50 protein-coding genes, 1 other RNA gene and 2 other annotated features (1 of these 53 only partly in view) are annotated in these 52484 nt (G+C 34.9%); of the genes, 8 read left to right on the top strand and 43 right to left on the bottom strand.

What is annotated here, in order from left to right; all coding sequences use genetic code 11:
- Together BUB96_RS01835 and BUB96_RS01830 are read right to left on the bottom strand one after the other, a co-directional pair.
- On the bottom strand, positions 1 to 226 hold a 226-nt coding region (locus BUB96_RS01835), incomplete at its 3' end, for a helix-turn-helix domain-containing protein (protein WP_143274252.1).
- A gap of 229 nt (positions 227 to 455) precedes the next feature.
- A complete protein-coding gene (locus BUB96_RS01830; protein ID WP_073295430.1) occupies positions 456 to 1334 on the bottom strand; it encodes a YitT family protein in 879 nt (292 codons plus the stop codon).
- Positions 1335 to 1462: 128 nt separating this feature from the next.
- Between BUB96_RS01830 and BUB96_RS01825 the strand changes: the two genes are divergently transcribed.
- Positions 1463 to 2368, top strand: a complete 906-nt coding sequence (locus BUB96_RS01825) for a diacylglycerol/lipid kinase family protein (RefSeq protein ID WP_073295427.1) — start codon at positions 1463 to 1465, stop codon at positions 2366 to 2368.
- A 131-nt stretch (positions 2369 to 2499) separates the two neighbouring features.
- On the opposite strand, the gene BUB96_RS01820 is transcribed toward BUB96_RS01825, so the two are convergent.
- The 11 genes from BUB96_RS01820 to gshAB form a co-directional block, all read right to left on the bottom strand.
- On the bottom strand, positions 2500 to 2700 hold the full coding sequence (locus BUB96_RS01820) for a heavy-metal-associated domain-containing protein (RefSeq protein WP_073295422.1): 201 nt from the start codon (positions 2698 to 2700) through the stop codon (positions 2500 to 2502).
- Between the two features lie 21 nt (positions 2701 to 2721).
- Complete coding sequence (locus tag BUB96_RS01815) at positions 2722 to 5235, bottom strand: heavy metal translocating P-type ATPase (protein ID WP_073295419.1); 2514 nt, start codon at positions 5233 to 5235, stop codon at positions 2722 to 2724.
- A gap of 35 nt (positions 5236 to 5270) precedes the next feature.
- Positions 5271 to 5717 carry a CopY/TcrY family copper transport repressor gene (locus tag BUB96_RS01810; protein WP_073295414.1) on the bottom strand — a complete coding sequence of 149 codons (447 nt, stop codon included), beginning with the start codon at positions 5715 to 5717 and terminating at the stop codon, positions 5271 to 5273.
- Between the two features lie 154 nt (positions 5718 to 5871).
- Positions 5872 to 6096, bottom strand: a complete 225-nt coding sequence (locus BUB96_RS01805) for a glutaredoxin family protein (RefSeq protein ID WP_084136656.1) — start codon at positions 6094 to 6096, stop codon at positions 5872 to 5874.
- A gap of 429 nt (positions 6097 to 6525) precedes the next feature.
- Positions 6526 to 8952, bottom strand: a complete 2427-nt coding sequence (recD2, locus tag BUB96_RS01800; protein WP_073295460.1) for an SF1B family DNA helicase RecD2 — start codon at positions 8950 to 8952, stop codon at positions 6526 to 6528.
- Positions 8953 to 9084: 132 nt separating this feature from the next.
- Positions 9085 to 9921, bottom strand: coding sequence for a Cof-type HAD-IIB family hydrolase (locus BUB96_RS01795; RefSeq protein WP_073295411.1), 837 nt, complete (start codon positions 9919 to 9921; stop codon positions 9085 to 9087).
- Positions 9922 to 10054: 133 nt separating this feature from the next.
- Positions 10055 to 11182 carry a tRNA 2-thiouridine(34) synthase MnmA gene (gene mnmA / locus BUB96_RS01790; protein ID WP_073295407.1) on the bottom strand — a complete coding sequence of 376 codons (1128 nt, stop codon included), beginning with the start codon at positions 11180 to 11182 and terminating at the stop codon, positions 10055 to 10057.
- A gap of 168 nt (positions 11183 to 11350) precedes the next feature.
- The gene (locus BUB96_RS01785) at positions 11351 to 12748 is read right to left on the bottom strand and encodes a hypothetical protein (protein WP_073295403.1); all 1398 of its coding nucleotides are present in this window, start codon (positions 12746 to 12748) and stop codon (positions 11351 to 11353) included.
- 121 nt (positions 12749 to 12869) lie between these two features.
- A complete protein-coding gene (locus BUB96_RS01780; protein WP_073295398.1) occupies positions 12870 to 13211 on the bottom strand; it encodes a hypothetical protein in 342 nt (113 codons plus the stop codon).
- 79 nt (positions 13212 to 13290) lie between these two features.
- Positions 13291 to 14445, bottom strand: coding sequence for a cysteine desulfurase family protein (locus BUB96_RS01775; RefSeq protein ID WP_073295395.1), 1155 nt, complete (start codon positions 14443 to 14445; stop codon positions 13291 to 13293).
- A gap of 14 nt (positions 14446 to 14459) precedes the next feature.
- Positions 14460 to 16775 (bottom strand): bifunctional glutamate--cysteine ligase GshA/glutathione synthetase GshB, encoded by a 2316-nt coding sequence (gshAB, locus tag BUB96_RS01770; protein ID WP_073295392.1) that lies wholly within the window; start codon positions 16773 to 16775, stop codon positions 14460 to 14462.
- Positions 16776 to 16976: 201 nt separating this feature from the next.
- Between gshAB and BUB96_RS01765 the strand changes: the two genes are divergently transcribed.
- From BUB96_RS01765 to BUB96_RS01755, 3 genes are all read left to right on the top strand, one after another.
- Complete coding sequence (locus tag BUB96_RS01765) at positions 16977 to 18248, top strand: replication-associated recombination protein A (protein ID WP_073295389.1); 1272 nt, start codon at positions 16977 to 16979, stop codon at positions 18246 to 18248.
- Between the two features lie 176 nt (positions 18249 to 18424).
- Positions 18425 to 18611: non-coding RNA, 6S RNA (ssrS, locus tag BUB96_RS01760), on the top strand.
- Between the two features lie 74 nt (positions 18612 to 18685).
- Positions 18686 to 19186, top strand: coding sequence for a universal stress protein (locus tag BUB96_RS01755; protein WP_073295386.1), 501 nt, complete (start codon positions 18686 to 18688; stop codon positions 19184 to 19186).
- A gap of 132 nt (positions 19187 to 19318) precedes the next feature.
- Here BUB96_RS01755 and BUB96_RS01750 read toward each other — a convergent pair whose 3' ends face one another.
- The 25 genes from BUB96_RS01750 to BUB96_RS01630 form a co-directional block, all read right to left on the bottom strand.
- Positions 19319 to 19915, bottom strand: a complete 597-nt coding sequence (locus tag BUB96_RS01750) for a YesL family protein (protein WP_073295381.1) — start codon at positions 19913 to 19915, stop codon at positions 19319 to 19321.
- A 25-nt stretch (positions 19916 to 19940) separates the two neighbouring features.
- Positions 19941 to 20687 carry a carbohydrate ABC transporter permease gene (locus BUB96_RS01745; RefSeq protein WP_407639282.1) on the bottom strand — a complete coding sequence of 249 codons (747 nt, stop codon included), beginning with the start codon at positions 20685 to 20687 and terminating at the stop codon, positions 19941 to 19943.
- A 227-nt stretch (positions 20688 to 20914) separates the two neighbouring features.
- A complete protein-coding gene (locus BUB96_RS01740; protein WP_234945772.1) occupies positions 20915 to 21790 on the bottom strand; it encodes a carbohydrate ABC transporter permease in 876 nt (291 codons plus the stop codon).
- Between the two features lie 193 nt (positions 21791 to 21983).
- Positions 21984 to 23345 (bottom strand): ABC transporter substrate-binding protein, encoded by a 1362-nt coding sequence (locus BUB96_RS01735; RefSeq protein WP_073295374.1) that lies wholly within the window; start codon positions 23343 to 23345, stop codon positions 21984 to 21986.
- Positions 23346 to 23548: 203 nt separating this feature from the next.
- Positions 23549 to 25102 carry an IS66 family transposase gene (gene tnpC / locus BUB96_RS01730; protein WP_073295371.1) on the bottom strand — a complete coding sequence of 518 codons (1554 nt, stop codon included), beginning with the start codon at positions 25100 to 25102 and terminating at the stop codon, positions 23549 to 23551.
- Between the two features lie 98 nt (positions 25103 to 25200).
- On the bottom strand, positions 25201 to 25560 hold the full coding sequence (tnpB, locus tag BUB96_RS01725) for an IS66 family insertion sequence element accessory protein TnpB (RefSeq protein WP_073295366.1): 360 nt from the start codon (positions 25558 to 25560) through the stop codon (positions 25201 to 25203).
- A complete protein-coding gene (locus tag BUB96_RS01720) occupies positions 25547 to 25747 on the bottom strand; it encodes a hypothetical protein (protein WP_073295361.1) in 201 nt (66 codons plus the stop codon). Before BUB96_RS01720 ends, tnpB begins: the two co-directional genes overlap by 14 nt.
- A gap of 193 nt (positions 25748 to 25940) precedes the next feature.
- Positions 25941 to 27134 (bottom strand): acetate/propionate family kinase, encoded by a 1194-nt coding sequence (locus tag BUB96_RS01715; protein WP_073295358.1) that lies wholly within the window; start codon positions 27132 to 27134, stop codon positions 25941 to 25943.
- Between the two features lie 28 nt (positions 27135 to 27162).
- Positions 27163 to 28170, bottom strand: coding sequence for a class I SAM-dependent methyltransferase (locus BUB96_RS01710; RefSeq protein WP_234945771.1), 1008 nt, complete (start codon positions 28168 to 28170; stop codon positions 27163 to 27165).
- A gap of 101 nt (positions 28171 to 28271) precedes the next feature.
- Positions 28272 to 28556, bottom strand: coding sequence for a 50S ribosomal protein L27 (rpmA, locus tag BUB96_RS01705; protein ID WP_073295355.1), 285 nt, complete (start codon positions 28554 to 28556; stop codon positions 28272 to 28274).
- Positions 28557 to 28595: 39 nt separating this feature from the next.
- Entirely contained in the window at positions 28596 to 28937 is a 342-nt protein-coding gene (locus tag BUB96_RS01700; RefSeq protein ID WP_073295351.1) for a ribosomal-processing cysteine protease Prp, read from the bottom strand.
- Positions 28938 to 28951: 14 nt separating this feature from the next.
- Entirely contained in the window at positions 28952 to 29260 is a 309-nt protein-coding gene (gene rplU, locus BUB96_RS01695) for a 50S ribosomal protein L21 (protein ID WP_073295347.1), read from the bottom strand.
- A 20-nt stretch (positions 29261 to 29280) separates the two neighbouring features.
- Positions 29281 to 29356: a sequence feature (ribosomal protein L21 leader region), on the bottom strand.
- A 287-nt stretch (positions 29357 to 29643) separates the two neighbouring features.
- Positions 29644 to 30447 carry a septum site-determining protein MinD gene (minD, locus tag BUB96_RS01690; RefSeq protein WP_073295343.1) on the bottom strand — a complete coding sequence of 268 codons (804 nt, stop codon included), beginning with the start codon at positions 30445 to 30447 and terminating at the stop codon, positions 29644 to 29646.
- Positions 30429 to 31145, bottom strand: a complete 717-nt coding sequence (locus BUB96_RS01685) for a septum site-determining protein MinC (protein WP_073295340.1) — start codon at positions 31143 to 31145, stop codon at positions 30429 to 30431. The genes minD and BUB96_RS01685 overlap by 19 nt, the downstream gene beginning before the upstream one ends.
- A 9-nt stretch (positions 31146 to 31154) precedes the next feature.
- Positions 31155 to 31685, bottom strand: a complete 531-nt coding sequence (mreD, locus tag BUB96_RS01680; protein WP_073295335.1) for a rod shape-determining protein MreD — start codon at positions 31683 to 31685, stop codon at positions 31155 to 31157.
- A gap of 7 nt (positions 31686 to 31692) precedes the next feature.
- Positions 31693 to 32583, bottom strand: a complete 891-nt coding sequence (gene mreC / locus BUB96_RS01675) for a rod shape-determining protein MreC (protein ID WP_073295332.1) — start codon at positions 32581 to 32583, stop codon at positions 31693 to 31695.
- 104 nt (positions 32584 to 32687) lie between these two features.
- On the bottom strand, positions 32688 to 33701 hold the full coding sequence (locus BUB96_RS01670) for a rod shape-determining protein (RefSeq protein ID WP_073295329.1): 1014 nt from the start codon (positions 33699 to 33701) through the stop codon (positions 32688 to 32690).
- A gap of 301 nt (positions 33702 to 34002) precedes the next feature.
- On the bottom strand, positions 34003 to 34203 hold the full coding sequence (locus BUB96_RS01665) for a cold-shock protein (protein ID WP_073295326.1): 201 nt from the start codon (positions 34201 to 34203) through the stop codon (positions 34003 to 34005).
- 197 nt (positions 34204 to 34400) lie between these two features.
- Complete coding sequence (gene radC, locus BUB96_RS01660; protein WP_073295323.1) at positions 34401 to 35096, bottom strand: RadC family protein; 696 nt, start codon at positions 35094 to 35096, stop codon at positions 34401 to 34403.
- 526 nt (positions 35097 to 35622) lie between these two features.
- Positions 35623 to 36288 (bottom strand): HAD family hydrolase, encoded by a 666-nt coding sequence (locus BUB96_RS01655; RefSeq protein ID WP_073295319.1) that lies wholly within the window; start codon positions 36286 to 36288, stop codon positions 35623 to 35625.
- 30 nt (positions 36289 to 36318) lie between these two features.
- Positions 36319 to 38952 (bottom strand): valine--tRNA ligase, encoded by a 2634-nt coding sequence (locus BUB96_RS01650; protein WP_143274253.1) that lies wholly within the window; start codon positions 38950 to 38952, stop codon positions 36319 to 36321.
- A gap of 124 nt (positions 38953 to 39076) precedes the next feature.
- Positions 39077 to 39282 (bottom strand) — a binding site (T-box leader).
- 76 nt (positions 39283 to 39358) lie between these two features.
- A complete protein-coding gene (locus tag BUB96_RS01645) occupies positions 39359 to 39817 on the bottom strand; it encodes an STM3941 family protein (protein WP_073295310.1) in 459 nt (152 codons plus the stop codon).
- 336 nt (positions 39818 to 40153) lie between these two features.
- Complete coding sequence (thiI, locus tag BUB96_RS01640; protein ID WP_073295307.1) at positions 40154 to 41374, bottom strand: tRNA uracil 4-sulfurtransferase ThiI; 1221 nt, start codon at positions 41372 to 41374, stop codon at positions 40154 to 40156.
- A gap of 133 nt (positions 41375 to 41507) precedes the next feature.
- Entirely contained in the window at positions 41508 to 42653 is a 1146-nt protein-coding gene (locus BUB96_RS01635) for a cysteine desulfurase family protein (RefSeq protein ID WP_073295302.1), read from the bottom strand.
- Between the two features lie 194 nt (positions 42654 to 42847).
- A complete protein-coding gene (locus BUB96_RS01630) occupies positions 42848 to 44566 on the bottom strand; it encodes a septation ring formation regulator EzrA (RefSeq protein ID WP_073295296.1) in 1719 nt (572 codons plus the stop codon).
- 282 nt (positions 44567 to 44848) lie between these two features.
- On the opposite strand from BUB96_RS01630, the gene BUB96_RS01625 reads away from it, so the two are divergent.
- Positions 44849 to 45313 (top strand): GAF domain-containing protein, encoded by a 465-nt coding sequence (locus BUB96_RS01625; RefSeq protein ID WP_073295293.1) that lies wholly within the window; start codon positions 44849 to 44851, stop codon positions 45311 to 45313.
- 102 nt (positions 45314 to 45415) lie between these two features.
- Here BUB96_RS01625 and rpsD read toward each other — a convergent pair whose 3' ends face one another.
- Entirely contained in the window at positions 45416 to 46021 is a 606-nt protein-coding gene (gene rpsD / locus BUB96_RS01620; RefSeq protein ID WP_073295289.1) for a 30S ribosomal protein S4, read from the bottom strand.
- A gap of 300 nt (positions 46022 to 46321) precedes the next feature.
- On the bottom strand, positions 46322 to 47236 hold the full coding sequence (locus BUB96_RS01615) for an aldo/keto reductase (protein ID WP_073295285.1): 915 nt from the start codon (positions 47234 to 47236) through the stop codon (positions 46322 to 46324).
- A 368-nt stretch (positions 47237 to 47604) separates the two neighbouring features.
- On the opposite strand from BUB96_RS01615, the gene ald reads away from it, so the two are divergent.
- Entirely contained in the window at positions 47605 to 48720 is a 1116-nt protein-coding gene (gene ald / locus BUB96_RS01610; protein WP_073295281.1) for an alanine dehydrogenase, read from the top strand.
- An 84-nt stretch (positions 48721 to 48804) separates the two neighbouring features.
- Here ald and BUB96_RS01605 read toward each other — a convergent pair whose 3' ends face one another.
- From BUB96_RS01605 to BUB96_RS01595, 3 genes are read right to left on the bottom strand one after another with little or no spacing between them, the layout of a single operon-like run.
- Entirely contained in the window at positions 48805 to 49512 is a 708-nt protein-coding gene (locus BUB96_RS01605) for a 5'-methylthioadenosine/adenosylhomocysteine nucleosidase (RefSeq protein WP_073295278.1), read from the bottom strand.
- A gap of 24 nt (positions 49513 to 49536) precedes the next feature.
- Positions 49537 to 49779, bottom strand: a complete 243-nt coding sequence (locus BUB96_RS01600) for a hypothetical protein (protein ID WP_073295274.1) — start codon at positions 49777 to 49779, stop codon at positions 49537 to 49539.
- 36 nt (positions 49780 to 49815) lie between these two features.
- Positions 49816 to 50382, bottom strand: a complete 567-nt coding sequence (locus BUB96_RS01595; protein ID WP_073295270.1) for an NUDIX hydrolase — start codon at positions 50380 to 50382, stop codon at positions 49816 to 49818.
- A gap of 148 nt (positions 50383 to 50530) precedes the next feature.
- Here BUB96_RS01595 and BUB96_RS01590 point away from each other — a divergent pair, with 148 nt between their 5' ends.
- Both BUB96_RS01590 and BUB96_RS01585 read left to right on the top strand, forming a co-directional pair.
- Positions 50531 to 51223 (top strand): 5-bromo-4-chloroindolyl phosphate hydrolysis family protein, encoded by a 693-nt coding sequence (locus BUB96_RS01590; protein WP_143274250.1) that lies wholly within the window; start codon positions 50531 to 50533, stop codon positions 51221 to 51223.
- Between the two features lie 24 nt (positions 51224 to 51247).
- A protein-coding gene (locus tag BUB96_RS01585; RefSeq protein ID WP_234945770.1) for a toxic anion resistance protein crosses the window boundary here: on the top strand, positions 51248 to 52484 show its 5' portion. It continues 17 nt past the right edge of the window; 1237 of the gene's 1254 nt are visible here — the first part of the coding sequence; it begins with the start codon at positions 51248 to 51250; its stop codon lies off the right edge, out of view.

Genomic DNA, 52484 nt, shown 5'->3' with positions numbered 1-52484 from the left:
CTATATATTCTTTTACTTCTTTTTGATAACCATTAATCGTTTTAATTTGAGTGGTTGTTCCTCTATTAATTTCACGGGTAACGGTTGATCTGTCTCTATCTAATAAACGAGCAATCTCCGACTTGCTTTTTTCTTCTTTCAGCCATCTCTCTATATCTTCTCTTTCAGTTTCGTTCAAATGTGTATAAGTCTTGGTCTTTTTTGTGTTAGAATTTAATTTGGACATGAAGATTCTCCTTACTTTTGTGTAGTGACTAAAGTATAACAAATCTTCATGTCTTTTTTTGTTTCTAACTGGTGCACTTCAGTTTACAATACACCCATTTATATTTTCTACTTTAATTCATACAAAAAATGTTCAATCACTCCGTTACTTTAGAGTGATTGAACAATTTTTTATTCGCTATTTTATTGATTTCATTATTCCAACAAACTATTTATGTGGTTTTTAATAGTTATTGTTGTTGATTCGTCGGAAAATATTTATCCAATGAAAATCCTCGGCCTAATACATCACTTGCGGCCATAAAGACAACAAAGGCATCTTCGTCATTTTGAATAATCATTTCTTGGAGAGCAGTAATTTCACGTTCTGAGATAACGACCATCAGCATTTGTTTAGGGTCTTTTTTATAGCCACCTCGGACATCTAATAACGTAACACCTCGATCAAATTTTTCTAATATTTCTTGACGAATAAGTTCCGCTTGATCTGAAATAATAAGAACAGTTTTTGAATTGATATTTCCAACAAGAACAGTATCAATCGCGCGCGATATAACAGCTAAACATATAATCCCATATAATATAGCTTCTAAATCAAAGGTTAGAAAACCCATTAAAATAATCGTTCCATCCGCAATTAAAGTTGCAGATCCCATCGATAGATTTGTATACTTTTCAATAATCTGAGCCACTGTACTTGTCCCACCCGTGGAACTTCTAGCTTTATAAACAATACCTAAGCCAATACCTGTTAGAACACCACCAAAAATAGCTCCCAGGAATTGATCATGTGTCCATGGATCTAAAGAACTTACGAGGCTTGTAAAGAAAGGAAATAATAAACTCCCCAAAATAGATTTAAAGGCGACTTCCTTCCCTACGAGAAAATAACTCAAAAATAGTAAAGGAATATTGAATGCATATTGAATTAATGCAGGGGAAATATTTGTAATTTCATGTAAAATAATCGAAAGACTAGAAACGCCCCCTGAAATAATATCATTAGGTAATAAAAACACTTGAAAAGAAAAGGATATCAAAAAGCTACCAACAATAATATATAAAATATCTTTCCAATCTAATCTATAGTCTTTTATGATTTCGTTCATCCCAGAACCTCTTTCTGTTTGAAATACTTCTCCTATTATAACCAATCAAACCTTATATAACAATTCGGTTATTTTAAATCATGTGAAAATAGTCTATAATAAATTCATGCTAGTGAGGAGGTTTAATTTTGGATCGATTCTTACATTTAATTGTAAACAAGCAATCAAGAAAAAGTGAGTCTACTTTTAAAAAGCTTTTAATTGAGTTGCCTAAACATACGCAAAATTATAAAATTTATGTCACCGAAACAACAGATAAACTAGAAAATGTAGTTAAAGAGTTAAAGATTAGCTTAACAAAAAGAGATCTAGTCATCGTTATTGGTGGAGATGGGAGTTTAAATCATCTTGTTTCTTTATTTGAGAGGTACCATTTAAATAATTACATAGGATATATTCCTTCCGGTTCTGGAAATGATTTTGCCCGCTCTCATAATATGCCTATCAACACCGAAAAAGCTATTGCACATATTTTTAATCTGAAAGAGCCCAAAGAAGTTTCTATTATAAAAGTTACTCAAGGAAATCTTATTCATTATGCTGTGAATAGTATTGGAATTGGTATTGATGGAACGATCATACATAAAATGAATGAAAGTCCTCGAAAGAAATTTCTAGGAGCCGCAAGTTATATATCGAATGTGCTTTCTGCGTTTATAAAACAAGAAAAGTTTCCTGTTACCATCAAAACAGATCAAGGAATTTTTTCATTTGCCAATGTTCAATTCGCTCTTATTGCTAATAATCCATATTTTGGTGGAGGGATAAAAATTATTCCTCATGCAGATGGTACAGATAATTTCTTTGAAATATTAATTGCAGATGATATTTCTACTCACAATTTGTTCACTATTTTGAGGAAATTATTAATCAATAAAAGTCATCTTGCTCATCCTAATCTACATTATTTCAAAACCAAAGAAACAGCTTTATATGCTGAGACCAAACAATTTGCACAAAAAGATGGCGAGTCTTTTGAACAGGATGGATTTGCTTATACGATCACAACTAAGAAAAGAAAATTTTGGATTTAATTTTGGTCAATAAAAAACCAAGAAGTTTTATACGCTTCTTGGTTTTTTGCTTTAATTTTCACTTTTTAGCAATCAAAAAGCCAACTCCCTGCAAAGTATTTTGCAAAGGAATTGGCCCTTACTTTATTTGATTAAACGACTTCGTAATTTGTATCTTCTAACGCAGTTTGTAAAGAGTCTTTAGGAATTTCTAATTCAGTATTAAGTGTTGCTAATTTATTTTCTAAGTCAACTTCTACTGAATTTACACCTTTAATTTTTTCAAATTTTGTTTTCACTGTATTGGCACAACCTTGACAAGTCATACCTTGTACTGTAACTTCTTGTTTCATTATAATTACTCCCTTTTTAATTTAATTTGATGCTGTTTTTAATTCTTCTTTTGTAGGTTCTGGTTTAATACCTTCTTTAACGGCAGAAGGTTTAAATCTTTTAAGTCTTGATGCATTTAAGACAACAGATACTGAACTTAAACTCATAGCTGCTGCTGCAAACATTGGATTTAATAGTGGTCCACCAAATAAATGAAGGATACCCATAGCAATTGGGATACCTAAAGTGTTGTAACCAAAGGCCCAGAATAGATTTTCTTTAATATTTTTAATGGTTGATTTGGATAATTCAACCGCTGTTGGTACATCCATCAAATCACTACGCATTAAGACAATATCTGCGGATTCCATGGCGACATCTGTACCTGAACCAATTGCGATTCCAACATCAGATTGAGCTAAAGCAGGCGCATCGTTAATTCCGTCTCCAACCATTGCAACTTTTTTGCCTTCTTCTTGCAATTTGATAACTTCGTCAGCTTTATCTTCTGGTAAAACTTCACTTAAAATACGATCAATACCAACTTGTTTAGCAATAGCATCTGCAGTATGTTTGTTATCTCCAGTAATCATCGCAACTTCGATTCCCATTTGGTGCAGACGTTTAATGGCTAGAACACTATTTTCTTTTACAGTATCGGCTACTGCAACAATTCCTGCTAATTTATTATCCATAGAAATATACATTGGTGTTTTACCTTGTTCTGCTAATCGATCAGAAGTTGAAGCTAATTCCTTTAATGAAATATTATTTTCATCCATTAATTTTTTGTTTCCTAGATATAGATGGCGTCTTTCAATGGTTACTTCAATTCCATGTCCTGGAATTGCATTAAAGTCTCCAGCTTCGAATAATTCTAATTCTTTTTCTTTCGCATCTCGAACAATCGCTTCTCCCAGTGGATGTTCTGAACCCAATTCAGCAGAAGCTGCAAATTTCAATAATTCTTGAGCGTTAATACCATTTGCTGTCACAATATCTGTAACAACTGGTTCTCCTTCGGTAATGGTTCCTGTTTTATCGAATACAATAGTATCTACTTTTCCTGTGCTTTCTAAAGCATCCGCACTCTTAATTAAGACGCCATTTTCAGCACCTCTACCGGTTCCTACCATGATAGCCATCGGTGTAGCTAAACCTAGAGCACATGGACAAGCAATCACTAAAACAGAAATAGCAATCGTTAAAGCGAACGTAAGAGATTCTCCACCAATAAAGTACCAACCAAGTCCGGAAACAATTGATAATCCAATAACAATCGGTACAAAAATTCCTGAAATTTTATCAGCTAATTTTGCAATCGGTGCTTTGGACCCTTGCGCTTCTTCTACTAATTTTACAATTTGTGAGAGAGCGGTATCCTTACCAACTTTTGTCGCTTCGTATTGGAAGCTACCTGTTTTATTAATACTTGCCCCAATAACTTCGTCGCCTTGTTTCTTTTCTACAGGAATACTTTCCCCAGTTAACATCGATTCATCAATAGCTGTAGATCCAGAAACAATTTTTCCATCAACAGGTAGCTTTTCTCCTGGACGAACGACTATCGTGTCTCCTACTTGAACTTCGTCAATGTTAATTTCTTCTTCTACACCATTACGCATAACCCTTGCTGTTTTTGGTGCTAATCCCATTAATTTCTTAATTGCTTCGGAAGATTTACCTTTTGAAACAGCTTCGAAATATTTTCCTAATGTAATCAACGTTAAGATGACCGCTGCAGATTCATAATAGAGCATATGTGCGAAATTGGGATCTCCCGATGAAATCACAAATGTTGCGTATAAGCTATAAAGAAAAGCAGCACTGGTCCCTAAAGCGACTAATGAATCCATATTTGGATGACCACGGAAAAGTGTTTTAAACCCTACTCTAAAATATTCCATATTAATGATCATTACAGGCAAGGTCAATATAATTTGGGTAATCGCAAAGGCCAATGGATTTAAATTTGGGTCCATAAAAGCCGGGACGGGTAAGCCAACCATTGTTCCCATAGATATATAAAATAAGGGAACTGTAAAAATCATAGAACTTAAAAAACGTGTCCACAGGTTCTTCATATGTTTGTCTTTTTTCTCTTGATCTAAATCGACTTGTTCACTAGAATCTATTTCTTCATGCGCTTCATAGCCTGCGTCTGATACAGCTTTTGTAATATCCGATAAATTTAAAGCTGTAGGATCATAATTAACCGTTAATTTTTCCGTCGCTAAGTTAACCGTAGCTTCTTGCATACCCGGTAATTTTCGAGTCGCTTTTTCGATGGTTTGAGCACAAGAAGCACAGGTCATTCCTTCGACATTAAATGTCTTCTTAACTAAATTAGAAACAGCAGTATAACCTGCATCCGCTACTGCTTGTTGAACATCTTCTTCGTTTAACACCGATTCATCATATTCAACACTCAACTTTTCTGTTGCTAAATTTACCACCGATTTCTTCATGCCTGGTAATTTTCCTGTGGCTTTTTCAACCGTTTGAGCACAAGAAGCACAGGTCATTCCTTCTATACTAAATGTTTTATCAACCATATTTTTTCTCCTTTTAAATTAAAATAATCAAATACTTATTCATTTACTAAATGACATTCACATTGTCCCGGCACACATTCACAAGAAACGGCTTCCGGAGCTGCCAATGATTTTTCTTCAAGTAATTTTATCAATTCTTCAATATCACTCGTGCTTAATTTGGCATCTTCGATAAATTGGCCAATGACTGAACCATGATGGGTATTACATACATTTGATAAAATATCATCTGCATATCCTTGAATGGTCGTTTCTTCACTCACGTTTGCTGAGTAGATAAACTTTCGACCTTCTTTTTTTGTATTCAAGATATTTTTATCGACTAAACGTCCGATTAACGTTTTGATCGTTGATTCTTTCCAATCCATTTTATCTTCTAAAATATCAATAATTTCTCTACTGGTAACGGATAAGTTCGCCCAAACTACACGCATAATTTCTCGTTCAGCTTCACTAATTTGAATAGGTGCAACAGTTTCCATGCATTAACCTCCTAATAATTACGTTTACGTTCGTAAACTTAATTTTTAATTATAGTCTACACTCGTAAACGTAATAAGTCAAGAAAAAGATTTATTTTTTAAAATTGTTATTTATAATTTTTCAAACAGGTCTTCAACTTCTTCACGATTCACTTCAAAACCAGTAAAGACTTTTTCTTTTTGAATAATCTTTTTTTCTAAAGACTAAAGTCGGGACAATTCGATTTCCTGTTTTATTGATAAGTTCTTGTTCTTTATCAGGTTCTTTTTCTACATCATTTCCTGTAAAAGGAAGTTCATGCTCTTTTAAATAACGTTTCAGATCTTGACAATCTCCACAAGTGGGACGTGTGTAAATTTCTAACGTATATTTACCCAATTCTTTCCCTCTTTTCGTTTACATTTGTAATCTATTAAAGAGTATACTCCTTTAGTTTACGTTTGTAAACACAAAAACATCGATAAATTCATTTTCCCCTTTTTACTGCTTTAAGTAGTGTCATAGTTATATATAACAAATCCCTTATCTGTTAAATACGAATAGGATAGAGTCGTTACCCTATGAAGTCAGTCTATTTTTTCCACTCACTTCTTAGGGTAGGCCCGTTACCCTATGAAGTCGATCCATTTTTTTCGCTCACTCCTTAGGATAGGCCTGTTACCCTATGAAGTCGGTCTATTTTTTCGCTCACTCCTTAGGGTACAAAATCTATTCCATAAAAATTAAAGTTTTATACTTTTCTACATTAAAAAAGAACCTAACTTTCATCATTGTAGATGAAAACTAGGTTCTCAATTATTTAAAACTTTAAGGCTTTATATTTTCCATACCAACCATTGGATCTACTGCAAAGTTTTTGATCATCTCGGGTGTCAGAGTATAAGTTTTTAGTTCTTCCATTTCAGTTTTTGCTACAGATTCATCATCATTTTTCATTGCTTTTTCTTCCGTAGTCTTCTTTGCTAAAGACTCGAATTTATACTTATCTGATTGCAGTCGTTCTTTTAAGGCAGTATTCCTTAAATTCTGAGTGGACTGAATACTACGCACAAAAGCTTCTGGTTCTCCAATGAGTGATAGAGATTTACTAGCACGTGTAATAGCTGTATAAAGAATATCTTTTTTCAACATACGACCATAACTCTGTAGCATCGGTAAAATAACAATATCATACTCGCTACCCTGAGCTTTATGAATCGAACAACAATAAGCTAATGTAATTTTATTCCAATTCGAACGAAGATAAGTAACTTCATTTCCTTCAAAATCGACAATTAGCTCGTCTGTTTTTAATTCAGATTTTTTTGCATTAGTAATACCTACAATTTCACCAATGTCTCCATTAAAAACATTATTTTCAGAATCATTTTGCAATTGTAAAACTTTATCGCCAATACGATACACGGTATCTATATATTTAACTTCCTTACGGGTACCATCATTAGGGTTAAATATTTCTTGCAACCGTTCATTTAAGACATTTATCCCCGCTGGTCCCCTATAAATAGGTGCTAAAATTTGGATATCATTTGCGGTAAAACCTTTTTCAATGGCTTTTTCAACAATTTTTTCGATAACAGCTACAGCATTCCTTGAATTAGCCGGAAAAAAATTACGGTCAACGCGTTTTTTCATTAAATCTTTCGGTAGACGATTGTGTTTAATCTCATGAGAAAGTGGGATAATGCTTGAGTCGTCTCCTTGTCGGTAAATCTCAACTAATTCTTTTTGGGGAATCTGGCCTGAATCAATTAAATCACGAAAAACTTGACCCGGACCGACCGATGGCAGTTGATCTTGATCTCCAACTAAAATCACTTTCATCCCATGTGGAATAGACCGGAAAAGTTGATTTGCTAAGAAAGTATCAACCATTGACATTTCATCAATAATCAATAACTCCCCTTCTAAAAAATGTCCTAAATCCATTAAAAGATCTTCATCATCCGCTGTAAGGCCTAATAGACGATGTATCGTTGAGGACGGTAAGCCCGTGGACTCTTTCATTCGCTTCGCTGCTCTTCCCGTTGGAGCTGCCAGTAAAATAGGAAAGCCGGTGTCTTTATAAGCATGCGGATCCAAAGACAAGTCGTTCATTTCTGCATATAAATGCACAATTCCTTCAAGTACCGTAGTCTTTCCTGTTCCTGGTCCTCCCGTTAAAATAAAAACGGGAGATTCTAAAGCTTGCTTGATGGCTTCTTTTTGAGATTGTCCATAGTCAATACCTAGTTCATATTCTAGATCCGAAATATTTTCTTCGAATTGTTCTTCTGAAACTTTTTCAAAATCCGCATCATTTATTCGTTCTAAAGAACTTACAATACCCCACTCTGCATGATACAAAGAAGATAAAAAATAACGGCCTTCATCTTCATATATCATACTCTCCTCAATTAATTTTTCTAAATTGCGCTCAATGAATTCCTCATCAATGATAAAGGGACGACTACGTTCTAGTATTTGAGTCGCTCGATTACTTAAATATTGTTTCATGACATAAGTGTCACCCGAATCATTTGAAATCGTATAAAGAGCATATAAAATACCTGCCTGAATTCTCTCATCCGCATCTGGCTGTACATCGAGATGATCTGCAATAGTATCTGCTCGATTAAAACCGATTCCATTCACTTCTTGAATCAACTGATAAGGATTTTCTTGAATGACTTCCAAAGTAGTTTCTTCGTATTTTCCATAAATACGAAAAGCTAAAGCATTGTCTACCCCTAATTTGTTTAAAGTTAAAATAACTTTTTGCATACCATACTCTGTAGTTAATACATCTTCCAGAGTATTTTTTTGTTTTTGACTAAGACCTGGTACTTGATCAAGCGCATTGGTATCTTCAACAATCGCATCAATACAATCTGTTCCTAGGGCATCCACAATTTTCTCAGCAGTCTTCGTTCCAATACCTTTAAATGAATCACTCGATAAATAGTTGACGACAGCTTCAGCAGTGGATGGCTGACTAGTCGCATATCTTTCCGCTTTAAATTGAACTCCATATTTGGGATGATTTGTAAATGTTCCCCCAAATTCATAAGCAGAACCTTCTTGAATACGACCAAAATTCCCCGTAATCACAATATTATTTTCTAAATAATTTGAATTTGTTTCTTCAACTTCAACTAAGATAACTTTATAATAATTTGATGGATTAGAGAAATAAATAGCTAATACTTCACCAGTGATATATAATTCTTCATTTTCAGTTAAATCAAATGGCATTTCTTCCACTTTATTTCTCCTCTCACTAACAGTTATAGCTTTATTTTAACGCAGTCTAACAAAAAATTAAAGCACAAAATAAATCGTTGCAAGGATTGAAAGATTCCTGGCCACATTCATTAAACACTACTACTAAAAATATTGGTCTAAGAAATTGGCAATCCCATCTTCACTATTGGAATGTGTAACCTCATCCGCTAACTCTAAGATTTCTGGTACAGCATTTCTCATAGCCACCCCAATGCCGGCATATTCAATAATTGAGCGATCATTTTGCCCATCTCCAAACGAGATGATATTCTCAGGTGAAATCCCCATCTTCGGAAATACCTCATCTAAAGCTCTTGCTTTATCAATACCTTGATCGGTATATTCAAAATAAAAAGGAGCAGAAAAGGCGGCAGTGATTAAGTCCTTAAAAGGTGCGCGCATAGCTTCATGATGTTTTTGTAAATAACCTGGATTACCCGCAACTAAAATTTTATTAACAGGCTTTTTAATTCCCTTGCTAAAATCATCTACCTCATAGACTTTAAAATTTCCACCTCGTACTTCGTAATGAACAATATTCATATATCCAGAAGGTACCTCAGATTTTATATCAAAAAATGCATTATTTACAATCATATAGTCATCCTGATCAACCATAGGAACAACTTCAAATTTGGATAAATGGTTTAATATCCTGTTCGCTAAATCTGTTGGAATAGCTTGATTAAATAAAATCTCTTTTGTTTTTACATCATAAACTTGACTCCCATTATAAGAAACTAGGAAACCTTCATATTTATTCATCTCTAATTCTTCAGCTAAAGGAAGCATTCCTTGAGTAGGTCTACCAGAGGCTAAAACGACCTTTATACCTTTCTTTTGGGCTTCAATCAATTTATCTTTTGTACGTGTTGAAATAAGCTTCTCTTCATTTAATAAAGTTCCATCAATATCCATAACAATTGCTTTAAGCTTCATTTATTTGGCTCCTGCTCTATTTTATTGGCTAAAGGTTACTCCCTCAGTCTAAACAAATCCTTAGACCTTTTCAATAGTTAAAAAGCCTCACCAAAAGGGAAGTTCCTTTCAGTGAAGCTTTAAATCAATTTAATTAAATATATTGTAATTCTTTATTTTCGCTATATGCGGCATCAATCGTTCCGCCACCTATACATTCTTCTCCATCATAAAGAACAATTGCTTGTCCAGGAGTAATTGCACGAGCAGGATCATCAAATTCAACACGGGCTTTTGTTCGTGTTTCATCCAAATAAACAGTAACAGGTACTGCTTTTTGTCGATAACGGAATTGAGCCATTGAACGGAATTTTAGAGGAAATTCTTCATCGGTTGTGAAGAAAAAATCGGATGCTTCCAAAGTGGTTGCATATAAGTGTTCATTCTCGTAGCCTTGTCCAACAAGAAGGACATTTTTTTCTAAATCTTTACCAATAACAAACCATGGTTCATTAGATCCATCTGCACTACCACCAATGCCTAGACCTTTTCTTTGGCCGATTGTATAATACATGAGTCCATCGTGTTGTCCGACAACGTCACCATCTAACGTACGCATTTCACCGGCTTGCGCAGGTAAAAAGTTCATTAAGAAGTCTTTAAAGTCTCTTTCTCCGATAAAACAAATCCCTGTTGAATCTTTTTTCTTAGCCGTTGCTAAGCTTGCTCTTTCTGCAATTTCACGAACTTTCGATTTTTCCATGCCACCTAATGGGAACATAACTTTAGAAAGTTGTGCTTGAGAAAGTTGATTCAAAAAGTATGTTTGATCTTTGTTTGAGTCTACCCCTCTTAATAAATGCGTAACGCCGTTTTCATCGCGTTTTACTTGGGCATAATGTCCAGTCGCTACGTAGTCAGCGCCTAAGTCCATTGCATAATCTAAGAAAGCTTTAAATTTGATTTCTTTATTACACATAACATCAGGGTTTGGTGTGCGGCCTTTTTTGTATTCTTCTAAGAAATACGTAAAGACTTTGTCCCAGTATTGTTTTTCGAAATTCACTGAGTAGTATGGAATACCAATTTGGTCAGCAACTAAAGCGACATCTTTATAATCTTCTGTTGCCGTACAAAAACCATTTTCATCGGTATCATCCCAGTTTTTCATAAAAATACCAACCACATCATATCCTTGTTCTTTTAAAAGCAAGGCTGTCACGGAAGAGTCTACACCGCCACTCATTCCAACAACTACACGAGTATTTGCGTTTTCATTCATTTTATCACCATCATTTCTATTTAGATTTTTCTTGCAAGCAAGAAAGCTAATTGAAAATCTAATCGAATTTGAAGGTTCGAAATTTCCAACGTTCCACATTATAAAGTGATATTGGGAAAAAAGCAAACTTATCGCTTTATCCCCAATTAAAAGATGAGGGAGAATCTATTAATCAACCATATGTATATTTTTAATATACTCTAAAGGGACGTCGGCGCCGAGTTGCAGCATATTCACAACTTGAAGCTGTTCAGCAAGTGAAAGGTGCTCAAACCCTGCTAATGATTGGATGCTTAGTATTTCCTTTTTATGATGGCGCCCGAGTTCTTCTCCCATTGTAAGCAAAGAACTGCCACTTTCTAAAATGGTTGTGATACAACCGGCGATTGTTTTTTCTGGCATTTCTAATGCTGCGGCTGCTTGATCAACCAATTCTGCATAATCATAAGTTAGTTCTAAAGTTGTTATCACATATTGCATTTGTCCTAATAGCCAATAACCTTCGTCTATCCTTTTTGTTTTAGAAAAAGGACGCTCACTGGCCACTTGTTTAGTTATTACGTTTCCTATTTCAGCTTCAGAAGCCAAAATTTTTTCTGGTAAGCATAGCATCGTCATAAAAAATAAATGAATAAATTGGAGGGTTTCTTCAGATAAGCCCGATACTTCAAAAGGATCATTATCAAATGAGCGCATTTCTAAATATTGGATCCCATCTTCTAGCAAACTCGCTGAATCTTTTACAATTCCCCGAAGTCGCACGGCTCCATAATATTCACGTTCTTTTTTTAATTTACCAGTTTGTACTGCTTCTTGTAAATCAGTTACATAATTTTTAATCGAATCATAACGGACAACGACTTTTGGGTGATTCGTGAAACCAAATTTACTATTTCGTAAACTTCGCATAGGTTCTAGTGGAATACTTTTATTTTTGAAAAAAGGATCAGTAAAGAAGTTTGCTTCGGCTACAGGGGTTGCACCGAATAAATAAACAAGTATCCACTGGTAACGCAAGAAATTGCTTGCTAATTTTAAATATAATTCATCACGCAAAGCTTCGAGTGTTTCAAATTGAGTTTGGATGGCGAAGAGATGCTCTAAAAACTGAGGATTAAACGAATAATTGATATGAATACCATTGACTAATTGACGTTTTTTCCCATATTTTGATGCTGTATACAATCGATATTCTTCCAACTCAATATTTGTCGTTTGAGAAATATTGATTAAACGATCGTCATCCGGTAGATTACAAGGTACACTAAAGGGCCACATATATTCCTCATCCGGTAAATTTGCCAATAAAACATAACTCAAGGTTTGTAACCAGTTGTGTGCTTTTGAATAAGAGGCTAAAGGCGGCGTAATTATTTCAGGTTGTGCTTCGCCATAATCTGTTTTGATATGGGGATTTACTTCTCTATTTCCTAAAGATTCAGGGTGCATAGACATCGCCAAGTTCCCATTCCCTTGTACACGGAGACCTTCTTTTTCTAAGCCGAAGTTTCCTGTTATAAATAATTCTACCAGATTGTTTTCTTTAATATCATTTAGTAAATTCAATATTTTTCACCTCACGACTTTCTGTCTATTCAAGACTTTTTTCATAAAATAAAAACCCTAGATAATCATTATCCAGAGTTTTTATACGATTGAATATTTAACTGTGGTGTTAATTAATTATTCATACCTTTTCAAGCACGGTTTCCTTTACGAAATCTTCCAAATAAAATTCGGCTAATTCTCTAGCCTCTTTCATCTGATCATTTGCATACAGATCCACCTTTTTGATTCCATTGGCGGCTACTGTTGAAAGTTTTAGATTTGAAAAATCTTTAGAAACAGTAATTTTTAATATCGGCGCTGATTTTGAACCTGGTTGTGTAGAAAGTACTCGCTCATATTGAAAATTACCATTTTTCGTTTCGACAAAGGCATTGTCGCGCATGGTATATCGTTTTGCATCTGGATGTACACGATATTTTTGTTTGCTTCCCGATAAGGACGCTTCATTTGACTGCGTCATTTGAAAACTCCTCTCAATTTACTTCATTATAAATATAGCATAATAATGAACAAAAAGCTATATGGGCTCTGTGTACAACTCAGTGTTTTTGCATGTTAAGGGTTAATTTTTTTAAAATTTCCACTGTTTTTTTAATTTCCTCAAGAGTCGTTCCAACTCCAAAGCTAAATCGAAGCGTATGATCAATTTCGGTTGCTTCATCACCAAACATAGCGATTAAAACATGACTTGGCTCAAGTGTACCTGCTGAACAAGCAGAACCTGCCGATAAAAATACGCCCTCTAGATCCATTTGAATCAATAACATATCTGAGCGAATAGCTGGAATACAAAGACTTAAGACATGAGGTAAAGAATCATTAATCTCTCCATTTACCGAATAATCTATATCGGCTTCATCCATTTCTTTGATAAATGTTTTTTTCAATTCCATTAAATGATTGTAATTTTCCGTTTGATTTTTTTGATGAATTTGGATTGCTTTTTCAAAAGCTAAGATAGCCGGAATATTCTCTGTTCCTGCTCGATGTTCATTCTCTTGAGCTCCACCAAGTAATAAACTAGGAATTTTTATTCCTTCTCTAATATATAAAAACCCAATTCCTTTAGGGCCATTCATTTTATGAGCAGAGACACTTAATAAATCAACATTTAATGCTTCGACATCTAATGGTATTGAACCATATGCTTGAACTGCATCGGTATGGAAAATAATCTCTTGATCAAGTTCCTTCAAATATTCTCCGATTGCTTGAATCGGCATAATGGCTCCTACCTCATTGTTGCCATACATAATTGAAATAAGGATAGTATCTGGTCGAATGGCTTCTTTTACTTGTTCAAGAGTAATTTTCCCTTTAGTATCCGCAGGTAAGTAAGTGATTTCAAATCCTTTATTCTCCAAATATTTCATTGGGTTTAAAACAGCTGGATGTTCAACATTTGTTGTAATAATATGTTTTCCACGATCCGCAAGATGTTCTGCTGTTTTTATAATGGCTGTGTTGTCACTTTCTGTTCCACCACTGGTAATAATTATTTCATTCGTTTTGGCACCGATACTTTCAGCCATGGTTTGACGAGCATAGTCAATTAATACACGATTTTTCTTTCCTAGTTGATGGATACTGGATGCATTTCCATAGTTTTCACTTAAGGCTTTTGTCATTACGTCAATGACTTCTGGGTCCATTGGTGTTGTTGCCGCATGATCTAAATATATCTTTTCTTTCACTTAAATCCTTTCCTTTACTTATTGGTTTCTTGTATTTGCTGTTTTTGTTGTTGGACAAGCTCTGGGAAAAGCATTTTCAAAATTCCCTTTGTTAAACGTCGTCCTTTACCTTTCGTTACATAAGCATGCATATTCATTGCTGGGTTAAAGTTTGCTTCAATACAGGAATATCCTGGGTTTTCTTCAGTACTTGGGATTTTATAATCGGGAATAATTAAATCAATCCCTGTCACCTTTACGTCTAATGCTTTCGCAATCCCTACAGCTATAGCATTATAACTCTCATCCATCTCTTTTGTAAAATCAATTGAATCGCCACCTGTAGAGATATTGGAATTTTCTCGTAAATACACAGTTTTTCCTTTTTCTGGGATAGAATCAAATGTCAAATCTTGTTCTTTTAACATTAACGTTTCAATTGCACCCTTTTCAATATAAGCCATAGGTGCTCGATGGTCAGCGCCTCGTAAAGGATCGTCATTTTTGTGGTCAATTAACTCATGAATTGTTGATTTTCCATCCCCTATCACATTTGCTGGTACTCGCAATAATACAGCCCCCACTTCATCATTTAAAACAAAGAAACGGTATTCAGTACCTGGAACAAACTCTTCAACAAGGACAGTATCATCTTCTTGAAATGCGATGTCGAGAGCTTCTTTATAAGACGTTTTATCCGGGTATTTTTTAAAGACAGAGATCCCAATCCCATAATTGGTCGATTTTGGTTTTACAACAATCGGTTGATTTTGATAGTTTGAATAGTGGTCCAAAGCTTCTTTTATTGAATGATATTCGCCCCCACCAGGAACATTGAAACCAGCCTCCGCTAAGATTTTCTTTGTGACTGTTTTGTTTTCCATTATAAAATGTGAAATTGTTGTATCTTTACTTGTCATATTTCCATTTCTAACATATTCAACTATATTTTCGTGCGAGAGCTTTAAGAAATGATCCGCTCGATCAAAAACCTCTACCTCAACGCCCAATTCAATAGCATCATACATTAGTAATTGTGTTGACAATTCCATATCTTCAAAACCATTTAAAACGTAAGGACGTTCAGTTGAAAACTCTTTGAATTCTAAGCCTAAATTACGATTAAATGTTAGATATCCTTGCTCTTCAATTTGATCTGCTACACGAGCACTTAGCGTTTCCTCAGGATGATAAAATTTTTCTTGAGCTTTATGAATGAGTTCTTCAAATTCATCATTTAAAGAAAGATCGTTTACCATACTAAGCATACCCTCTAAGATATTCAAAGCTTCCTTCTGATAAGCCGATACTTCATGGGGGTTTTCATCTGCTGTATTTAACATTTTTTCTTGACCTTCGATTATCTCGTCTCGAGTCGCTTTATTTTCTATCCAAATCATATATAAAAAGAATAGGTGATAAAAGCGGCCTTGCGCATAAGAAATGCCTAATCGATCCAGTGGGTTAAGATCAAATGAACGAAACTCAACGTATTGAACACCTGATTCAAGCATTTTTCGTAAAGAATCCCCTTTGCCTCGGAGACGTGCATTTCCATAGAATTCTCGTTCTTCAGATAAATGTCCAGTCTCTACAAAATTTTCTATATCTTTAACGTAACTATCAACCGAATCATAATTAACAATGACTTCATCATGGTTATGGTAACCAAAAGAACTATTTCGCAAACTACGTACATAATCTGTAGGCTTTTTCAGTAAGCGACCGGATTTCGAATCATAAAATCCTGAATCAGCATAAGGACTTGCTCCAAATAAATATAATAGAAGCCATTCATATTTTAAAAAGTTGGCAGATAATTTAATATAAAGTTCATTTTGAAGTTCTGTTTTTGTTTGATAAGTTGTTTGCTTTTGAAAAACTCCCTCAATAAACGTTTCGCTAAACGAAAAATTAAAGTGAATTCCACTAATTGTTTGCTTTTTCTTCCCATAGCTATCCGCAAGATGCTGTCGATATCGAATGGCATCGGGATCATTATAACGAACAATTGGAATCTCATCTTCATCAGGGAGAAGATTTGGCATACTGTTCGGCCATAAATATTCATCTTGGTTCATAGAACGGTGAAGCACATCATGTAAAGCTTCTAACCAATTAAATGTTAATTTTAAAGAGGGTTGAACTGGAGTTACAATTTCTGGTTGAGCTTCACTAAAATCTGTTAGTAAATAAGGATGATATACCCGACTCCCTAATACATGAGGATGATTGGTCATGGCTAATTGATTAGAAGGATCAGTTCGCAATCCTTCTTTTTCTATCCCAAAATTTCCTTCCGTAAATAAAGACTGAAGGTCGTTATCTTTGATAATGGTTGCTATATTCATATTTTTTCCTCAATTCTTCTATACATGTAATCTTTATTATTTTAACATAACTATATGTAAGAACGTATCTTTTTGAACGGAAAGGCTAGTTGCTTTTTGTTTTTTTGTTTAAATGTCGCATGAACAAACGTTCTACTTAGTCGCATTTTGCTTTATTTCCATGTATAATAGAAGAAGTAATTAACTGAGAGGAGACTTCCTTTGAATCAACCATTAGCATACCGTATACGTCCAACAACTATCGAAGAAGTGGTGGGACAACAGCATTTAGTCGGAGAAGGGAAGATTATTTGGCGAATGGTCGAAGCCAAACGTCTGTCTTCAATGATCCTTTATGGGCCACCTGGAATTGGGAAAACAAGTATTGCTAGCGCTATTTCAGGATCTACCAAATATGCGTTTCGAATGCTTAATGCGGCTACGAATACGAAAAAAGATTTACAAATAGTAGCAGAAGAAGCCAAAATGAGTGGGAGCGTCGTTTTATTGCTGGATGAAATTCATCGTTTGGATAAACCAAAACAAGATTTCTTGCTCCCTCATTTAGAAAGTGGTCGAATTATTTTAATTGGTGCAACTACTGAAAATCCGTATATTTCTATCCACCCTGCCATTCGAAGTCGAGCGCAGATCTTTGAATTAATGCCTCTGTCCGATCATGATATTCAAGTGGGCATTGAGCGTGCTTTAGCGGATAAAGAAAAAGGATTAGGTTCTTTAAATATTCATCTTGATGATGAAGCGCTGACTCATTTTACTCGAGCGACTAATGGCGATATGCGTGGTGCGTTGAACGCATTAGAGATTGCTGCAGAGTCTACCAAGCCGAATGATAAAGGTGTTATTCATATAACCCTTGAAATTGCGGAAGAATGCTTACAACGGAAAGCAATGACCCACGATAAAGATGGGGATGCCCACTATGATGTGATCTCTGCTTTTCAAAAGTCTATTCGTGGGAGTGATGTTCATGCTGCCCTTCATTATCTAGCTCGGTTAGTTGAAGCTGGTGAACTACAGATTATTTGTCGGCGATTAATTATCATTGCTTATGAAGATATTGGACTGGCTAATCCGGCCGGAGCAGCTCGTGCGGTAACGGCTGTTTTAGCTGCCGAAAAAACGGGTTTTCCCGAAGCGCGTATTCCCCTTGCCAACGCTGTCATTGAATTAGCACTCTCTGAAAAATCAAATTCAGCATATAGTGCATTAGATGCTGCGATTGCGGATGTTAAAAACGGAAAAGCAACACATATACCGGACCATTTACGAGATGCTCATTATAAAGGTGCAAAAGAAATGGACCGAGGAGTGGATTATAAATACCCTCATGCTTATGAAAATGCTTGGGTCGAACAACAATATCTCCCTGATCCTTTAATAGGGAAAACATACTATGAACCAAAACCTACAAGTAAATTTGAAACAGCATTGGCAAAACAATATTTAAAATTTAATTCAAATAAAAAATAGTTGAATCATAAATTAATAATATTTTTTAGGTAAATATCTTGCAATATGCGATTAAATGATTTATGATTTAACCAATCGAATAGCAGAACCTAATGAGGAAACTTTTAAAAAAAGTTCTTATCTCAAACCGTTCCTTTGACAGTTAGAACCTGTTATGCTATTCTTTACTTAGAAGTTGATATCTGATGTGTACGCGATACCTCATAATGCGTGAACCCTACAAGTCATTTATATAAGGGATTCTAATAAGAGAAACAATGACAAGCCTTTTCACTTGGAAGTCAAAGTAGCTCTTTGTGAAGCCCACCTGCAGATAGCGGGTTCAAAAGTACAAGGTAACCAAACGGCACGATCGGATATCCTACATAAGAAACGTAAAACCACTTTGTTTATGCAAAGTGGTTTTATTTATATCAAACTTTGAAGGTGGGAAAAAAATGGAAAAGAACTATCAAAAGATATTAGTCGCTATTGACGGTTCAGATGAGGCAGAACAAGCTTTTAAAAAAGCAGTTGCCATTGCGAAGAAAAATAAGAGTCAACTCTTCATTGCTCATATTAGTGATAGTCGAAACTTGAGAATTTTCCCTAATTTAGATCGCCCGGATCAAGACAATACCTTTATTGATCAGGTTTATAATATGGCAGAAACTACTTTAAATACCTATAAAAAATGGGCAGAAAAGCAACACCTATCAGAAGTGAAAATCATCTTAAGAGTTGGCTCCCCTAAGATAGAAATTTCTACAAATCTTCCTAAAGAATATAATATTGATTTGATTCTACTCGGAGCCACAGGATTAAATGCTGTCGAACGTCTCCTGATTGGGTCAGTGTCTGAATACGTTGCTCGAAATGCTCCTTGTGATGTTCTGATTGCTCGTTCTGATGAAGCAGAAACCCATGAAAATAATCGAATAGCCAATAATAACTTCTAAAAAAATTAAAAAATCTCCACTTTTCCTTACTAGAGGAAAGGGAGATTTTTTATTTTATATACCATATTTTCTAAATATAATGGGATCAAATTTTCAACTATTCAATAATATAAATGATCCACCCATTATTCTTTAATTCTCTATATTTTCTAAAGCTGTCTCTCCTAACCAAGCTAACCCGCTCACAGGAATGAAAAATAACATGGCTGGAAACCAATTAAATATAAATAGACAAGCAACTAAAATGATAAGTATGGAAAAGGTTATTTTCAAATTCCCCACAATTAACATAAAAGCAAATAATAATAATTTAGGGGAAGCCTCTTGTTGTCTCTTAGATAAAGGATAAACATAAAGAATCATTAATAAAATCAAAATTGCAAACGTATAAAAAGCATACTTAAAAATTTGGAAAGTTGTCGTCGGCTGATTAAATGAATTTAAAAAATACAAATCCATTATAAGAAGCAAAATACTAATAAATATAGGCAAACCTAATTTGAAACTTTTTTTAAAATTTCTTTTGAAAAAAATAGTAAATTGTGTAAAAATACTTTCTGGCTTTCCTTCTACTTTCCAATCATGCACCACTTCAAAAACAGCATCTGTCGCTGGAATCAGTGTAAAAATAGGTAGAGAAAACAGTAACCAAGATAAGTTAAGGATTGCTATACCTGAAAACCATTCTGTAAAAGTAACTGCTGCTGTTGTAAGATCAAGTTTTTTCAAATATAGCCTCTCCTCTTCTTATTTTTTATCCTTTCATTCCACCTGATAAATCCATTCCTTCGATAAAGTATTTCTGAGCCACTAAGAATAGTAAGACAGTTGGAAGAAGAACTAAAGTAGCTCCAGCCATTAGATAGTTCCATTGGGTGGTTGATTGGTTTTGGAAAACTTGTAAACCAATCTGCAATGTATAACGATCTTCTTTTTGGATGTAAAGTAATGGCCCTAGAAAATCGTTCCATGCTCCATTAAAGGAAGTAATTCCAATAGTGATTAAGGCCGGTTTTGTTAAAGGAATCATTAGCCGACTCCAAATATATAAATGATTTGCTCCATCTATCTGAGCAGCTTCTATTAATTCATTATCTATTGATAAATAAAACTGTCTCATCAAAAAGATATTAAAAGCATTACCAAAAAATGCAGGGACAATTAGTGGTAAATAAGTTCCTACCCAACCAATCCGACTAAATAAAATATATTGAGGGATCATGGTTACAAATCCTGGAATCATCATGGTAGACAAAACCATTGCAAATAAAATGCCTTTCCCAGGAAAATCAATTTTTGCGAATCCATAAGCAATAAAGGAATTCGAAATAATATTTCCAGCAACTACAAACACAGTGATGAACAAAGTGTTTCCAGCGTATTTAAAGAAAGGAAAAGCATCCATCATCTCACGATAGTTATTCCACTGAATATCTACAGGAAATAAATTAGGAGGAAACTGAGCAATTTCTACCATTGGTTTTAAAGAAACGGATAACATCCAGACTAAAGGCAGTAGCAGTAATATACTCACTGCTATTAAAAGAAAATAAGTAAATACATGCCCCCATTGCTCTTTTCTTTTCTTACTTTTATATGGTTTTTTAGTCGCAACTTTTGGCGATAAGGTTTCTTCTATTGTAGACCCAGTTGTCTCTGTATGTTCGATAGGAGAATCTACTGAAGTGCCTGTTTTAATTGTTGATTTAGAATGATTTGATGACTTAATCATGCACTATTCCCTCCTCCGTAATGTACCCAGCGTGGTGCAACTTTCAGATTAATAAAAGTGAGAACTAATACAATGATAAAGAGAATCATGGACATAGCCATCGCATACCCCATATCAAAAGCTACAAATGCTTTATTCCACATATGAAAGTTATAAAAGAGTAGTGAGTTCGCAGGTCCTGCAGTCCCACTCTCAGTCATTACATAAGCCTCTTGAAAGATCTGGAAAGCCCCAATTGTTGATGTCACAATATCATAAAAAATAATTGGAGTAATCATGGGCAGAGTAATATTTAAAAACTGTTGGAAACTATTCGCTCCATCAATTTCAGCAGATTCATAAAGTTGTTTGGGAACATTTTGTAAGGTAGCTAGATAAAGCAACATAGATCCCCCTACACTCCAAAGCCTCATTAAAATTAATGCAGGTTTCGTCCAATTCGGATCAAACAACCAAGCAGGTCCCTTTATCCCAATAAAGGCCAATATAGTATTAACTAAACCAGTTGAAGGAGATAATAACTGCATCCATAAAACATAAACCGCAACTCCTGATAATATAGCCGGCAAATAAAAAATCGTTCGGAAGATACTAATTCCTCTGATACGCCGGTTCAACAACACGGCTAAAAAGATACTTCCAAGCGTCGTTAAAGGAATATTAAAAATAACATAGTAAGCCGTATTATATAAAGAAGTCCAAAACAATTCATCTTGTGTGAACATTCTCTTAAAATTCGCTAACCCTAAAAAATCCATTTTTGAAGTTAGATTGTAATTGGTAAAGCTGCCATATAAAGAAAATAGCATAGGGCCTAGTAAAAACACGGCAAAACCAATTATAAATGGGGAAACAAAGAATAAGCCCCACATTGCTTCTCTTTTTTTTCGTTTATTCCACTTTCTCTTTGGTTTCTTATTGGGTAATGCTTCTTGCTTAGTCGCCATAATAACCCCTACTTTCTATAACTTTCTAATTCTTTATTTTTTTCAAAAAGGAGACATAAAAAACTGTCTCCTTTTTCTTATTTTTTTATATTTTTATTTTTTTATTTAAAAAAGAAAACTATTCATTCTGTTCGACTAAGTTTTCTACAGATTCTTGCGCAGCATCTAAGGCTTCCTGTGGTGTTTTGTTTCCTAACAAGGCCTCATCGAGTTGTCCATTTACTAGCTGTAGATAGTCTGGTGCAGTTAAAGGCACTGGAGTAATAACTGTATAATCAAGATTTTGATGGGCAAGTTTATAAATCATATGACCGTTCTCATCTAAATCTGGATGATCTTCTAAAGCTTCGTTCGCTTCTTGATTTGCCATAATATCAAAACTATTTAAACCAAAGGTGGTTTGTACTTCTGTAGAAACAAGGTATTTCATAAATTCATAAGAAGCATCAGGATTTTCAGCTCCATAAGGAATCTCTAGAGCAAAACCTCCACCCCAAGTCCAAGGTCCACTACCTTCTTCGTATTCCGGAAGAGGGGCTACACCAAAGTTAAAATCTTCTGGTGCATTTTCACGTAAATCTGTATAGTAATTAATATTTTGGCCACGCATAGCTATTAGACCTGAAATAAATGGATCTGCTAGGCCCGAATCAAATTCTGCTTCATACGAATTGATTGTATCTTGTCCATAATAGTCTTGCCAATCTAAGACCCATTCTAGAGCGGACACTTTTTCAGGTGTATTAATTTTCACGTCGCCATTGTCATCAAACCAGCTTGTCCCTTCATCCGCATTTATTGTCCAAACATCTAAACCTAAGTTCCAAAGCGGGTAAAAGCCAAACTGTTCAAACGAATCGCCCTCTTGAACATCTAACTGACGAGCCATCTCTTCTAACTCATCCCATGTTTTCGGCGGAGTATCTGGATCTAAACCAGCTTCTTCGAATAAATCTTTATTGTAAAACAAGACATGGGTATCGGTATTAAAAGGTAAACCATACGCTTCATCTTCATGAACGACGGTATCCCATAATTGTGGATAGAATAATCCCTCGAGATTTTCATCTTCTTGATCTAAGTATTCTTGAAGGTTGGTTGCTTGGTTAGCATCCGCGCGTTGTCTCACTGTATTAATATCTTGAACAATGATATCTGGAATATCATTACCAGAAGCTACTGCCGCTAAGGCTTTTGTCCAAATATCTCCCCAAGGTTGGTAAACGTGGGTAACTTCGATTTCATCTTGAGAATCATTGAAGTCCTCGATAATTGATTCTATGGTCTCTCTTCTTGAGCCTCCACCCCAAAATGACCAAAATTCCAATTCTGTTTTTTCACCACTTGTCGTTCCTTCATCTGTTCCCCCATTTGATGCATCATCTGTTGTATCTCCATTTGTTCCACAAGCTACTAACACAAAAGCAATCAATGACATTAAAACGATTGAAAGCAATTTTCTCCCTTTACTTTTTCCCATTTTAAAACCTCTTTTCTTTTAATAATTTTTATTCATAGGGTTTACAAACGAAAAACGGATACGGTTACGTTTTCCTTGTTAGAATGAGAATACCCTTTCTTATATTAAGAAGCAATCGAAACGCTGTAAGCGGTGAATAGGTATACACCTATAATAAAAAATGGACCTCTCTATAATAAGAGAAGTCCAAAAATCAATATAAATTATATGCTACATTCATGTTGCACCTTTGGAGCCCATGGTAAATAAGCCTCCAGAGGTGTATTTTTTCGATTTGGTAGGTGGGTTAATAAATATTCTAAGTACTTTCGAGGATGTAAGCCGTTGGCTTTCGCTGTTTCAACCAAGATTAAAATAGTCGCATTTGACTGCGCCCCTTTAAAAGAAGCAGAAAAAAGATAATTTTTTCTGCCGATGACAAGGGTTTTAATTCCTCGTTCCGCTAAGTTATTCGACAAGACTAATCGGCCGTCTTTCAAAACATTCATCATACGCTCTTTTTGTTTCAACGCATAAGAAATAGCCGTTCCGAGTTTTGTCTTACCTAAGACAGATAACGATTCACACCAGTCAAAAAAGTGCTCCAATTTTGGCTTTAGAACTTTCAACCGCAAATAGTATCTCTCTTTAGCCGATAAGTCAGCGAATTTCTTATCGAGAGCGAACAACTCATTACAGAGCGCAACGCCTTGATGAGCAGGACTGTCTGGTCTGTACTCCTTTGGTCGGGCATCATAAAAGTAGCGTCTAATATGTGCCAGACAGGCAACTGAGGTAATCCCTTCGAGCTTATTGTAGGCTGAGAAACCGTCGCTATGTAAATACCCTTGGTAACCTTCTAAAAAGGCCTTCGGTACTTCCGCACCTCTGGAAGGTCCCAGCCTGTAAATATGTATGGGTTTCTCGGCATATTTCCCCGCACTGAACAACCACATGTAAGACTTCTGACGATCTTTATCCGCCAGCACTTTAAAGGTTGTTTCATCGGCATGAAGGACTTCTGAGCGTAACAGCTCATTTTTCATTTCTGAAACAAGATCTTCAAAGTAATATTCGGAACACTTGATGTGCCAGTTCGTCATATTATGCCGTGGAATAGAATACCCTAATAAAGCCCAATGGGCTTCTTGTCGATAGGCTGGAACTTTTTGTTCAAATTTTTGATACATCGTTTCGGCTATCAACGAAGCTGATGCTGCTGTGTTGTTTAACGGAAGTTTTGGTACTTCTGATTTTACAAAGGGTGTATGGGTGCCTGTCTTCTCACAGTTTGAACAGGCATAGGTTTTTTGAAAGTGTCGATGATTCTCCATACGTGCGGGAATAAATCTCACTTCTTGTCGCACTAATGAAGTAGAAATTTCCTTCATAGACTTCTGACAGTTTGGACACGTACAAGAATCCACCTCATGAATATGATCTACCGTAGGTAGATTTTTTAATTGATGTTCTTTCAAACCTTTTCTTTTTTTGCGACGACTGTGTTTTTCAATAATAACTTCTTCATCGCTTTGTTCTCCAGTTTGCTCTGGATAGCTAAAAAGTTGATCATCAAAAAGATTTACTTGGTTAGGATCCATGATGGATTCTTTTTTTCGACCAAATAATTTCTGCATGAGATAATCAATTTGTTCTTTCTGTAAGGCAAGTTCATCATCCTTTTGAGCAATTTGTTGCTTTAATCCTATATTCTCTTCTAACAATTTATCTAGCTTTGCGATAATTACTCCAAATTGTTGCTCACTCTTTTTAGACATATGCTTGCCTCCTTGTTGTTAATAAAAATATTTTACTATATTTTAAACAAAAAGACGAGATAGAAAATGATTATTTTTATCACTTTCTACCTCATCTATTAAACAATACTTCCTTCAGTCGCAGGCTGGATCGTAACTTTCTGGTCAATAGACAATCCTTCTAAAAGCCATCTTAACTGTTGTGATGTCAATTGTTTCACTTCCTGTTGGTCCCGAGGCCACTTTAGCCTGCCATTCTCTAAACGTTTATAGAGAAGAATAAACCCATCACCTTCCCAATACAAAGCTTTGAAGCGATCCTTCTTGCCACCACAAAATAGAAATAGGGCATCATCATACACATTCATATCATATTCTTGAATGACAGTTGCTGCTAAACCATCAATTTGGCGACGCATATCTGTTTTCCCACAAACGATAAAAATATTTCCTACCTTTGTAAAGTCAATTATTTTCATGAATGCACAACTCCGCAAGAAGAACCTGTAATAATGGTTCTCGTATTCCTTCATAGATAAAGAGTTCAGAATCGCTAAACTTTAATCGTGCAATTAACTTTTGTGGGTTTTGCTTTCGCTGTTGGGGGTTAACTGATTGTTTTTCATCTTGAAGTCGGACGGGTACGATTTCTTGTTTTCTAGTCATATAAAACCTCCTGTATAATTGAGTGGTCTCAAGTTTAACAGGAGGTATCTTGTACCGGTAGGTACTCAGCTATTCACCGCTTACGAAACGCTTATAGATTTCTCATTTATTAAAAGAAGTTCGGTAAAAAATAAAAGCCAACCCTAATAAAAGAGTTGGCTTATTTGCTTATTTTATTTTTAATTTTTATAAATTATTTTTTAAGACGTTCAACATCTCTGGCAATCATTACTTCTTCATCTGTTGGAATTAAAAGAATTTTTGCAGTAGAATCATCTGTTGAAATTACTCGTTCTTCTCCACGCACATTATTTTTTTCTTCATCTAATTTAATGCCCATAAATTCTAAGTTTTTAATAATGTTCGCCCGTGTTTCTGGTGCATTTTCACCGATACCAGCGGTAAAGACTAATGCGTCTACACCTTCCATTTTAACAATGTATTGACCGACATAGTTACGGACGCGATCTTCAAAGATACGTAAAGCTAATTCGGCACGCTCGTTACCCTCTGCTTCAGCTGCTTCTAAATCTCGCATATCACTTGAAACACCTGAGAGACCTTTTAGACCGGATTGATGATTAAAAATGTCAATCATATCTTGAACATCTGTTAAATCTAATTTTTCCATTAAATATGGAATTAATGAAGCATCGATATCACCTGTACGAGTTCCCATTGTGACTCCTGCTAGTGGTGTGAAGCCCATTGATGTATCAATGGATACGCCATTTTCCACAGCTGTGATAGAAGCACCATTTCCTAAGTGTAAAGTAATTATTTTTAGCTCATCTAAGGGTTTTCCTAACATTTCAGCCGCACGTTCTGATACGAACTGGTGGCTTGTTCCATGAGCACCATATTTACGTGCATCATATTTCTCATAATACTCGTAAGGCAAACTGTACATAAAGTTTACTGCTGGCATTGTTTGGTGGAAAGAAGTATCAAAAACAGCCACGCTTGTAATATCTGGTAAAACATTTTTGAATGCTTTTATTCCAGTTAAGTTTGCCAGATTATGTAGCGGGGCAAGTTTAATTATACTATCGATTTGCTCGATAACTTCGTCGTCAATCAATGCAGATTCACTAAAAATTTCTCCCCCTGCAACCACACGATGTCCTACTCCTTCAATTTCATCTAGATTTTCAATTACTTTTAATTCAATTAATTTTTGAAGTAATAATTCAACGGCCACTTCATGATCATTGATATCTAGTACATCTTCATATTTATTTCCGTTATTATATTTGATTGTAAATACAGAATTATTTAATCCTATTCTTTCTACAATCCCAGAAGCCAAAGTTTCTTCTTCAGGCATTTCGTAAAGCTTCCATTTTAAGCTTGAACTACCTGCATTAATTGCCATTGTTTTAGACATTTATTTATCTCCTTAAATAGTATTTTTATCATTCATTTGTTTTCTTCCATTCAGTGATTTCACCTAGGAAAATTTTCATTGCTTCTAAATCTTTAAAGTCGGGCGCACTGACCATTAAAACTTCTTTTTGTTTTGCTTGTTCCCCTTTTTTCTGAATAATCAACACAGATTTTCTTGATTCTTCATTCGCAAAGACTTCTTTTGGAAGTTGAATAATTCCTTGAATATAGCCTACTTGATTTAAATAGTTAAGCAATACAGAAATCTTTTCATCATTAAAGATATTGCTTGGCAATAAAAAGAAGCCATAGCCATCTTCTTTTAAGTATTTCATCGCTTGTTCAATTAAAAGATAATGACTATAAGATTTTTCATTTTTCTCTCTAAATCGTGTTTCATATTCTTGAATCGTTTCTTCAACAGGATAATAGCCAATCGGTAGATCTGAAGCTATGATATCGGCTGGCTGAAGTAAAAGATTTGACAGTGCGTCTTGATAAATCAAGTTTATAGGAGTTCGTTGGATCGCAGAGTTTGTCGATGCAAGAGATAACATTAATTCATCGTTATCCACTCCAGATCGTAATATTTCACGATTAGGGACTTGATTTAAAAAGTGTGAAATCGTTAATAATAAATTTCCCGTTCCTACCGTTAAATCTACCAGATGGAATTTCTTTTGAGGTTCAGCAATAATCTCAATAAGGTAAGCAATTAATGATCCTAAAGAATCGGGAGTCATTTGATAATTTGGTTGGATATAGTCTTCTTTCATTCCACGCAATAAAGCAATTTGCATAGCTTGGCGAATAGTTTCCGAATCAAAATGAACTAAATCAACCTTTTGATAAAGTTTTTCTAAATCGTTCACAATGTTTTCTGACAAAACACTTTCCTCATTAAATACTTCACCATGGTCGATTAAGTTCTCACCTGTGTGAATAAGCGCTTCTAAATAAGGAATTTCTAACTCTTCTTTTAGAATTTTTGTTGATTCATCTAACATCTGAAACAAATTTATTGCTGTCGGTTCCACGATTTTCACGCCTTTATTTGAGTTATTGTAAATAATTTCACTTTAAAAAAGATCACATCCCGTGAGTCTATACCGAGTTGTGATCTATTTTTTTCGAGTATTTAGTTTGCTACAGGATAAACTGAAACTTGTTTTTTACCTTTTCCACGACGTTCGAATTTAACGATTCCATCTGTTTTAGCAAATAGTGTATCGTCTCCGCCACGACCAACATTGGTACCTGGATAAATTTTTGTTCCGCGTTGACGGAATAAAATAGAACCACCAGTAACGACTTGGCCATCACCTGTTTTTGCGCCTAATCGTTTTGATTGTGAATCTCGACCGTTTGATGAAGATCCGCCACCTTTTTTAGTAGCGAAAAATTGTAAGTTCATTTTTAACATATTGGTTGCACCTCCATTACTTGTAAGCTGATTTTTAAATTAACCCATACTTTGTTGTGTTACAGAGATAAAATCTCCATACGTTTCTTGGATATCTAGCAAAGAATAATAAAGGGATTGAAGTAGAATTTCTGCATGTTCTTTTTGCTTTTCATCAAGATCTTCAGGCAAAATGACTTCTAAAAATCCGCCTTCCTCTTCGTTAGCATCGACTTTTGGTTCAACTTGTGCGATCCGATTTAAATTATTGGTCGTACCAATTGCGAGGGCTGAAGCAGCTGAACAAACTAAATCTTGTCCTTCTGGTCCAGATTCCGCATGACCCGAAAGTGAAAATTGGTTAATTTGATTATTTTGTTTTATAAAATGGGCATAAATCATAATTCGATCACTCTTTATGCGTTAATTTTACTAATTGTAACTTTTGTATAAGGTTGACGGTGACCTTGTTTACGATGAGAATCTTTACGACGTAAGTAACGGTATGTTGTTACTTTTTTCGCACGACCGTGTTTTTCGATTTTTGCTTCAACTGAAGCTCCATCAACTAATGGAGAACCAACTTTTGCATTGTCTCCACCAACAAACAACACTTCTTCAAAAGTAATTGTGTCGCCTGCTTCACCAGGTAATAATTCTACGTAAATCTCTTGTCCTTCTTCAACTGTAAATTGTTTACCGCCTGTTTTAATAATTGCGTACATGTTTGCTGCACCTCCTATATATTTTATCTAAGACTCGCCAGTATAAGTGACATTTTCATGTACTTATGACTTATAGCTGAGCGGTTGTAGATGTGGTGCTACACAAATACAACGTTAGCATTATACCAGTGTTTAACATTCACGTCAAACACTTTTTCTCAATCGCTAAGAAACTTTCATGCTTTTTTCCATTTACTAGTAGACCTCTTTTTTTCGCTCACTTGTTAGGGTAACCCTTCTATCCTTACAAGTAGGCTTCGCAATTTCGCTCACTTGTTAACCGAAGCTATAAAAATTTAATAATGAAAAAAGAGAATACAGTAAAAACTGTATCCCCTAAATAATTCCTTTCATATAGCTTAGTTTGACTTAGAGCCATAGATTTAATCTTTATTTCCAAATCCAAATAGACGTTTCCAGAAAGGCTGTTTCACTTCTTCTTTGATTGTTAATAATGGAACAGATTCGCCTAAAATACGTCGAGCAATATTTCGATAACCTTTACTTGAGATATGATCAGGATCTAATACAACAGGATCCCCATGATTAGAAGTTCGAACTACTTGATCATCTTCATAGATAATCCCTAGCAATTCTATAGAGAGATGACGAGAAATTTCTTCTATATCCATCACATCTCCCGTATCCATCATTTCTTTACGAATTCGGTTGATCACTAATTTTGGAGGTTCAATATCACGTTGTTCCAAAATACCAACAATTCTATCGGCATCTCGAATAGCTGAAATTTCAGGCGTAGTAATAATAATAGCCGCATCCGCAGCGACAACAGAATTTTCAAATCCTTGTTCAATACCCGCTGGGGAATCCACTAAAATATAATCATAAAATTCATCTAATTCTCCGATGATTTCTTTCATCGTATCTGTATCTATTGCATTTTTATCTGCATGTTGAGCAGCAGGTAAAAGGAACAATAAATCATCAAATCGTTTATCTTTAATTAAGGCTTGATGCAATTTAGCTCGTCCTTCAGCTACATCCACTACATCATAAATAATTCGATTTTCCAGACCTAAAACGACATCCAAATTACGTAAACCAATATCCATATCAATTAAACAAACTTTTTTTCCTTGTAAAGCTAAGGCTGTTCCTATATTAGCTGTGGAGGTTGTTTTTCCTACCCCACCTTTACCTGAGGTAATTACAATTGTTTTTGCCATTCTTCGAATCCTCCTAAATCTTTAGCAAAATCCGGTCGAATTCGAGCTAAATGTTCTACTTCTCCAAATTCGATCATATGTAAATCATTTAAATAGACAATTTGATGTCTTTTCAAATTTTCATCGCTCGTATCTTCTACTTCTTCATCTGCATTCTTTTCAATAACTTCAACGTGCTCACCAATACGAACCTGAGCATTAAATAAAAAAGGAGCAACGATAATTGCATCCTCATCCCCTTTTGAGCCGGCATGAATAGTTCCTTGGACATTACCAATAACAACCACATTCCCTGTTGAACGAATAACAGCTCCGGGGCGAACATCTCCAAATAAAATGAGATCTCGCTCACTTTGTACCAATTGACCATTTCTTATATTTCTAACAATCATTTTCGGAGAAGTATCGTTATGCCATTTATCTGCTAATTCTTTATCGATGACCTCTTCAGAGAAATATTTAATCACAAAATTTGTATGTTCGCTAATTTTTTGAGTTAACGTTTCCTTTGTCGCTTCATCCAATATACGATGCTTCGTATCAATGACTAAGTCAAAATTTTGTTCATGTTTATTATCTTTTTTGATCTGTTCGAATAAGCGATCCAATTCTTCGTTTATTTCATCCAAACTTGCTTGGTCATTTAAAATTAAAAAATAGCCTTCGTTCGTTCCTTTCAATGTTACCTTTTTTTCCAATTTATGCACCTACCTAAGCTGAGACTCTTCTATTATATTAACAATTAAAAGATGAATAAAGTAGCTAAATACCAACATTACAATTCCATTAAATAGCAAAGTTGCACTCAATCTTGAGACAATAAAATATTGAAAAGAAATCGTAGTAATCGTCAATATTCGCATAATTCCATAAGCTATCATTTCTACTAACGTAATCCCTAAAATTCCAACCAGTGTGTAAGAAAGGACATTTGGACGAATCACCCGTTTTAAACTATAGGTTAAATAAGCAACCAAAACGAATGAAGACATATAGACTCCTAAAAAACCTAAATAATATGTATCCATTATAAAACCGAAAGCGGCAGCACTTCCGAGCATAAATCCTTCCTTATAATGAAAAGATAAAATAATAATCATTAATACAATCGTACGTGGAATAATTAACCCAAAACTTGTATCTAAAGTTGAAGCCCAAGTATTTGCAATAAAGCCGTCGAGCAGGATTGAAGAAAACATGAGTAAGATTGCAATAAGATTTTGTCGCCATTTCTCCATGAATATCCTACTCACTTTCTTCTTCCGTATCGGCTGAATGATTAGATTTATCCACTGTCTCAGCTTCCCGATTAATAATGGTGACAAACCGAATATCCTCAAAGTTAGTTGCTGGTTCTATGTAAACTCGCTGTCCCAAACCATGACGATCTAGCGAAACTTCAGAAACAGTTCCAATTAATAACCCCTTTGGAACAAGACCTCCTAAGCCTGAAGATGTAACAGTAGCCCCTTCTTCAATCGTTGATGTTGAAGTAATTTGTTCCATAATTAATGCTTTTCTATTCGTATCATATCCATTAATTACTCCAAAAAGAGTTTCATCTTCTAAAGCAATTTCTGCACTCGTATATACAGCTGCTTCATCATTAGTCGTAAGCAATGTAACTTTAGAACTCGTTGGATTGACTTCTACCACCCGGCCAACTAAGCCGTTATTAGACATAACGGACATTCCATTAACTAAACCATCACGATTCCCACGATCAATAACCACTTGATCAATCCATTTATCAGGGTTACGGGCAATAACTGTTCCACTTATTGTATTATAATCGGTTAGAGTTGCTTGTAAATCTAATTCTTCCTGTAACTTTTGGTTTTCACTCGTTACAGTTGTCAACTCCGCTTGCATTGTTGCTAATTCATCAAGTTTAGCTTTAAGCTCTTTATTTTCTTCAAAAGTATTCTGCAAATTATTTATATCAGAAAATAAGCCATTTAATGCATTCACCGGTTTAGAAATTACTCTTCCAGCTACTGAGGTAATATCATTTACTACTTGTTGGATATAGGGAGCCGAACCAAAATTGTTAAATGAATACCAGAGGATTCCTATAAAAAACATTAAACTAACTAATAAAGTGATTAGTTTTTTGTTATTAAAATATTGTTTCAACTGATCACTCCTCACCTTCACTCATTTTACGGTATATTTAAAGATACAATGAGTTGGTTTTTATATGCAACCAACTCAAATCTTCTTAGACTTTTTTAGCTCGCTTAAAGTTTTTTTCTTTGTAATATCTCAACATGTTTCAAAGTTAAACCTGTTCCCATAGCTACACAATTCAATGGATCATTTGCCACAAAGACTGGGACATCTGTTTCATTTGAAATGACTTCGGCTAAACCATTTAATAAAGCTCCTCCGCCTGTCAAGACAATTCCACGATCAATTACATCCGCAGAAATCTCAGGAGGTGTATCTTCTAGCGTTTCTTTAACAATACTCATAATGTTTGAAACTACTTCACTGATTGCTTCACTGATATCTGTTGCTTTAATAGAAATTGTTTGAGGTAAACCTGTGACTAAGTCACGGCCTCGTATTTCTGTCTCGCCAAGTTCTTTAGCTGCTTCAACAGATGCGCTTCCTAATTCAATTTTTACAGATTCGGCAGTCCGTTCACCGATTAATAAGTTATATTTATTTCGAATATATGAAGTAATTGCTTCGTCCATTGCATCTCCAGCTGAGCGGTTCATACGTCCAGAAACAATTCCACCAAGAGAAATTGTGGCAACATCTGTTGTTCCGCCACCAATATCTACAACCATACTTCCTGTGGGTTCATTTACTGGTAAATCAGCACCAATCGCTGCCGCAAAAGGTTCTTCAATCAAGAATGCATCACTTGCACCAGCAAGTCTTGCAGCATCAACGACTGCTCGTTTTTCAACTTCTGTTCCGCCACCTGGTACACAAATAACGACCTGAGGTTTGGAGCCAAAGCGACTGCTCGTTTTATTAATAAAATACTCCATCATTGCAGCTGTTGTATCAAAGTCAGCAATGACACCATCTTTCATTGGTCGAGTAGCAACAATACTACCTGGGGTACGTCCAATCATGTTATTTGCATCTTCACCCACAGCCACAATGTCGCCCGTCTCTTTCTCTAAAGCAACTACTGACGGTTCACCAATGACGATTCCTTTACCTTCCACATAAACATTTGTATTTGCCGTTCCTAAATCTATTCCAATACGTTTTTTATTAAACCATAAAACCATGAAAAATCTCCTTTTGTAAAAAATCTATTGTAAGATTTTGATTCGTTCATTTATAGTAAATATTTTTACAAGTTGTTGCAAAATACATCTATTTCAATGATTTTGCCTATTGCCTATTGTACCTGTTTATTTACCGTTTTGCATTAAGAATGCAAAAAATAATATGAAATTTTCTTTAATTGTGAGCACATAGTAAATATATTATGGATAATTCATTTTAAAATAAGAAAACCGAGGGACAATATTGCCTCCTCGGTCCATTATTTGTAAAATTAACTTTTACAATTCGATTTTAATTGAATTAAGCTTTTTGAACGTTAGCTGCTTGAGGTCCACGGTCGCCCTCTTCAATATCAAAAGTAACTGCTTGACCTTCTTCTAATGTTTTGAATCCTTCTTCGTTGATTGCTGAGAAGTGTACAAATACGTCGTCTGCACCTTCACGTTCGATAAAACCGAATCCTTTTTCTGCGTTAAACCATTTTACTGTTCCTGTTTCCATAATATTATGTTTCCTCCTCGTGCCTTATTGCACTTATAAAATTCACATATTTGCAAGGTACGAATTGGAATGCTTTTTTACACATTGTATTTCCTTCCTTACTAAAATGCTAAAGTAATAATATCATCCTTAAATAAAAACTTCAAGCGTTTTACCTTTTAATTTGAAAGAATTTAGTCCCTGTAATCCACTAGGTTCTACATTAAACCTTCTTCTCTTAAACTCAAATATTTATTTTCTCCAATAATAAAATGATCGAGCACTTCTATTCCCATCATTTCTCCTGCGTCCACCATTCGTCTAGTAAAAGAATAATCTGCTTCAGAAGGCTCCGTATTTCCCGAAGGATGGTTGTGCGCAACGATAATCCGAGCCGCAGAGTAACGGATTGCTCCTTTAAATATTTCTCGTGGGTGAGCGACAGAGCTATTAAGGGACCCAATAAATATGGTTTCTTTTTTTACAATTTCGTTTTTGGTGTTTAAATATAATGCGACCACGTTTTCTTGGGTTAAATTAGATAATTCTTTGGTTAAATAGTTTCCAACCCAACTACTTGAGACCACAGTCCCTTCTTTTATTTGTGGAGCTACCGCGATTCGATGACCTAACTCTGTAGTTGCCATGATTTCAATGGCTTTAATTCTTCCAATCCCTGGTATTTTCATTAATTCTTGAACTGAGGTCTGGCGTAACATGTGTAAATCCTCTACCTCTCTTAAAACATCCATCGCAAGATTCACGACATTTTTATCTTTTGTTCCTGTTCTTAAAATAATGGCCAATAATTCATGGTCAGCCAATGCCTTTGGACCTAGTTTTTCCATTCTTTCTCTTGGGCGAGAGTTATTTGGGATCACCTGAATATTTGTTTCTTGTACTTTTTTGCTCATCAATACATCCTCTTTTCTTAATATATATAAATACCCTTACTATATATATTTGCAAAAAAAGTGGATTTTCTTTTTTTAAAAGCAAAATATTTTTAAATAAATTTCAGAATAGCTTACCTTAGCCGTTTTAACAGAAAATTATTTGAACATAATTTAAAACTTTTCAGGCATCTTTTCTTCCTTTTATAACGATCTCAGTGAATAATTACAAATATTTATTATGATTATTTGGTTTATTTATTCAGACAGAATATATTACCTGATCAAGTGAAGTTGTTTTTTTCATTCACTTGTTAGGATAGAGCCGCTACCCTTACAAGTAGAGCTCATTTTAATACTCACTTGGTACAGTAAACCGCCTAGCTCCCGAAGCAGACTCACTTTGGGGTCTCCTCAGTTTTATTTTAGGATTTTATTACAAAATGGCCAGACATTCTATGACCTAAAAATATACTACTAAATAAAAACTGAGTAAGTCCTGGAAAAATCCAAAACTTACTCAATTTTATTTATCAAATTTTATTTTTTATTTATTTTTTTCTTCTATAAAGTTAATGACATGGTGTAAATCAGGTAAAATGGCTTCTGTTTTTTCTGCTGTTTCTTCATCTAAATTAATCATATCTGGAATATGAATAACTGGAATATTCGCACCAGCTGCTGCTAAAACACCATTTTTTGAATCTTCTAAAACTAAAGCTTCTTCTTTATGTTCGATTCCTGTTTTAGTAAAAGCTTTATTAAAAATAGCAGGATCTGGTTTTGCTGTAGGCACTTCATCTCCGCCCACAACGTCTTTAAAGTAATGACGAACGTCTAATCGTTCCAGTAAATGATCCACAAGTTCTCGATGTGTACTGGAAGCCACAACTGCTGGAATCTCTTCTTTTTTTAGATAATCCAATAAATCGATTAGCCCTTCATGTAGATCTACTTGGCCATTTCTTAATTGATCATCAAGTTCTTCTTCACTATCTTTTAAAAATTGAGCCAACAAGTCATGATCTTCATACATTTCATGCATGGTATTGACCATAATATCATTTCCGGCACCAATAAATTTAGAATAAACATCAAAACTATAGTCCATTCCAAGTTTATCTGCTGTTTCCTGACTCGCTTTATAATAAATTTTTTCTGTATCGAACATTAAACCATCCATATCAAAAATTACCGTCTTTACTCTATTCATCCTAATCTCCTTAAGATTATATTTTGAAAGTTATTCCTTTAAGTTATTTAATTTTTTAATTTGTTCTTCTACGGATTGGTAACGATTTTTATATTCTTCCTCTTTATCGCGTTCCGCTTGCACTACATCGTCAGGAGCATTTTGAACAAATCGTTCATTTTTTAATTTTCCTTGTGCACGTTTTATTTCACTATTCCATTTTTCTAATTCTTTTTCTAAACGAGCAATTTCTTCTTGAATATCTACTAATCCTTCAAGAGGTAAATAAACCTCTGCTCCTCTTATTACAGCAGATTTTACTTCATTTGGAATAGAGACTTCAGTATCAATCACTAAATCTTCAGAATTACAGAAGCGTTCAATGAAAGATTGATTTCTTAAAAGGATTTCTTTTTCAGCATCTGAATTAGCTTTAACCATCATATCTACTGGTTTCGATAATGGACGGTTTACTTCTTGTCGAATATTTCGAACAGCCTTAATTAATTCAATGAGCATATTCATATTGTTACGAGCTGTATCGTCTGTAAATTCTTCATGAGTAACTGGGTAATCAGCAACCACGATAGATTCTCCTTCATGTGGCAGATGTTGCCAAATTTCTTCCGTAACAAATGGCATAATTGGATGTAGAAGACGTAAAGTCTGATCTAATACATACGTTAGAATACTTCGTGTCGTTATTTTTTGTTCTTCAGTTCCTTCATTCAGAATTTCTTTAGACATTTCAATATACCAATCACAATAGTCATCCCAAATAAAGTTATAAAGGGCTCGGCCTGCTTCCCCAAATTCAAATTTCTCAAATTGATCGGTAACATGGGCAACTGTTTCATTTAGTCGAGCAAGAATCCAACGATCCGCAAGCGTCTTTTCACCTTCCAAGTTAATGTCTTCGAATGTGAAGTCTTCTAAATTCATAATCACGTAGCGGCTAGCATTCCAAATCTTATTAATGAAGTTCCAAGCTGCATCCATTTTTTCGTAGCTAAAGCGAACATCTTGTCCAGGCGAAGAACCCGTCGTTAAGAACCAACGCAAAGCATCAGCACCATATTCATCAATGACGTCCATTGGGTCAATCCCATTACCTAGAGACTTACTCATTTTACGTCCTTGTTCATCTCGAATTAAACCATGAAGCAAGACATTTTTAAATGGACGTTCATTTGTAAATTCAAGTGCTTGGAAAATCATACGTGAAACCCAGAAAAAGATAATGTCATAACCTGTTACAAGAGTGTCGGTTGGATAATATCTTTGAAAATCCCGTGTATCTGTGTCTGGCCAGCCCATCGTCGTAAATGGCCATAAAGCGGAACTAAACCAAGTATCTAATACATCCTCATCTTGCGTCCAGTTTTCTACATCTTCTGGTGCGTCTTCTCCAACATAGACCTCTCCTGTTTTATTATTGTACCAAGCAGGAATTCGGTGGCCCCACCATAATTGACGTGAAATTACCCAATCATGAACGTTTTCCATCCAATTCACAAATGTTTTTTCAAAGCGTTCTGGATAGAAATGTACTTTATTTTCTGTTTTTTGATTTTCTAATGCATTTTTTGATAACTCATCCATACGGACAAACCATTGTGTTGATAAGCGGGGTTCCACAACAACACCTGTTCGTTCAGAATGTCCAACACTATGAACCATATCTTCGATTTCCACAAGCAAATCTTGGGCTTTTAAGTCTTCTACAACTTTTTTGCGCGCTTCAAAACGATCAAGTCCTGCATAGATTCCTGCATTTTCATTCATTGTGCCATCTGGATTCATTACATTTAATCTTGGCAGATCATGACGATTTCCAATATCAAAGTCATTGGGATCATGAGCGGGTGTAATCTTTACAACCCCGGTTCCAAATTCACGGTCTACATAACTATCCTCTACAATTGGAATTTCTCGGTCCATTAATGGGAGGAGAATTGTTTTTCCAATATAATCTTGATAACGCTCATCTTCTGGATGAACGGCAACTGCAGTATCTCCTAGCATTGTTTCTGGACGAGTGGTTGCAATTTCTAAATAATCACCACTATCGTCGGCTAATGGATACTTCATATGATAAAAGGCACCATTGATGTCTTTATGTTCCACTTCAATATCTGATAGAGCAGTTTGGGCTTTTGGATCCCAATTAATGATATACTCTCCACGATAAATAATGCCTTTATTGTATAAATCAACAAAAACCTTCGTGACTGCTTCATTCAAGCCTTCATCCAGCGTAAATCGCTCACGAGCATAATCTAGAGATAAACCGACTTTCCCCCATTGTTCGCGAATATTTGTGGAGTATTCGTCTTTCCATTTCCAGGCTTCTTCTAGGAATTTTTCCCGTCCAAGTTCATGTCGGTTCGTTCCCTCTTCACTTAGTTTTTCTTCTACTTTCGCTTGCGTGGCAATCCCCGCATGGTCCATACCTGGTAGCCATAACGTATCATAACCTTGCATCCGTTTTTGACGAATTATAATATCTTGTAGTGTCGTGTCCCATGCATGCCCAAGATGTAATTTTCCGGTAACGTTTGGAGGTGGAATCACAATGGAATACGGTTCAGATTGATCATCTTCACTAGCTTTAAATAAATCAAGATCTAACCATTCTTTATATTTCCCTTTTTCAACATTATTTGGTTGATATTTTGTAGACATTTCTGTTTCTTTTGCCAAAATAATCACTCCTTATTTTTAACCTATTATTTGAATAAATGTTTTAGTTGCCATTCAATGGTCAACTTTGAAACATTTTTTTAAACACAAAAAAAGCACTCATCCACTAAAGGACGAATGCTTAGTTACTCGCGGTACCACCTAAATTATATGTAGAAAAATAACTATCTACATATCTCTCTTAGCAGTTGTAATGGGCTGCTCACCAGTTCGCTCACAAGCTACCTTCAGATTCTATTTATAAGGACTCGCACCGAATGTCCTCTCTCTGCAATAAATAAAAACCTTACTCCTCTTGATCCATGCTTCGTTTTTATATTGTAAATTTCTGATTAGAACGCCTTTATCTTACCATTTTTTTTGGAAAATTCAAATATTTAATGTCTTTTTACCAATTCATTTCTTTACGTACTTTTGTAATTTCTATTCGTTCATTTATAATCTTAACGATTTGAGGTATGCCCTCTCTGGAATCTGTGGGGATACTCATCGAAATTATGCTTGTTCCAAAGTTTTTCTTGTTTATTTCTTGTAAAATACGATTAAAAATTGGCAAATTGTCTAAATATTCTTCTTCGTTATATACCTTAATCCCGATATACAGCTTTCCATGAATTTTTTCTAATTGTGCAACTTTCATCATCTCAAATGGGATAACTTCTTTTGAGCCTAAGACATTCGTTAAATTAATAATTCCTCGATCATTAATAATTAACGCCCCTTGTGGGAAAACCAATCGATGGAAAACATAAAAGAAAGTATAGCCACAAAAGAGGACACCAATGCTACCACATATAATCATAATTACACTCGTTGCTTGACCAAAAAGGGATAAAGAGAAATCCATATACATTCCTGAATAGAGTAAAAAATACTTAACATAAGCATAACAAAATTTAAAATCACCATTGGAAATAAATCAGCTCTCGAATGATCGTAGGTCAATGTTTTCATGATGGCCTCCTCCATTTTACAAAAACATATCAAACCATCTAGCGAATCACTTCTGCTTTCCTATCATTGAACAATTATAAAGTTTTGAGAGTATTTATTTTCTTGAGAGTTTCTTTTCTGTTGTACCTCTGTATAAAATATTAAAGTTTAAAGGAATTAATGTCAAACTGAACGGCTTTAAATAGCTATATAACAAGAGTTTGTATGGTTTCACTTTTATTTAAATATTTTACAGTAAACCTTCAAATAATTCTTCATCCACCTGATTTTGGATAGAATCTGGTCCGATATTTTCGATTTTCAAACCTGCCATAGCTTGCTCAATTAAACCTTCTACATCTAGAGCCTTTTCATATTCAATCACTTTTTCTAAATTTGGTTTTGTCTTTGGACGAGGCGGTGTAAAGATTGTACAACAATCTTCAAAAGGTAAAATGGATAATTCATACGTATCAATCTTCTGCGCAATTTCTACAATTTCCGTTTTATCCATCGCAACAAGCGGTCGTAAAATAGGCGTTGCTGTAACTTCATTAATGGCCAGCATACTTTCTAAAGTTTGTGAGGCCACTTGTCCTAAAGATTCTCCATTCATTATCGCAAGCCCTCCGCGTTGTTCACGAATCAGATCCGTCAATCGCAACATCATGCGGCGTGTCACTGTCATAATGTAGCCTTCTGGGATATTTTTCTTGATTTGTTCTTGAATTTCAGTAAAAGGCACCTCTATAAAAGGGACTTGTCCACTATATCGAGCTAACTTCGCAGTTAAATCTTTTGCTTTTTGTAGTGCTTTTGGACTGGTATATGGCGGACTCGCAAAGTGAACCGCCTCAACATCTATTCCCCGCTTCATAGATAAATAACCAGCTACTGGAGAATCTATTCCTCCCGATAACATGAGCATTCCTTTACCCGCTGTTCCTACAGGCAGACCACCAGCTGCTTGAATAGTTTCAACCGATAAATAGATACCATCTGCGCGAACCTCTGTACGAACCGTTAAATCAGGATCCTTCATTTTCACATCAAAGTTTGGAAAGGTAGTCGCCACTGCAGAACCTAAAGAACGATTTAATTCCATCGTATCGTATTCAAAGTCATGGTCTGCTCTTTTAGTATTAATCTTAAAACTTTTTGCTTCTTCCACAAAAGGACGAACAATCTCAATGGCTCCTTCTTTCGCAGCTTCCAATGTTTTTTCGACCTGAAGAACCGGAGAAATGGTTTGAATTCCAAAAATATCTTGTAATCTTTCCACTACTTCATCAGAAGGCTCATCATTTAGCTCCACATACATTCGATCTCTAAACCAACTTATTTCTACATTTGGGTAAGAACCCTCTAACGCATTTTTTACATTTCGGCCCAATCGATCAATAAAAAAATTAATATTTTTCCCTTTAGTCGATAACTCACCGTATCGAATCATTAATTGTGTCGGTTTCATTTTTAATCTCACTCCTAGTTTTTCTACATTCATTTATTAATTATAATAATCAAATCATTTCGAACTTCTTTCTTGTTCCAAAATGACTTAAAAAGTACTCACTCTTTATTTTCTTTCGTCGCATGAAAAGAATCTAACTATTAATTACTTCAAACTGATGAAGGATCTCATCAAATTTTTCCATGAATTTCTCAACTTCTTCTTCGGTATTCTCTGCTGAAAAACTGACTCGATTGGCTGTTTCAGCAACATTTTTCGGAACTCCCATTGCATGTAACGTACTTGAATCAACATCCAACGCACGGCTTGAACAGGCGCTAGTCGTTGAAATATAAATATCCTTTTCTTCTAACGCATGAACTGTCACTTCTCCACGAACTCCATCAATTCCAAAACATAAGATATGGGGAGCATGGTCTTTTGGAGAAAAGATCGTTACTTTTTCTTTCGTTTCTAAATATGCCCTTAATTTTTTTTGCAAATTTCTCAGGTGGGATTTTTTTTGGTCTACTTCTTCAAAAACTAGACGAACAGCTCGAGACATTGCAGCTATAGCAGGCAAATTTTCTGTTCCGCTGCGTTTATTTTTTTCTTGCCCGCCTCCTGTTAATAAAGGAGCTAATTGGCGACCTTCTTTTGCATAAATAAAACCAATCCCTCGTGGTGCTTTAAATTTATGTCCAGAAAAAACAGCAAAATCAATTCGACTATTTCCCCCTAAAGGTAGATCAATTAAGCCTAATGCTTGAACAGCATCCACATGGAAGTGAATATTCGGATAATTTTTTAGTAAAGCACAAATTTCTTCAAGAGGTTGTAGACTACCCACTTCATTGTTTACTGCAATAATCGAGACTAAAACAGTATCTTCTCTAATCGCATTTTTTAAATCCTCTACAGCAATGACTCCTTCTTGGTTAACTGGTAAATAAGTAACTTCCCAGCCCAACATTTCTAACTGTTTCATTGATTCATATACCGCAGGATGTTCAACACTTGTAGTAATTATATGTTTACCAAAGCGAGCTTTTTCGATGGCTGTTCCTTTAATTACCCAGTTGTCGCCCTCTGTTCCACCACTCGTAAAATAAATTTCCTCTGCTTTTACTCCTAAAGTATTCGCAATTTGCAGTCGAGATTGTTGGAGCAATTGAGTAGACAGATCTCCTAAATGATGTAAACTCGAAGGATTTCCGAAATAAGTTTCGCTTACTTTTTTATACGTTTCTAAAACGGAATCTGCTATTTTTGTCGTTGCACTATTGTCAAAATAAATCATTTTTTATACACCCTTTGATTTTCTCGATTCGGTCGATCATATTAACATAAATTTTTATTGTTTTGAACAATTTAAATGAATATTTATTAGTTGATTAATGTCCTCTTACATAAAACAAGCCAGGACACAAAGTCATTTAACGAAGTGGAAAAGTTTTTCTTCATTCGCAAATAACAGCTGTCCTAGCTATCGACTTAAATTTCTTGAACATTCTCTTTTTCATAATTTTCTACAACTTTATCATATGCACCTGGATCAACATTTTCTAATTTCTCACGAACCAAACGTAGTGCGGTGTCAAAATCGTAGTCCTCTGTAAAGAGAGATTCACTGTAACGGATTGTCTCCAAAATTCCTTTATGAGAATCTTTATAACGATACAAACGTTGTGAGGTACGTTCAAGTAATTCCACTTGTCGCACGACCTCTTTTGTCATTTCTTCAAGCTGTGCTACATCTTCTTGGCACATTTTATGAATCTTACGAATCTCAATTAATTGAATTTTTGAACGAGACAATTCTTCGGATAAACTTTCAATTCGATTAGATGTGGAAAAGAAAAGTTCTAGATAATCTTTTGGTAGACCCGGCAAGCGTTCATTTTCTAAATATCGCTTCATTTCATACATACTTTGTTCCATATCTAGCATATCATCTTTAATGTCTAATTCTTCTTGACGATAATTTTCTAAATATTTTGAAACTTTGTTATGTTCATCATTCAAGTTTTCTAACTGATTAAATGTAGCTTCTAATGCATCATATACAATTGAATAAGGAACCGACTGTTCTACCAAATGCTCATTGAATTTATCAAAATCTGCTCTACATTCTTTCACTTGACTCTCTAATCGTGCAAGAATGGAAGGTTCATTATGGATTAAAACGTAACTTTGTGAAAGGCGATTAATCGCATGATTTAAGCGCCGGTTTTCATCTTGTAAATAATAAATTCCCCGTTTCGTATCTTCCGCTAGATTATGAACAAGAGGTTTCGTTGCTATTTCCTTCTCCATCTTTTCATACAAATCATCAATATTATCTGCTAAAGTGTCTATTGCTTCACTGGCTTTTTCTAACTTTAAGTCTCGAATATAAGTATAGATCGTTTGTTGATCTTCTTTTAGGGTTTCGATATCATCTAAGATTGTATCTTCTGGGAATAAATACCCATGATCAATCAACTCCTCGTAACCTTCTCGTAAATCAAGAAGCTGCTTTCCATAATCTTCATCAACTTTTTCAAGTAAAGGTGGAATGGCATCCATTTGTTCTTCAGTTTCCTGAATATTTTTGCGTAAATTTTCTACTATTTTATTGGCTTCCTCATGATCACCAGAAACTGTAAATTCAGAAAAATTAGTGAAATCATTCTCCATTTTACTCAATTTTTGTTCAAAACTTTCTGAAGCAGGTCCAAAGGAAAAACTATAGGCAAGCAAAGATTTACGTACTTCATGGTAACGTTTCTTGATTTGATCAATTTTTTCTAGGTTGGCTTGTTCACGTTCAATTAACCCAACTAAAGCTTCTTTTAAATCTTGGATATCTGCATTAATTTCTTGAATAGCTGCTTTAGCTGCATCTTGGCTTTTTTTAGATTCAGGTAGTCTATAACGATCTGTCGCTTGTTCCGCGTCGAATAAATGATTTTCTAATTTAGGATATTTAATTGACTCTATATCCTGCCATTTTTTTTCAAGATTCTTGCGCACTTCATAAGATTGACCCGTAATATTTAGCTCAGAAACCTCTTCTAGCTCTTCATAAGGTGCTTTTTTCAACACATCATTTTTTTCTTGATCTAATTCATTTATTTGGCTGTAATAATTATTCCGAACAAAATATGTAATCATAGCCGTTACAACGACCAATACAATCAGTATAATCAATGTAATCTGTAATGGACTCATATCGTTTCCCCCAAGCATCTATTTAATTCACTCTATTTTTTGATTAAGTAAGTCATCTTTTACCTGAAAACACATGATATTCTTTGTGTATTTCATATCAACACTAGTATATCAAAAATATGTAAGATATGTTATCCTTGCCCACAAATTTATTCAGAACTTTCATTTATTTTACAATGTTTTTTCATTTCATCTAAAAAAAAGCACATTTTTCATTTTTTGGTTTCTCACAAAGTATGTTAAACTATTTAAAATATTATTTTCAACTATAGGAGTAGAGGCATGGAAAATAAAACAAGCGAAAAACTAATTTTACAACATATTGAAGGACTAGTGAAAGATGAGCCGAATTGGATTGCTAATCTGAGTAATGCGTCCGCCCTTTTGAATGAAACACTTGACCAAATTAATTGGGTTGGATTTTATTTGTGGGACGAAGAGGATGAAGAGCTAGTTCTCGGTCCCTTTCAAGGACGTGTAGCTTGTATTCGAATTGCTTCTGGAAAGGGCGTCTGTGGTACGGCCTTTGAGCAAGAAAAAACAATTGTTGTTCCTGATGTCACTGAATTCCCTGGTCATATTTTTTGTGACACTGCTAGTCAATCTGAAATTGTGGTGCCATTAATTAGAGATGGAAAAGCGATTGGTGTATTAGATGTAGATGCGCCCATTAAAAACCGATTTGGTGCTGTTGAAAAAGAATTGTTAGAAAAATTCGTAGACATATTTTTAAAATATACTAACTAATTATCGAAGTACCTATCCAGTTTAAAAAAATCAAGGACTCGCAAATTTCCAATTAAAAAAGACTGAGAATATCCTCAGTCTTTTTTATATTATTTATCCGAATTAACGGTTATAGTACTCAACAATGTATGCTTCTTGAATTTCAGCTGGCATTTCTTCACGTTCTGGTAAACGTGTTAATTTACCTTCTAATTTATCTTCGTCAAATTCTAAATAATCTGGACGACCATATAATGATTCGACTGATTCTTGAATCACTGTTAAGTTTCTTGATTTTTCACGAACACCAATAACTTGTCCCACTTTAACTGTATAAGATGGAATGTTTAGACGTTTACCATCTACTGTAATATGACCGTGGTTAACTAACTGACGAGCTTGTGCACGTGTTGTTGCATAACCTAAACGATAAACTAAGTTATCTAAACGTTGTTCCAATAAAATCATAAAGTTTGTACCGTGCTCACCTTCACGAATTTTCCCAGCTTGTTGGAATAAGTTAAAGAATTGACGTTCATTCATTCCATATAGATAACGTAATTTTTGTTTTTCTTTTAATTGTAGTCCATATTCTGATAAGTTTTCACGACTTGTAGGTCCATGTTGACCTGGTGCGTAAGGACGACGTTGTAATTCTTTTCCTGTTCCAGATAAAGAAATACCTAAACGACGTGATTTTTTCCATGTTGATCCTGTAAATCTTGACATTTTATTTCCTCCATTATTTTTAAATTGGAGTAAAATAACGAAACGAGTGGAAGCTCAATAATCCGTGCATTTTCTTTTAATTTTCACCGAATTGCAGCCGCTGGTTACTCATTCACCTAAGTGGTAAGAAAATGTTGACGAGGTTATCACTTCTTGCTGCATTATTTTACACAACGACTATTGTATCTTACCCATAAGTGAAAGTCAAAGTTTTATACAGTATTTAGCAGAAAAGAATTTTACTAAATTAACTAGTAGAATTCTTCTGTTTAAATCATTTGACTGATTTATAGGATAGTATTAAGGAAGTCCATTCCCTGCTGCCATATAAAGAGCATACCAATCTTTACGAGATATCTGAATATTAGAAGCTTTTGCAATTTGTTCGATCCGATTTAAATTCATACTTCCAATAATCACTTGCATGTCTGCAGGATGTCGTAAAATCCAGGCCGAACTAATCCCCGTTGGCGTTGTCTCATATTTATCGGCCAACTCTTTCAGTAAGGTATTTAACTCTGGGAAAAGATCATTATCAATAAATACACCTGTATCCCCTGGTCCCTGATAAGGAGACCACGCTTGAATGGTCATTTTATGGATACGAGAATATTCTAAAATCCCGCCATCATGATCTATACTTGCTTTTTCATTCCGGTTTGCATGTATTCCTTGATCTACCATTCCTGTATGGAGTAAGCCAAATTGTAATTGGTTAGCTTGTAAAGGCTGGTTGACTGCTGTTTTTAATAGTTCAACATGCCCAGGAGTAAAGTTACTTACTCCAAAATGGCGAACTTTTCCTTCTCTTTCAAGCTTATTAAATGCTTCAGCAACCTCTTCAGGTTCCATTAGGGTATCAGGACGGTGTAAGAGTAAAGAATCTAAATAATCCATCTTCAAACGCTGTAAACTTCCTTCAACGGCTTGTACAATATGTTCCTTAGAAAAATCGTACATTTCCCCTGGAACAATTCCACATTTCGATTGAATAAAAATATCTTCTCGTTTGACGACACTCTTTTCTAAGGCATCTGCAAATATCGTTTCACTCTGTCCTTGCCCGTAAATATCCGCATGATCAAAAAAATCAATTTGATTTTCATAAGCTGTATTAAGAACTTCCACAGGATTATCTGCTGTTTGAATTCGCATAAGTCCTAATCCAACTGCAGCAACTTTTTCATTACTTGTACCAAAACGAACTTTCTTCATAATAAACCTACTCTCATAATATGTAATCGCTTAACACTTATTATACTTCAAATTTGTTTTTTCGCAAAAAATATCACATTTATAAATATGTAACCTTTCTTGCAACAGATATCTCTTAAATACTTTTATTTTTATGTGTAATGATTAAAATTAGGATGGAAAGAAATGAGACTTTTAACCATAAACAGAAAAAAGTTTGCCTTTTTAGATGCTACCATTTTATCTTGACCAATTTTTTGTGTTAAAATAATCAAAAGCGAGGCAAAAATCGCAATCTCCAGCATATTTATATTGCTGGAGGAGTTATACATTAATTTAATAGGAAAAATTCCTATTAAATTAAATAGTCACACAGGAGGAAAATTATTATGATAATTGGCGTACCTAAAGAGATAAAACCAAACGAAAACCGAGTAGCGGCTACCCCAGCGGATATTGGTGATTTAATCCATGCCGGACATGAAGTACTCGTCGAAAAAAATGCTGGTCTAGGTTCAGGATTCACAGATGATGAATATGAAACTGTTGGTGCTCAAATTTTAGAAGACCCTGCAGAAGTTTGGAAAGCTAAAATGGTCGTGAAAGTAAAAGAACCTATGGAAGAAGAATATAAATATTTCTATGATGGTTTGATTCTCTTCACTTATTTACATTTAGCAAATGACAAAAAATTAACGGATGCATTGGTAGAAAATAATGTAGCTGCACTTGGATATGAAACTATCTCAGTCAACGGTACATTACCATTATTAAAACCAATGAGTGAAGTAGCTGGTCGCTTTGCTGTTCAAGCAGGTGCACAGTTCTTACAACACCGATATGGTGGATCTGGTGTTTTACTCGGAGGAATTCCAGGAGTTGAACGCGGAAAAGTTGTCATTATTGGTGGTGGAGTTGTTGGTGTGAACGCTGCTAAAATGGCTTTAGGTCTTGGTGCTCGAGTAACTATATTAGATGTGGACCAAGAACAGTTAGGTAGAATTGATGACATTTTTGGCCAACAAATTGATACACTAATGTCAAATTCATACAATATTGGACAAGTTGTAAAAGATGCAGACGTTGTAATTGGTTCTGTATTAATCGCTGGTGCCAAAGCTCCTATCTTAGTTACTGAAGAAATGGTTAAATCTATGCGTCCTGGTTCCGTTGTAGTAGACGTTGCGGTTGACCAAGGTGGAAACTTTGAAACAACCGAACATGCAACCACACACGATGATCCAATTTACAAAAGACATGATGTTATCCATTATGCAGTAGCAAATATCCCAGGTGCCGTACCACGTACTGCAACCATTGGTCTTACAAACGTTACAATGAGATATATTGCAGAAGTTGCAAATAAAGGTTTAGAAAAAGCATTCTTAGGCAACCGTTCAATTATGCGCGGTATAAATGTCTACAAAGGTTTAGTCACGAACAAAGGTGTCGCACAAGCCTTAGACTACAAATATACAAATATGTACGACTTAATTCGTGGTTAATAGAAATTTAAATTTCTATATGTAAATCAAAAACCCCCTGCTATTAGAGGTATTTCTCTAATAGCAGGGGTCTTTTTTTATTTTCTACTGATGATTCTTTTTCTCTAGCTCCTTTATCACAGCTAATACTAACTCGGCTGATCGCTGACCAGCTAGAACAACAAATTCGTCGAAATTCACAGTTGCTTCTTCATCCGCTGAATCGGAAACGGCTCGAATTACTGCACATGGAATATCAAATTGGTAGCATATTTGAGCAACTGCTGTCCCTTCCATCTCTGTCACTAAAGCTTCTGGAAAATGATGTTTCAATTTGGTAATTTCTGCTTTACTAGAGATAAAGGAATCCCCAGATAAAATTAATCCACTTTGGAAAGACCACTCTTGAGTAGCAACTACTTTTTCAATCATTTCTCGAAGAGAATCATCCGCATGGTACTGTTTTGGCATCTGAGGAATTTGTCCAAAGATGTAACCAAACCCACGATTGTCTGCATCATTGTATGTGAGGTCTTTTGAGATCACTAAATCCCCAATTGATAAACCTTCAAACAGACCGCCGGCAGACCCCGTGTTTATCACTACCTCTACATTAAATGTTTGAATTAATAAGGTCGTAGCCAAGCTGGCATTTACTTTTCCAATACCTGACTGAACGATGGTGACAGGGGTATTGTGAATTTTTCCATCATAAAAAGTTTGCTTAGCTATTTTTGTGATCGTTACATCTGTAATTTCTTCAGCCAAGCGTTTGATTTCTTCTTCCATCGCTACTAAAATTCCAATTTTCAATTGCTCACTCCTTGTAATATAGAATTAATAAAATAAGATAATAATCCAAGTTATGATTAATGATAAGAGAACGATCGCAATTAAGGCAGTTAAAACACGTTCTGTTCGACGATAACGTCCCATAACTTCTGTTCGTTTACGTTTTGTTTTGCCTTGGCGATTAAGTTTAAATTCTTCAATTCGGTCTTTAATACTCATTTTAACATTTTCTTTTCGTTCTATTCGTTTTTGGTCCCGTTCATATCTTTTTCTTTCCATTCTTGACATTTCTTTATCCTCTACCTTTATTAAATCTATTTAAATTTATTCGTTCGCTTCTTGAGCTTCCTTGTTCCGTTTCATTTGCCAGTAAAATAAAGCAAATACTGTTTTGGCATCACATAGCTCAGCTTTTGAATAAGCATCCATAGCCTCATCAAAATCTAAAGCAACGACTTCAATAAATTCATCATCATCTTGTTCTCGAGCGTTTTCTACATTTTCGATTCCTTGAGCTTCATAAATTTCTAAAAATTCATCGGTATAGCCAGGTGTGCTATAAAAAGAGGTTACAAAACGCCAATCTTTTGCACGTAAACCTGTTTCTTCTTCAAATTCTCTCTGAGCAGTGGTCATCCCATCACGATCTTCTTCATCACGTAATCCTGCTGGTAATTCTAATGTTGTTTTTCCAATAGATACTCGATATTGGCGAACTAAAATCATTTTTTGGTCCTCTGTAAAAGCAATAACTGCTGCTGCGCCATTATGAAGAACCACTTCACGTTTGGCTTCTCTTCCATCTGGTAAAATAACATCCAATAATTGGTAGGTGGTTATATTGCCTTCATGTATCGTATCTCTTTTTACAATTTTTTCTTCGAATTTCATTTTATCCGCCCTCTCTCTTATTTTATTTATTATAACATTTATTTATTACAGTTCATGATTTAAATATAAAATCGTGCTAAAGTCTGAGCAACCTCGCTTATATTTATGGTAGAATTATAATGAAAATAAAGAAAGGATGTCGCATAATATGAATAAGAAAACATCCAACAATCTTGTTATGTTGTTATTAGCATTATTTACGGTTGTGTTTGTTGTCTTTTTGTTAGGAGCCTTTAATGTAAATCGTACACCTTCTATTATCATTGGAATTTTTGTAGGTTTTGGTTTATATTCTAGATATATGGGGGAACAAAAACCTGAGAGAAAAACCAAGAAAGATCTACAGCCTGTTTCAAAAGAAAGAGAAAAGTTTTATTTATCAAAAGGTCTTTCTGAAGAAGATATTGCATTTTTTAGAGAAACAATGAACAATGCAAAAGAACAAATTCTTCAAATTGAAAAAAATATTAATCATGCTGGAAAATTAAAAGCTATAGCAAATCGAAATAATACGTTGAATTTGATTAAAGTATTATTTAAGGATATAGTCAATGAACCAGATCGATTACATGAAGTGGATCAATTTTTATATGTTCACTTACCTAGTTTGGCTGAATTAACAAGCAAATACGTACAAATTAATCAACATCAGGCCAAGAGCAAACAAACTTTTGATGTTTTAGAGAAATCAGCACAAACAATTGATGAAATGTGTCGACAAATTTCAGAAGATTATGTAAGTTTTCGTTCAACGGATATTAGTGACTTAGCGGATGAAGTTGAGCTAGCAAATAGTCGTATCCATCGTGAAGGTTCTAATATAGAAGATGATGAAATCTAATAAATTTGGAAAGGGTAATAATATATGCCGGAAAAAGAGCGTAATGAAGAAGAATTAAAAAGCGAAACCAATGAGACGTCAGATACAGATTCTATGGCTTCGATTGACGATTTATTAGAAAATCCATTTGATACACCTCAATCAATGCCTGAATTAGACATTCAAAAACAAGAATCTACAAAAGAAAAAAGCCAAGCCGGAAAAACGTTTGAACACCTACCTGCTGAGCAGCAAGAGCAAGCTCGTCAATTAGCTGAGCAAATTGATATTACAGATACGGATTCAGTTTTAAACTATGGATCAGCTGCACAGCAAAAGATTGGTGATTTTTCTAATAACGTATTGAATCATGTTCAAAACCAAGAAACAGGAGCTATTGGAAGTTCAATCAATGACTTAATGTTTCAATTAGAGGAATCTAATCCCGATGAACTGGTTCAAGAAAATCAAAACTTTATCCAAAAAATGTTTAAACGTGCGAAACGTTCAATTTATGAAACAACTGCCAAATACCAAAAAATTGGTGCTCAAGTCGATAAAATTGCTTTACAGTTAGATAAACAAAAAAGCATGTTACTTGATGACAATAAAATGTTAACTCAACTTTATGATCAAAATTTAGATTATTATAAAGCTTTAAATATTTATATCGCAGCGGGAGAGTTGCGTATTGAAGAGCTGGAAAATGAAATTATTCCCAATGCTCTAAAAGAGGCAGAAGAAACGCCCGATCAAATGTTGGTTCAAAAAGTTAATGATTTAAACCAATACTTGAATCGCTTAGATAAACGAGTCCATGATTTGCGTATAACTCGTCAAATCACGTTACAACAAGCTCCACAAATCCGTTTAATTCAAAATACAAATCAAGCACTTGCGGAGCGAATTCAAACGTCTATTAATACAGCGATTCCTTTATGGAAAAACCAAATCGTCATTTCTCTTACACTTTTACGTAAGCAAGATGCGGTTGCTGCTCAACGTCGTGTTTCTGATGCAACGAATGAAATGCTACAAAAAAATTCAGAAATGCTCAAACAATCGTCTGTGGATACTGCTAGAGAAACAGAGCGTGCCGTTGTAGATATTGAGACGTTACAAAAAACACAAACAGACTTAATAGATACCCTTCAAGAAACGCTATCTATTCAACAAGAAGGTTCGCAAAAACGCCGTGAAGCTGAACAACAACTGGTTGTTATGGAAGATCAATTACGGGATCAACTATTAGAAGTGACCCAGCAAGCACAACCTAAAAAAG

It is taken from the genome of Atopostipes suicloacalis DSM 15692 (assembly GCF_900129085.1).
Lineage (GTDB): Bacteria > Bacillota > Bacilli > Lactobacillales > Carnobacteriaceae_A > Atopostipes > Atopostipes suicloacalis.
The sequence above is the reverse complement of the archived record's forward strand: the minus strand, read 5'-3'. Positions and strand labels throughout refer to the sequence as shown.

Coding starts and splice junctions, on each gene's coding strand:
- BUB96_RS01830 (WP_073295430.1), bottom strand. CDS start 1,334: ATGAACGAAATCATAAAAGACTATAGATTAGATTGGAAAGATATTTTA.
- BUB96_RS01820 (WP_073295422.1), bottom strand. CDS start 2,700: ATGAAACAAGAAGTTACAGTACAAGGTATGACTTGTCAAGGTTGTGCC.
- BUB96_RS01815 (WP_073295419.1), bottom strand. CDS start 5,235: ATGGTTGATAAAACATTTAGTATAGAAGGAATGACCTGTGCTTCTTGT.
- BUB96_RS01810 (WP_073295414.1), bottom strand. CDS start 5,717: ATGGAAACTGTTGCACCTATTCAAATTAGTGAAGCTGAACGAGAAATT.
- recD2 (WP_073295460.1), bottom strand. CDS start 8,952: ATGCCATTTGATTTAACTGAAAATGAAGAATTATATATCACTGGTGAA.
- BUB96_RS01795 (WP_073295411.1), bottom strand. CDS start 9,921: ATGAAGCTTAAAGCAATTGTTATGGATATTGATGGAACTTTATTAAAT.
- mnmA (WP_073295407.1), bottom strand. CDS start 11,182: ATGAATGAAAACGCAAATACTCGTGTAGTTGTTGGAATGAGTGGCGGT.
- BUB96_RS01780 (WP_073295398.1), bottom strand. CDS start 13,211: ATGACGCAGTCAAATGAAGCGTCCTTATCGGGAAGCAAACAAAAATAT.
- gshAB (WP_073295392.1), bottom strand. CDS start 16,775: ATGAATATAGCAACCATTATCAAAGATAACGACCTTCAGTCTTTATTT.
- BUB96_RS01755 (WP_073295386.1), top strand. CDS start 18,686: ATGGAAAAGAACTATCAAAAGATATTAGTCGCTATTGACGGTTCAGAT.
- BUB96_RS01745 (WP_407639282.1), bottom strand. CDS start 20,687: ATGTTATCCGTTTCTTTAAAACCAATGGTAGAAATTGCTCAGTTTCCT.
- BUB96_RS01740 (WP_234945772.1), bottom strand. CDS start 21,790: ATGTGGGGCTTATTCTTTGTTTCCCCATTTATAATTGGTTTTGCCGTG.
- BUB96_RS01735 (WP_073295374.1), bottom strand. CDS start 23,345: ATGGGAAAAAGTAAAGGGAGAAAATTGCTTTCAATCGTTTTAATGTCA.
- tnpC (WP_073295371.1), bottom strand. CDS start 25,102: ATGTCTAAAAAGAGTGAGCAACAATTTGGAGTAATTATCGCAAAGCTA.
- tnpB (WP_073295366.1), bottom strand. CDS start 25,560: ATGAAAATAATTGACTTTACAAAGGTAGGAAATATTTTTATCGTTTGT.
- BUB96_RS01720 (WP_073295361.1), bottom strand. CDS start 25,747: ATGACTAGAAAACAAGAAATCGTACCCGTCCGACTTCAAGATGAAAAA.
- BUB96_RS01715 (WP_073295358.1), bottom strand. CDS start 27,134: ATGTCTAAAACAATGGCAATTAATGCAGGTAGTTCAAGCTTAAAATGG.
- rpmA (WP_073295355.1), bottom strand. CDS start 28,556: ATGTTAAAAATGAACTTACAATTTTTCGCTACTAAAAAAGGTGGCGGA.
- BUB96_RS01700 (WP_073295351.1), bottom strand. CDS start 28,937: ATGATTTATGCCCATTTTATAAAACAAAATAATCAAATTAACCAATTT.
- rplU (WP_073295347.1), bottom strand. CDS start 29,260: ATGTACGCAATTATTAAAACAGGCGGTAAACAATTTACAGTTGAAGAA.
- minD (WP_073295343.1), bottom strand. CDS start 30,447: ATGGCAAAAACAATTGTAATTACCTCAGGTAAAGGTGGGGTAGGAAAA.
- mreD (WP_073295335.1), bottom strand. CDS start 31,685: ATGGAGAAATGGCGACAAAATCTTATTGCAATCTTACTCATGTTTTCT.
- BUB96_RS01670 (WP_073295329.1), bottom strand. CDS start 33,701: ATGGTTTTATGGTTTAATAAAAAACGTATTGGAATAGATTTAGGAACG.
- BUB96_RS01665 (WP_073295326.1), bottom strand. CDS start 34,203: ATGGAAACAGGAACAGTAAAATGGTTTAACGCAGAAAAAGGATTCGGT.
- radC (WP_073295323.1), bottom strand. CDS start 35,096: ATGAGCAAAAAAGTACAAGAAACAAATATTCAGGTGATCCCAAATAAC.
- BUB96_RS01655 (WP_073295319.1), bottom strand. CDS start 36,288: ATGAATAGAGTAAAGACGGTAATTTTTGATATGGATGGTTTAATGTTC.
- BUB96_RS01650 (WP_143274253.1), bottom strand. CDS start 38,952: ATGTCTACAAAATATCAACCAAATAATGTTGAAAAAGGGAAATATAAA.
- BUB96_RS01645 (WP_073295310.1), bottom strand. CDS start 39,817: ATGGATTTCTCTTTATCCCTTTTTGGTCAAGCAACGAGTGTAATTATG.
- thiI (WP_073295307.1), bottom strand. CDS start 41,374: ATGAAACCGACACAATTAATGATTCGATACGGTGAGTTATCGACTAAA.
- BUB96_RS01635 (WP_073295302.1), bottom strand. CDS start 42,653: ATGATTTATTTTGACAATAGTGCAACGACAAAAATAGCAGATTCCGTT.
- BUB96_RS01630 (WP_073295296.1), bottom strand. CDS start 44,566: ATGAGTCCATTACAGATTACATTGATTATACTGATTGTATTGGTCGTT.
- BUB96_RS01625 (WP_073295293.1), top strand. CDS start 44,849: ATGGAAAATAAAACAAGCGAAAAACTAATTTTACAACATATTGAAGGA.
- rpsD (WP_073295289.1), bottom strand. CDS start 46,021: ATGTCAAGATTTACAGGATCAACATGGAAAAAATCACGTCGTTTAGGT.
- BUB96_RS01615 (WP_073295285.1), bottom strand. CDS start 47,236: ATGAAGAAAGTTCGTTTTGGTACAAGTAATGAAAAAGTTGCTGCAGTT.
- ald (WP_073295281.1), top strand. CDS start 47,605: ATGATAATTGGCGTACCTAAAGAGATAAAACCAAACGAAAACCGAGTA.
- BUB96_RS01600 (WP_073295274.1), bottom strand. CDS start 49,779: ATGTCAAGAATGGAAAGAAAAAGATATGAACGGGACCAAAAACGAATA.
- BUB96_RS01595 (WP_073295270.1), bottom strand. CDS start 50,382: ATGAAATTCGAAGAAAAAATTGTAAAAAGAGATACGATACATGAAGGC.
- BUB96_RS01590 (WP_143274250.1), top strand. CDS start 50,531: ATGAATAAGAAAACATCCAACAATCTTGTTATGTTGTTATTAGCATTA.